The sequence below is a fragment of the Microbacterium testaceum genome (assembly GCF_020781835.1).
Lineage (GTDB): Bacteria > Actinomycetota > Actinomycetes > Actinomycetales > Microbacteriaceae > Microbacterium > Microbacterium testaceum_H.
Window position 1 is genome coordinate 1 of record NZ_JAJGNJ010000007.1, and the last position, 55,321, is coordinate 55,321.

The 55,321-nt window shown below is 70.7% G+C and carries 58 protein-coding genes and 1 tRNA gene (1 of these 59 cut by a window edge); 23 read left to right on the forward strand and 36 right to left on the reverse strand.

The features are described 5' to 3' along the window. Positions 1-61: 61 nt before the first annotated feature. The gene (locus LL239_RS11135; RefSeq protein WP_228163511.1) at positions 62-199 is read right to left on the reverse strand and encodes a hypothetical protein; all 138 of its coding nucleotides are present in this window, start codon (positions 197-199) and stop codon (positions 62-64) included. Further along, on the reverse strand, positions 196-483 hold the full coding sequence (locus tag LL239_RS11140; protein WP_228163512.1) for a helix-turn-helix domain-containing protein: 288 nt from the start codon (positions 481-483) through the stop codon (positions 196-198). Before LL239_RS11140 ends, LL239_RS11135 begins: the two co-directional genes overlap by 4 nt. A 76-nt stretch (positions 484-559) precedes the next feature. Between LL239_RS11140 and LL239_RS11145 the strand changes: the two genes are divergently transcribed. Genes LL239_RS11145 through LL239_RS11155 form a run of 3 tightly spaced genes read left to right on the forward strand, consistent with a single transcriptional unit; the run spans position 560 to position 2,890 of the window. Further along, the gene (locus LL239_RS11145; protein ID WP_228163513.1) at positions 560-937 is read left to right on the forward strand and encodes a helix-turn-helix domain-containing protein; all 378 of its coding nucleotides are present in this window, start codon (positions 560-562) and stop codon (positions 935-937) included. A 19-nt stretch (positions 938-956) separates the two neighbouring features. After that, entirely contained in the window at positions 957-1,457 is a 501-nt protein-coding gene (locus LL239_RS11150; RefSeq protein ID WP_228163514.1) for an ImmA/IrrE family metallo-endopeptidase, read from the forward strand. 50 nt (positions 1,458-1,507) lie between these two features. Then, positions 1,508-2,890, forward strand: a complete 1,383-nt coding sequence (locus LL239_RS11155) for a recombinase family protein (protein ID WP_228163515.1) — start codon at positions 1,508-1,510, stop codon at positions 2,888-2,890. Between the two features lie 75 nt (positions 2,891-2,965). Here LL239_RS11155 and LL239_RS11160 read toward each other — a convergent pair whose 3' ends face one another. Next, positions 2,966-3,715: a class I SAM-dependent methyltransferase gene (locus tag LL239_RS11160; RefSeq protein ID WP_228163516.1), complete on the reverse strand. Its 750-nt coding sequence runs from the start codon at positions 3,713-3,715 to the stop codon at positions 2,966-2,968. A 174-nt stretch (positions 3,716-3,889) separates the two neighbouring features. On the opposite strand from LL239_RS11160, the gene LL239_RS11165 reads away from it, so the two are divergent. Next, entirely contained in the window at positions 3,890-4,486 is a 597-nt protein-coding gene (locus LL239_RS11165; protein WP_228163517.1) for a 3'-5' exonuclease, read from the forward strand. Positions 4,487-4,547: 61 nt separating this feature from the next. Then, positions 4,548-5,870, forward strand: a complete 1,323-nt coding sequence (locus LL239_RS11170) for a DNA recombination protein RmuC (protein WP_228163518.1) — start codon at positions 4,548-4,550, stop codon at positions 5,868-5,870. Between the two features lie 13 nt (positions 5,871-5,883). Here the strand turns inward: LL239_RS11170 and LL239_RS11175 are convergent, their stop codons facing one another. Both LL239_RS11175 and glpX read right to left on the reverse strand, forming a co-directional pair. After that, the gene (locus tag LL239_RS11175; RefSeq protein ID WP_228163519.1) at positions 5,884-6,093 is read right to left on the reverse strand and encodes a UDP-N-acetylmuramyl pentapeptide phosphotransferase; all 210 of its coding nucleotides are present in this window, start codon (positions 6,091-6,093) and stop codon (positions 5,884-5,886) included. 276 nt (positions 6,094-6,369) lie between these two features. Continuing rightward, positions 6,370-7,359 carry a class II fructose-bisphosphatase gene (glpX, locus tag LL239_RS11180; protein WP_228163520.1) on the reverse strand — a complete coding sequence of 330 codons (990 nt, stop codon included), beginning with the start codon at positions 7,357-7,359 and terminating at the stop codon, positions 6,370-6,372. A 179-nt stretch (positions 7,360-7,538) separates the two neighbouring features. On the opposite strand from glpX, the gene fbaA reads away from it, so the two are divergent. Next, on the forward strand, positions 7,539-8,567 hold the full coding sequence (fbaA, locus tag LL239_RS11185) for a class II fructose-bisphosphate aldolase (RefSeq protein WP_228163521.1): 1,029 nt from the start codon (positions 7,539-7,541) through the stop codon (positions 8,565-8,567). Positions 8,568-8,679: 112 nt separating this feature from the next. Here the strand turns inward: fbaA and LL239_RS11190 are convergent, their stop codons facing one another. The 5 genes from LL239_RS11190 to LL239_RS11210 are packed head-to-tail and all read right to left on the reverse strand — an operon-like array spanning position 8,680 to position 12,077. After that, positions 8,680-9,225, reverse strand: a complete 546-nt coding sequence (locus LL239_RS11190) for an MOSC domain-containing protein (protein ID WP_228163522.1) — start codon at positions 9,223-9,225, stop codon at positions 8,680-8,682. 9 nt (positions 9,226-9,234) lie between these two features. Beyond that, positions 9,235-9,945, reverse strand: coding sequence for a zf-HC2 domain-containing protein (locus tag LL239_RS11195; protein ID WP_228163523.1), 711 nt, complete (start codon positions 9,943-9,945; stop codon positions 9,235-9,237). Next, entirely contained in the window at positions 9,942-10,445 is a 504-nt protein-coding gene (locus tag LL239_RS11200) for a sigma-70 family RNA polymerase sigma factor (RefSeq protein WP_228163524.1), read from the reverse strand. The genes LL239_RS11195 and LL239_RS11200 overlap by 4 nt, the downstream gene beginning before the upstream one ends. A 55-nt stretch (positions 10,446-10,500) precedes the next feature. Next, entirely contained in the window at positions 10,501-11,040 is a 540-nt protein-coding gene (locus LL239_RS11205) for a DUF6264 family protein (RefSeq protein WP_228163525.1), read from the reverse strand. Then, entirely contained in the window at positions 11,037-12,077 is a 1,041-nt protein-coding gene (locus LL239_RS11210) for a 4-hydroxy-3-methylbut-2-enyl diphosphate reductase (RefSeq protein WP_267189187.1), read from the reverse strand. Before LL239_RS11210 ends, LL239_RS11205 begins: the two co-directional genes overlap by 4 nt. 90 nt (positions 12,078-12,167) lie before the next feature. Here LL239_RS11210 and xseA point away from each other — a divergent pair, with 90 nt between their 5' ends. The 7 genes from xseA to LL239_RS11245 are packed head-to-tail and all read left to right on the forward strand — an operon-like array spanning position 12,168 to position 18,545. Further along, the gene (xseA, locus tag LL239_RS11215) at positions 12,168-13,481 is read left to right on the forward strand and encodes an exodeoxyribonuclease VII large subunit (RefSeq protein WP_228163527.1); all 1,314 of its coding nucleotides are present in this window, start codon (positions 12,168-12,170) and stop codon (positions 13,479-13,481) included. Position 13,482: 1 nt separating this feature from the next. Next, the gene (locus tag LL239_RS11220; protein ID WP_374197630.1) at positions 13,483-13,722 is read left to right on the forward strand and encodes an exodeoxyribonuclease VII small subunit; all 240 of its coding nucleotides are present in this window, start codon (positions 13,483-13,485) and stop codon (positions 13,720-13,722) included. Then, complete coding sequence (locus LL239_RS11225) at positions 13,722-14,354, forward strand: DUF4245 family protein (RefSeq protein WP_228163529.1); 633 nt, start codon at positions 13,722-13,724, stop codon at positions 14,352-14,354. Before LL239_RS11220 ends, LL239_RS11225 begins: the two co-directional genes overlap by 1 nt. Next, on the forward strand, positions 14,351-15,010 hold the full coding sequence (locus LL239_RS11230; protein ID WP_228163530.1) for a carbonic anhydrase: 660 nt from the start codon (positions 14,351-14,353) through the stop codon (positions 15,008-15,010). Before LL239_RS11225 ends, LL239_RS11230 begins: the two co-directional genes overlap by 4 nt. A 32-nt stretch (positions 15,011-15,042) precedes the next feature. Beyond that, positions 15,043-16,437, forward strand: a complete 1,395-nt coding sequence (locus LL239_RS11235) for a class II fumarate hydratase (protein ID WP_228163531.1) — start codon at positions 15,043-15,045, stop codon at positions 16,435-16,437. A 39-nt stretch (positions 16,438-16,476) separates the two neighbouring features. Next, the gene (locus LL239_RS11240) at positions 16,477-17,892 is read left to right on the forward strand and encodes a sensor histidine kinase (protein ID WP_228163532.1); all 1,416 of its coding nucleotides are present in this window, start codon (positions 16,477-16,479) and stop codon (positions 17,890-17,892) included. Further along, positions 17,889-18,545, forward strand: a complete 657-nt coding sequence (locus LL239_RS11245; RefSeq protein ID WP_228163533.1) for a response regulator transcription factor — start codon at positions 17,889-17,891, stop codon at positions 18,543-18,545. Before LL239_RS11240 ends, LL239_RS11245 begins: the two co-directional genes overlap by 4 nt. A 293-nt stretch (positions 18,546-18,838) precedes the next feature. Here LL239_RS11245 and LL239_RS11250 read toward each other — a convergent pair whose 3' ends face one another. Next, positions 18,839-20,206, reverse strand: a complete 1,368-nt coding sequence (locus LL239_RS11250; RefSeq protein ID WP_374197631.1) for a PhoH family protein — start codon at positions 20,204-20,206, stop codon at positions 18,839-18,841. A 186-nt stretch (positions 20,207-20,392) separates the two neighbouring features. Next, complete coding sequence (locus LL239_RS11255) at positions 20,393-21,166, reverse strand: isoprenyl transferase (protein WP_228163706.1); 774 nt, start codon at positions 21,164-21,166, stop codon at positions 20,393-20,395. Positions 21,167-21,326: 160 nt separating this feature from the next. Here LL239_RS11255 and trhA point away from each other — a divergent pair, with 160 nt between their 5' ends. Then, a complete protein-coding gene (trhA, locus tag LL239_RS11260) occupies positions 21,327-22,019 on the forward strand; it encodes a PAQR family membrane homeostasis protein TrhA (protein WP_228163707.1) in 693 nt (230 codons plus the stop codon). Positions 22,020-22,049: 30 nt separating this feature from the next. Here trhA and LL239_RS11265 read toward each other — a convergent pair whose 3' ends face one another. Continuing rightward, the gene (locus LL239_RS11265; protein WP_228163534.1) at positions 22,050-22,325 is read right to left on the reverse strand and encodes a hypothetical protein; all 276 of its coding nucleotides are present in this window, start codon (positions 22,323-22,325) and stop codon (positions 22,050-22,052) included. Positions 22,326-22,388: 63 nt separating this feature from the next. On the opposite strand from LL239_RS11265, the gene LL239_RS11270 reads away from it, so the two are divergent. Together LL239_RS11270 and greA are read left to right on the forward strand one after the other, a co-directional pair. Beyond that, positions 22,389-22,784, forward strand: a complete 396-nt coding sequence (locus LL239_RS11270) for a DUF4307 domain-containing protein (protein WP_228163535.1) — start codon at positions 22,389-22,391, stop codon at positions 22,782-22,784. 108 nt (positions 22,785-22,892) lie between these two features. Next, complete coding sequence (gene greA, locus LL239_RS11275) at positions 22,893-23,384, forward strand: transcription elongation factor GreA (protein ID WP_228163536.1); 492 nt, start codon at positions 22,893-22,895, stop codon at positions 23,382-23,384. Between the two features lie 51 nt (positions 23,385-23,435). Here the strand turns inward: greA and ilvA are convergent, their stop codons facing one another. Both ilvA and LL239_RS11285 read right to left on the reverse strand, forming a co-directional pair. Further along, positions 23,436-24,665 (reverse strand): threonine ammonia-lyase, encoded by a 1,230-nt coding sequence (gene ilvA, locus LL239_RS11280; RefSeq protein ID WP_228163537.1) that lies wholly within the window; start codon positions 24,663-24,665, stop codon positions 23,436-23,438. Continuing rightward, positions 24,662-25,852, reverse strand: a complete 1,191-nt coding sequence (locus tag LL239_RS11285) for an AI-2E family transporter (protein ID WP_228163538.1) — start codon at positions 25,850-25,852, stop codon at positions 24,662-24,664. Before LL239_RS11285 ends, ilvA begins: the two co-directional genes overlap by 4 nt. 71 nt (positions 25,853-25,923) lie before the next feature. Between LL239_RS11285 and LL239_RS11290 the strand changes: the two genes are divergently transcribed. Next, positions 25,924-27,192, forward strand: coding sequence for a winged helix-turn-helix domain-containing protein (locus tag LL239_RS11290; protein WP_228163539.1), 1,269 nt, complete (start codon positions 25,924-25,926; stop codon positions 27,190-27,192). Between the two features lie 21 nt (positions 27,193-27,213). On the opposite strand, the gene LL239_RS11295 is transcribed toward LL239_RS11290, so the two are convergent. The 10 genes from LL239_RS11295 to LL239_RS11340 form a co-directional block, all read right to left on the reverse strand. After that, on the reverse strand, positions 27,214-27,783 hold the full coding sequence (locus LL239_RS11295; protein WP_228163540.1) for a LemA family protein: 570 nt from the start codon (positions 27,781-27,783) through the stop codon (positions 27,214-27,216). Between the two features lie 162 nt (positions 27,784-27,945). Then, positions 27,946-28,019 (reverse strand) — tRNA-Leu (locus LL239_RS11300). A gap of 88 nt (positions 28,020-28,107) precedes the next feature. Then, positions 28,108-29,505, reverse strand: a complete 1,398-nt coding sequence (locus tag LL239_RS11305; protein ID WP_228163541.1) for an NAD(P)/FAD-dependent oxidoreductase — start codon at positions 29,503-29,505, stop codon at positions 28,108-28,110. After that, positions 29,502-30,818: a S8 family serine peptidase gene (locus LL239_RS11310; RefSeq protein ID WP_228163542.1), complete on the reverse strand. Its 1,317-nt coding sequence runs from the start codon at positions 30,816-30,818 to the stop codon at positions 29,502-29,504. The genes LL239_RS11305 and LL239_RS11310 overlap by 4 nt, the downstream gene beginning before the upstream one ends. Continuing rightward, complete coding sequence (locus tag LL239_RS11315) at positions 30,815-31,333, reverse strand: DUF501 domain-containing protein (RefSeq protein ID WP_228163543.1); 519 nt, start codon at positions 31,331-31,333, stop codon at positions 30,815-30,817. The genes LL239_RS11310 and LL239_RS11315 overlap by 4 nt, the downstream gene beginning before the upstream one ends. Before the next feature lie 61 nt (positions 31,334-31,394). Then, positions 31,395-32,015 (reverse strand): FtsB family cell division protein, encoded by a 621-nt coding sequence (locus LL239_RS11320; RefSeq protein WP_228163544.1) that lies wholly within the window; start codon positions 32,013-32,015, stop codon positions 31,395-31,397. 168 nt (positions 32,016-32,183) lie between these two features. Then, positions 32,184-33,464 (reverse strand): phosphopyruvate hydratase, encoded by a 1,281-nt coding sequence (eno, locus tag LL239_RS11325; RefSeq protein ID WP_228163545.1) that lies wholly within the window; start codon positions 33,462-33,464, stop codon positions 32,184-32,186. Between the two features lie 156 nt (positions 33,465-33,620). After that, a complete protein-coding gene (locus tag LL239_RS11330; RefSeq protein WP_228163546.1) occupies positions 33,621-34,310 on the reverse strand; it encodes an O-methyltransferase in 690 nt (229 codons plus the stop codon). Between the two features lie 31 nt (positions 34,311-34,341). Beyond that, on the reverse strand, positions 34,342-35,154 hold the full coding sequence (locus tag LL239_RS11335; protein WP_228163547.1) for an SGNH/GDSL hydrolase family protein: 813 nt from the start codon (positions 35,152-35,154) through the stop codon (positions 34,342-34,344). A 57-nt stretch (positions 35,155-35,211) separates the two neighbouring features. Then, a complete protein-coding gene (locus LL239_RS11340; RefSeq protein WP_228163548.1) occupies positions 35,212-36,657 on the reverse strand; it encodes an MFS transporter in 1,446 nt (481 codons plus the stop codon). Between the two features lie 124 nt (positions 36,658-36,781). Here LL239_RS11340 and LL239_RS11345 point away from each other — a divergent pair, with 124 nt between their 5' ends. Beyond that, the gene (locus LL239_RS11345; RefSeq protein WP_228163549.1) at positions 36,782-37,639 is read left to right on the forward strand and encodes a helix-turn-helix transcriptional regulator; all 858 of its coding nucleotides are present in this window, start codon (positions 36,782-36,784) and stop codon (positions 37,637-37,639) included. Positions 37,640-37,733: 94 nt separating this feature from the next. On the opposite strand, the gene hisS is transcribed toward LL239_RS11345, so the two are convergent. Both hisS and LL239_RS11355 read right to left on the reverse strand, forming a co-directional pair. Next, a complete protein-coding gene (gene hisS / locus LL239_RS11350) occupies positions 37,734-38,984 on the reverse strand; it encodes a histidine--tRNA ligase (protein ID WP_228163708.1) in 1,251 nt (416 codons plus the stop codon). 158 nt (positions 38,985-39,142) lie between these two features. Next, positions 39,143-39,733 (reverse strand): MazG family protein, encoded by a 591-nt coding sequence (locus LL239_RS11355; RefSeq protein WP_228163709.1) that lies wholly within the window; start codon positions 39,731-39,733, stop codon positions 39,143-39,145. Positions 39,734-40,006: 273 nt separating this feature from the next. Between LL239_RS11355 and LL239_RS11360 the strand changes: the two genes are divergently transcribed. Further along, positions 40,007-42,679, forward strand: a complete 2,673-nt coding sequence (locus LL239_RS11360) for a phosphoenolpyruvate carboxylase (RefSeq protein ID WP_228163550.1) — start codon at positions 40,007-40,009, stop codon at positions 42,677-42,679. A gap of 174 nt (positions 42,680-42,853) precedes the next feature. On the opposite strand, the gene LL239_RS11365 is transcribed toward LL239_RS11360, so the two are convergent. The 3 genes from LL239_RS11365 to LL239_RS11375 are packed head-to-tail and all read right to left on the reverse strand — an operon-like array spanning position 42,854 to position 44,163. Then, on the reverse strand, positions 42,854-43,453 hold the full coding sequence (locus LL239_RS11365; protein ID WP_228163551.1) for a gamma carbonic anhydrase family protein: 600 nt from the start codon (positions 43,451-43,453) through the stop codon (positions 42,854-42,856). 60 nt (positions 43,454-43,513) lie between these two features. Further along, entirely contained in the window at positions 43,514-43,729 is a 216-nt protein-coding gene (locus tag LL239_RS11370) for a helix-turn-helix transcriptional regulator (protein WP_228163552.1), read from the reverse strand. Then, positions 43,729-44,163, reverse strand: a complete 435-nt coding sequence (locus tag LL239_RS11375) for a hypothetical protein (RefSeq protein WP_228163553.1) — start codon at positions 44,161-44,163, stop codon at positions 43,729-43,731. The genes LL239_RS11370 and LL239_RS11375 overlap by 1 nt, the downstream gene beginning before the upstream one ends. 86 nt (positions 44,164-44,249) lie before the next feature. Between LL239_RS11375 and LL239_RS11380 the strand changes: the two genes are divergently transcribed. Further along, a complete protein-coding gene (locus LL239_RS11380) occupies positions 44,250-45,203 on the forward strand; it encodes an NAD(P)-dependent alcohol dehydrogenase (RefSeq protein ID WP_228163554.1) in 954 nt (317 codons plus the stop codon). 57 nt (positions 45,204-45,260) lie between these two features. Here the strand turns inward: LL239_RS11380 and mfd are convergent, their stop codons facing one another. Then, on the reverse strand, positions 45,261-48,857 hold the full coding sequence (mfd, locus tag LL239_RS11385) for a transcription-repair coupling factor (RefSeq protein WP_445241964.1): 3,597 nt from the start codon (positions 48,855-48,857) through the stop codon (positions 45,261-45,263). Positions 48,858-48,929: 72 nt separating this feature from the next. On the opposite strand from mfd, the gene LL239_RS11390 reads away from it, so the two are divergent. Beyond that, on the forward strand, positions 48,930-49,409 hold the full coding sequence (locus tag LL239_RS11390) for a hypothetical protein (RefSeq protein WP_228163556.1): 480 nt from the start codon (positions 48,930-48,932) through the stop codon (positions 49,407-49,409). A 115-nt stretch (positions 49,410-49,524) separates the two neighbouring features. Next, positions 49,525-50,052 carry a hypothetical protein gene (locus LL239_RS11395; RefSeq protein WP_228163557.1) on the forward strand — a complete coding sequence of 176 codons (528 nt, stop codon included), beginning with the start codon at positions 49,525-49,527 and terminating at the stop codon, positions 50,050-50,052. Positions 50,053-50,331: 279 nt separating this feature from the next. On the opposite strand, the gene pth is transcribed toward LL239_RS11395, so the two are convergent. After that, a complete protein-coding gene (gene pth / locus LL239_RS11400) occupies positions 50,332-50,913 on the reverse strand; it encodes an aminoacyl-tRNA hydrolase (RefSeq protein WP_228163558.1) in 582 nt (193 codons plus the stop codon). A gap of 105 nt (positions 50,914-51,018) precedes the next feature. Further along, positions 51,019-51,657 (reverse strand): 50S ribosomal protein L25/general stress protein Ctc, encoded by a 639-nt coding sequence (locus LL239_RS11405; protein ID WP_228163559.1) that lies wholly within the window; start codon positions 51,655-51,657, stop codon positions 51,019-51,021. A gap of 285 nt (positions 51,658-51,942) precedes the next feature. On the opposite strand from LL239_RS11405, the gene LL239_RS17830 reads away from it, so the two are divergent. Then, positions 51,943-52,068: a hypothetical protein gene (locus tag LL239_RS17830; RefSeq protein ID WP_267189184.1), complete on the forward strand. Its 126-nt coding sequence runs from the start codon at positions 51,943-51,945 to the stop codon at positions 52,066-52,068. Positions 52,069-52,138: 70 nt separating this feature from the next. Here LL239_RS17830 and LL239_RS11410 read toward each other — a convergent pair whose 3' ends face one another. The 3 genes in view from LL239_RS11410 to LL239_RS11420 are tightly spaced (at most 16 nt apart) and all read right to left on the reverse strand, a layout consistent with a single transcriptional unit that may run on beyond the window. Then, the gene (locus tag LL239_RS11410; RefSeq protein ID WP_228163560.1) at positions 52,139-53,140 is read right to left on the reverse strand and encodes a zinc-binding dehydrogenase; all 1,002 of its coding nucleotides are present in this window, start codon (positions 53,138-53,140) and stop codon (positions 52,139-52,141) included. 16 nt (positions 53,141-53,156) lie between these two features. Next, on the reverse strand, positions 53,157-53,927 hold the full coding sequence (locus LL239_RS11415; RefSeq protein ID WP_228163561.1) for an SDR family oxidoreductase: 771 nt from the start codon (positions 53,925-53,927) through the stop codon (positions 53,157-53,159). Between the two features lie 14 nt (positions 53,928-53,941). Further along, positions 53,942-55,321, reverse strand: partial view of a GntP family permease gene (locus LL239_RS11420; protein ID WP_228163562.1) — the 3' portion only. It continues 9 nt past the right edge of the window; only the last 1,380 of its 1,389 coding nucleotides appear in the window; the start codon falls outside the window, past its right edge; the stop codon is at positions 53,942-53,944.

Sequence of the window (55,321 nt, forward strand, 5' to 3'; positions counted from 1 at the left end):
GCGAACGGGCGGGACGAGTCAGTACCTGCGGGGCGCGATCCACAGGAGGAAGTGAGGGTGGTCATGATGCCACCGCCAACCCCTGGCGAGCGGCGCGCTCAGCTTCCTCGGCGTCCTGCTTCTCGGCGGCGTCCCGCAGGATGATGGCGGCGGCGCGCAGACGCTGCTGCGGTGTCATGTCCTGGATCGAGCGGGTCATGACGCGCGCGCCATTTCTGACTCGCGCTCACCCTCGGCTAAGGCGCGCTCGGCGCGGGCGACGATCTCGGATGCCGTCGTGCCGAGGTGTGCCGCCACTGCCGACAGCAGCGACGGCGCGAACGGTACGTGTGCGTTCACGCGAGCGGACAGCGTCGCCCGCCGGATCCCGAGAGCCTCAGCGATGCTCGACACTGACACGTTCTTCATGCGGGCGATGTCTGATCGCACCTCTGCGGCCACACCGGCATCCAAGTCGGTGAACCCATTTCGGTTCGGTTGCATGCAGACACTATGAACCGATTTGGGTTCATAGGCAAGTGCTCTTCACAAAGTGAACCCAAATGGGTACACTCTCGGCGTGGCCAGAACCCAAAAAGTGCTTCTCGACGTTGACCGCCGCATCGCCGAGATCCTCGCCTCGCTTGTTGAGAGTGCGGGCATGAGTCGGCGCGATCTCGCTGCCCGCACGGGCATCTCGGCAAACCGCCTGGGCATCATCCTTCGACAGGAGCCCCCGCCCGCGACGGTCGGAGAGGTCGGCCAGATTGCAGTTGCCCTGGGCACCACCGCCGGCGCCGTCATCTCGGAGGCCGAATCGCCCAACCTGATCCGCCTACCGAGTCGCAATGTCGGAGGCCGACCACACACTGATCTCGAGACGGTTGAGCTAGATACCACGAAGCTCGCCGCCAGCACCGACAACACACCGATCGACCCATCGCGGGGAGAAGGCTGATCTGAGAATGGGGATACCGATGACGGGCGCGTACGACGACTACTGGGACGATATCGAAGTCTCGGATGCGCCGGAACCGCACCACGGACTCCGCATGATGTTCGGCGTTGATGGCAGCGGGGACAGCGCATGCGTCTCCGACTATGACCCCTGGGCTCACGCCGAGATCCTCGACCTCCCGATCGTGTTCCGCGACGACCTGCCCGACGACGTCGTTGCCGCCTACTCCTCTGCACACCAGGCGATCTTCGTACGCCCGAATCTCCACGCCGCCGTTGAGCGCTGCGCCCTCGCGCACGAGATCGTCCACTTCGAGCACGACGACGTCGGTACCGACGACTTGCAGGAGGAGCGCGCCGACCGCATCGCCGCTCAGCGCCTCATCCGCCCCTCGCGGCTGGAGCAGTTCTACGGCATCACCGACGACCCCGCCGTGGTCGCGCTCGAGATGTCCGTCACTGAGAAGATCATGCGCACATGGATGCGGCTGCACCGCGCAGGCATGATCCGGGGCTACTGATGGCCGCGCCGCACCTCCGCGCAGTTCCCTCGCGCCGCCGCGGCGTCGCTATGGTGCGCGTCTCGAAAGAGCGCGACGGCATGATCAGCCCCGAGAACCAGCGCTACGCCATCGAGCAGTACGCCGCTCGCGAGCACATCGACATCATCGAATGGATCGAGGGCATCGACGAGTCCGGGTCGCGCAAGAAGTCCGCCTGGTGGGCGCGCCTCGACACTGGAATCGAGCACATCGAGTCACGCCGCGCCGACGTGCTACTCGTCTGGCGCATCGACCGCACCGCCCGCAATCGCCTCCGGTGGGCGATCGCCACCGACCGCATCGAGACCGCTGGCGGCTACATCGAATCCGCGACCGAGCCCAACGACCGCTCCCCCGCCGGGCGCTTTGGCCGCGGCATGATGGCGGAGCACGCCGCGTTCGTGGCCGAGTCGATCGGCGCGACGTGGAAGGAAACCCAGGAACGGCGCGTCCGCCACGGCCTCACGCCCAACGGCCAGCACCACTACGGCTACACCTACTCACGCGAGGGCGGCTACCAGATCGACCCGATCGAAGGACCGATCCTCGCAGACATGTACCGCTCCTACGCCTCTGGCGAGTCCGCCCAGAACATCGCCCTGCGACTCACCGACCCGAACGCGCGACCTGACGAGAACGGCGTCTACGCACGCTACGCGCGATGGAACACGCCCGCAGTGCTCCGCCTCCTGGACTCCGGCTTCGGCGCCGGACTCATCCTGTTCCGCGGCGAGCTGCACCCCGGCGTGCACCCCGCGGTCATCACCGAAGACGACTGGGCCCGATTCAAAGCCGCGCGCTCCGAGCGCCGACGTCGACCGCGCGCGGAGCGATCCCCCTACGCCTACTCCGGCCTCATGGAGTGCCACTGTGGCGCGAAGATGCACGGCCGCACCGACCACGGCGACCGGCGCTACGCGTGCCTTCGATCGAAGCACTACGGCGTGCACCCAGACGCGTCGCTATCCGAGAAGGTCGTCGAGGCCGCCGTCCTCCAATGGCTGGACGCCCTGCGCGACGACCTCAACGCCGAGGCGCGCAGTGCGCCGCGGCGACCGCGCGTTGTCGATGACCCCGTGTCCGCGATCTCTCGACGCATCGCATCCGTAAACGAGCGCCTCGACTCCGCGACAGCGAAGTTCGTCGACGACCTCATACCTCGCGACGCCTACGACCGGTTGCGCACTCGCCTCGAACACGAACGGTGCGACCTCGAGGCTGAGCTCACTCGCGCCTCAGCGCAGGCCACCGTGCGCCCAATCGCTTTCGTCGGCGACCTCATCGCACGCTGGTCGACAACGCCCGTCGAGCAGAAGCGGCAAGCCATGCGAATGCTCGTCGACCGCATCCGCGTCCAGCCCCGTGACGCACCGCAGCGCATCGTCATCGATTCGCCGTTCCCACGTACTTAGAACGCGTCATCGGACGATTCCGATGGTAAGAGCCACGGGAGTCCAGGTTACCCGGCCCGCGGCACCCCCACGGCGTCAGGGGCGACGAGCGCGGAAGGCGTGGGTGACGTAGGGCAGGTCGACCGATCCTCCGTCGGCGAGTCCGGGGACGGATGCCACGACCCCGTCCACCTCGGCATCGATGCGCACGCGGTCCTCGGGGCTGGCGGTGATGACGTCACTGCGCGAGAAGACGAGGTCGCGCAACTGCGCCAGGGTGATGCGACGGCTCCACCTCCAGGAGCGGTGCTCGAGGTCTGCCAACGGGGCCGCCACGCGGGGTCCTGTGGTCGCCAACAGCACCTCGGCGTGGGAGCCGCCCATCGCAGCGGTCAATCGACGCACCCAGTCGACGCTCGCGTCGCGGATGTTCCACACGAGCCCCAGCACGCCACCGGAGCGCAGCACCCGCGCGATCTCGCGCGAGCCGGCATCCGGGTCGACCCAGTGCCACGCCTGGCCCATGACGACCGCGTCCAGGGCCGAGTCCGGGAGCAGCAGACTCTCCGCGGTCCCCGCGAACGTCGGGACGCCGCGGACGCTCTCGCGGAGGGTGGCCAGCATCTCGGCATCCGGATCGATCGCCACCACGTCGGCGCCGAGTTCGACGACCGCACGGGTGAGCTTCCCCGTTCCCGCCCCGACGTCGGCGACGCGCAGCGCGCGCCCGGGCTCGCGGACGGGCGCCAGCATCCACGCGACCGCGTCGCTCGGATACTCGGGCCGCCCCGACTCATAGGCCGCGGCCGCCTGCCCGAACGACGTCGACTTCTGGCGTTCCGTCATGCCTCGACCCTACGCCGGGGCCGCGCGGGCATGTCATCGCGCGGAGTCCGTACGAGACACGCCGATGACGGATGCCACGTCCCGGCGTGTCCTCACCGACCCCCGCCCGACGGCTCGCGGCCGAACCCGGCGCGCCTCCCCGACGGCACCGCCGTCACGGCGCAGGGTGGGACCGTGGCTCTGGATTTCACCGCGATCGACTTCGAAACGGCGAACTCCAGCGGCGCGTCCGCGTGCGCGGTGGGTCTCGCCCGCGTTCGCGACGGCCGGGTCGTTGCCACGGCCGCGTGGCTGATCAAGCCGCCGGCCGGACACGACCACTTCGCCGCGATCAACGTGGGCATCCACGGCATCCGCGCGTCCGACGTCGTCGACGCCCCGGACTGGACCACCCAGCTGGCCCGCCTGACGGCGTTCGCCGGTGCCGACGTGCTCGTCGCCCACAACGCCGGGTTCGACATGTCGGTCCTGCGTCGTGCGTGCGCCGCGACGGGCGACGACTGTCCGCCCTACCGCTATCTCTGCAGCGTGCAGATGTCACGCAAGACCTACACGCTCGACTCCTACCGACTCCCCCTCGTCGCCGCCGAGGCGGGGTGCTCGCCCTTCACCCACCACGACGCCCTGGCGGACGCCGTCGCCTGCGCCGAGATCACGATCGACTGCGCGCGGCGCGCCGGCGCCGACGACGTGTTCTCCCTCGCCGACCACCTCGGCGTGCGCGTGTCCCAGATCGCGGTCGAGCCACGGTTCGAGCGCGCCGTCGCCTGATCTGCCGCGGTACCGGTTCGCGCTCCCCTGCCATGTCGGAGGCCTGCGGCACACTGAGCCCATGGACACCATCGCCCTGATCCTCGCCGTCCTCGCCCTCGTCGTCGGCGCCGGCGCCGGCTGGTTCCTCGGTGCCACGCGGGCGACCTCGCGTGCTGCCGCCGCGCGCGTCGACCTCACCGCGCGCGTCGCCGCCGCCGACGCCGCGCGAGCCGGAGTCCAGGCGCAACTCGACCACCAGACCCTCCTGTACCGCGACCTGGTCGGCCAGACCCGGGCCGACCAGGCCGCCCGCGAGGAGCGCGAGCGCCGGGAACAGACGGTCCTGCGTGCGCTCGACCCGGTGCGCGAGACCCTCGACGCGATGCAGCGCAAGGTCGACGGCCTCGAGCGCGATCGGGTCGAGCAGTACTCCGCGCTCGGCGAGCAGCTGCGGCTGTCACGCGAGGCCGACGAGGCGCTGCGCGCGACGACCGAGGCGCTGGCATCGGCCATGCGCTCCGGCAGCACGCGCGGCGTGTGGGGCGAGACGCAGCTGCGCCGCGTCGTCGAAGCGGCGGGACTCACGCGCTACGTCGACTTCGACCTGCAGTCCTCGATCTCCTCCGACGCCGGCGCCGGCCGACCCGACATGGTCGTGCGGCTGCCGGGCGGCAAGGCGTTGGCGGTGGATGCCAAGGTCCCCCTCGACGCCTATCTCCAGGCCAGCGCGATCCCGGTCACGGCCGCCGGCGAAGAGGGCGCACGGCGCGCGACCCTGATGACGAAGCACACCAGGGCGGTCCGTGCCCACATCGACGCCCTCGCTCGCAAGACGTACTGGGCGGGGCTGACGAGCAGCCCCGAGTTCGTCATCTGTTTCCTGCCGAGCGAGTCATTGCTCTCGGCGGCGCTCGATGATGACCCCACTCTCCTCGAGTACGCCTTCGCGCGCAGGGTCGCGTTGGCGTCTCCGGTGAACCTGTGGGCGGTGCTGAAAACGGTCGCCTTCACCTGGACGCAGCAGGACGTCTCCGACGAGGCACGCGCGCTGTTCACCCTCGGCACGGAACTGTACGAACGCGTCGGCGTGCTCGCCGGTCACGCGGGCGACCTTCGACGGGCGCTCGAGCGCACCGTCGACAGCTACAACAAGTTCGCCGGATCGCTCGAGTCGCGCGTGCTCGTCACGGCGCGGAAGTTCCCCGGCATCGACGAGACGAAGCTCGACGCCGTCGCCGCACCCGCGGCGTTGGAGGCCTCGCCTCGACGGTGGACGGCGCCGGAACTGCTCGGAAGCGCCGGTCAGGACGATCCGACATCCGATCAGGGGAACCCGCGCGCTGTCACCCACGCTGATCTGGGTGCCGTACGCGGTCGAGCGGGGCTGGCTCAGGAAGACTGAGCGCGAGCGGGGTTCAGGACCCGCCGGGAACCCAGCTGAGCAGGCTCACCACTGCGGCGGAGACCGCCACGAAAGCACCGATCATCCACCAGGCGCTGATCTCGTGACCCTCGTCGCGACGCTTGCGGAGGAGGACGTCAGGCCGTCGCGCGGGGTCGACGGCGCTGGCGATGACCGCCTGTGCACCCGTCTGAGGTGCGGTCGAGTTCGTCGGAGCTGCCATGAAACGATCCCCCTTCGGGTCTCGGAAGAACACAGCGTCGCCGTTGACACTGCTCACGATTCTGCCAGAGACCCTCTCCGCGGGGAGTCACGCTTGCGCAACGACACGCCCGGCTGTACCTGGATGCCCTGCCACCCACCGCTGCGGCTAGCGGGCATCCGTCCGCGCGGCTTCGGGCGCGCCGACGCCGCCCGGCGGGCCGCACCGGAGCCGTGAGCGTGCCGACGTCGCGCGGTCTGCACTCGCATCCCGCGCGGCGTCACGGTCAGCGGACGATCAGAGCCACTTCGACGTCAGGTGCTCCGACGAGATGCGGCGAAGCGTGCCCGATGCGCCCCGCAGAACGACGCTCTCGGTGTAGATGAAGTCGCCGTCGCGCCGCACGCCCTGCACGAGCTGTCCATCGGTCACGCCCGTCGCGACGAAGATCGTGTTCTTCCCCTTGACCAGGTCGTCGGCCTCGTACACCTCACCGTCGACGTTCAGCCCGGCGTCGCGGCCCTTCTGCTTCTCGTCGTCGTTCCGCGGCGCGAGGACACCCTGGATGTGGCCGCCGAGCGCCTTGATCGCGCACGCGGTGACGATGCCCTCGGGGCTTCCCCCGATACCCACGCACATGTCGGTGCGGGCGTTGTGCCGGGCGGCATTGATGCCGCCGGCCACGTCACCGTCGCTCATCAGGCGGGTACCGGCGCCGGCCTCGCGGATGTCGGCGATGAGCTGCTCATGGCGCGGGCGGTTCAGCACCGACACGACGATCTCGTCGACCGGCTTACCGAGCGCCTTCGCCAGGAGACGGATGTTCTCTCCGATGGGGAGGCGGATGTCGACGACGCCCACACCGGCGGGGCCGGTGACGAGCTTGTCCATGTAGAAGACGCTCGAGGCATCCAGCATCGATCCGTGGTCGGACACCGCGATCACCGAGAGGGCGTTCTGGCGGCCCGCGGCCGTCAGGGACGTACCGTCGATCGGGTCGACGGCGACATCGCACTGCGGGCCCCGGCCGCTGCCGACGCGCTCGCCGTTGTAGAGCATCGGGGCATTGTCCTTCTCGCCCTCGCCGATGACGATCGTGCCGTCGAAGTTCACGGTGCTGAAGAAGGCGCGCATCGCATCGACGGCGGCGCCGTCTGCGGCTTCTTTCGCGCCACGCCCGATGAAGGGCACCGCGCGGATCGCGGCGGCCTCGGTCGCCCTCACCAGCTCCAGAGCCAGATTCCGATCGGGATGCAGAGGACTCATGTCGGATGTCAGGCTCACCATAGGGCCCACTGTAACCAGCGGCTCCGTGACATTCGCCCGATTTGCCTTCTCGCAGCGCGAAGGAAATGCGATTCTTAACACCAGAGGAGAACCGCCCACTTCCTCGCCCGCCGACCCCGTCACGATCCGGTGCCTTCGCTAGAGTGACGGTGTCCCCGTCACGACCAAGGAGCACCTCCATGCCCGTCGCCACCCCTGAGCAGTACGCCGAGATGCTGGACCGCGCCAAGGCCGGCAGCTTCGCGTACCCCGCGATCAACGTCTCGAGCTCGCAGACCATCAACGCCGTGCTCCAGGGCCTGACCGAGGCCGGCTCGGACGGCATCCTGCAGGTCACCACCGGCGGCGCCGACTACTTCGCGGGCCACACCGTCAAGGCTCGTGCGACCGGTGCGCTCGCCTTCGCGAAGTACGTGACCGAGGTCGCCAAGAACTACCCCATCACGGTCGCGCTCCACACCGACCACTGCCCGAAGGACGCCCTCCCCGGCTTCGTGCTGCCGCTTCTCGAGGCGTCCGAAGAAGAGGTCAAGGCCGGCCGCAACCCGATCTTCCAGTCGCACATGTGGGACGGCTCCGCCGTGCCGCTCGACGAGAACATCGACATCGCCGCCGAGCTCCTCCCCCGCATGAAGAACATCAACGCGATCCTCGAGATCGAGGTCGGCGTGGTCGGCGGCGAAGAGGACGGTGTCGCTCACGAGGGCTCCAACGAGGCGCTCTACACGACGGTCGCCGACGTCACCAAGGCCGTCGAGCGTCTCGGTCTCGGTGAGAACGGGCGCTACATCTCGGCCCTGACGTTCGGCAACGTGCACGGCGTCTACAAGCCCGGCGGCGTGAAGCTGCGTCCCGAACTCCTGGGCGAGATCCAGGAGGGCATCGCCGCCAAGTTCGGCACCGGCCCCAAGCCCCTCGACCTGGTCTTCCACGGCGGCAGCGGCTCGACCGACGAGGAGATCGCGCTGGCCGTGTCCAACGGCGTCGTGAAGATGAACATCGACACCGACACCCAGTACGCCTTCACCCGCTCCATCGCGGGCTACATGTTCTCCAACTACGACGGCGTGCTCAAGGTCGACGGCGAGGTCGGGAACAAGAAGCAGTACGACCCGCGCGCGTGGGGCAAGATCGCCGAGTCGGCGATGGCTGTCCGCGTCGTCGAGGCGACGAAGCAGCTCGGCTCCTTCGGCAAGTCGCAGGGCTGACGGTCCCTCCGAACGCCCCGGCTCCGGCCGGGGCGTTCGTGCGTTCCGGCATCCGGCTACCGATGTCGACGCCCGCACTCACACGAGAACCGGGCGCCGACCCCCGCGCGGGTCACGCGCGATACATCTCCAGCACCGTGGGCGCCGAGGAGGGCGAGGAGAGGACCGTGACGGGGTCTCCCGCGCGCACCTCACCGGCGCGACGCACCCGCAGGTAGGCACCGAGGCGGCCCTCGTCCGAGAAGCGTTTGACCCAACCGCGTGCGGCCGCGCCACCGACCCAGCGCGCGAACGTGGCGCACGGGGTACGCGGCATCGTCACCTCGAGCTCGACCGTGTCACCGATGCGCCACACCTCACCGATGCGTGCCGCGTTGACGTCGAGGCCCTCCAGGCGCAGATTCTCCCCGAACCAGCCCGGCGCCAGTGCGCGGCCCAGTTCGCGCTCCCAGAATTCCGCGTCGTCCTGCGCGTAGGCGTACACCGCTTTGTCGGGGCCGCCGTGGTGCTTGCGGCTCGCTTGGACATCGGAGCGCACCCCCAGCGGTCCGACGCGCACCGCGCCCTCCAGGGCGCGCTTGTCGATCGCGGTCACGCCGACGGACCCGGAGTCCGGGCGCAGGGCGTGAACGGCGCAGACGGCGAGAAGGCTCGGCATCCGTCGATGCTACGGCGTATCGAAGTCGCGGCGCATGACGACGCGGTCGCCCTCGACGGTGCGGATCTCGATCGCGTCGATGCGGGATGCCGACACGTCCGTGCCCGCACTGAGCTCCGTCGTGGAGCCGGGGCCGGCACGCCACGTCGAGAGCATCGTCGTGGCGCCGGAGTCGTCGGTGACGGCGAGGGCGTAGGGCCATCCGCCCGGCGGCGCGTCGAGCACTTCACCGGTGTACTCGCAGACGAGGTCGATGCGGGTTCCCCAATCGACCGGGGTGAGCCTCACGGACGCCTCCAACGGCGCGCCGGCCACGTCGTCGAGGGCGTACACGACACCGGCGGTGTCGGTCGGGGTCGTCGTCAGCGCGAGGACGCTCGGTACCGCGATCACCAGCGCAGCGGCGGCCGCTGCACCCACCCACAGCGCGACGGCACGCCGACGTCGACGACGCGCGGTGTGCACGATCCGTCCACGCAGCGCCGGCCCGGGCGCGAGGGGCTCTGCGGCGCGGGCGGGGTCGGATGCATCGATCGCGCGGGCCCGCTCCGGCGACAACCGCGACAGCAGCCCGGCCGTGGGAGCCAACTCGGACACGGCCGCGCGACACGACGCGCAGTCGTCGAGATGACGCTCATACTCGGCGCGGTCCGCCGCCGACAGCGCGCCGAGGACGTAGGCGCCGTCCCAGGTGGCGAACCTCTCATGCCCGGAGGTCATCGCGTCACCCCTCTCTCCTGCAGCGCGAGCCGCAACGCGCGAACGGCGTAGTGCAGGCGCGACTTCACCGTCCCGGCCGGGATGCCCAGCTCCTCCGCCGCCTGTGCGACGCTGCGGCCGCCGTAGTACGCCGTGACGATGACCGCGCGGTGGTCGGGCGTCAGCGACGCCAACGCCTCCTCCACGAGGAGCGCATCGAACATGGCATCCGTGTCGTCGCCGCCGGTGGTCTCGGGAAGCTCGTCGACCGGGAACTCATGACGCCGGCGCGCGCTGCGGGCGTCATCGATGACGAGGTTGCGGGCAACCGTGAACATCCACGAACGCAGGGTCGACGGGTCGTCGGCCATCACGCGCGGCGTGCGCCAGGCACGCAGGAGCGTCTCCTGCACGACGTCGTCGGCCCCCGCATGGTCGCCGGTGAGGCTCACGACGTAACGCCACACCGGCGCGGCGTGCGCGTCGTACAGCGCCGTCAGCTGGGCGTGATCGTCCCGCATCGCCGAACCCTCTCCTGTCTCTCTCACGAGAACACGGGATGCCGAGCCGCTCGGTTCAGTTCGCGGCGGCGCCGGTGAGGGCGGAGAGGAAAGCGGGGTCGGCCGTGAGGGCGATCGTGATGCAGACCCCCGCCACCAGCGTCGTGGCGACGAAGCCGACGAGCGGGACCCAGAACGCGATGCGACCGCGACGCAGGCGCCGCCAGGTCAGCCATGCGGTGAGGAGGTAGCCGACGCCGTAGACCACGGACGCGGCGGCACCCCAGACGTAACCCGCCGACAGCGCGGTGTACGTCGCCTCGACGCCGAGGATCTGCGCGGCGCGCTCGGCGTACCCCGGGAAGTCCAGCAGCTGCACGATCGTGGAGACCGCAGAGATCAGACCGTAGGCCAGCAGCACGAAGGTCGCGACCCGGTCGGCCAACGGCCCCCGGGCGCGAGGCGTCGGCGCCGCGGCCGGGTCGGGCTCGGCGGGCGGGGCCACGCCGGCCTCGAGCGACTCGGTCACCTCCGGCCGCTGGATCCGCGCACGCTGTTCCTCGGGCGTGGCGTACTCGCCGTACTGCGGGCGCGGACGCGCGTCGCCGTCGCTCACGCGCGCCCCCGACCGCCCAGGGCGCGCTGGTCGCGCTTGCCCGAGGCATCCTGGCGCAACTCCTTCGGAAGCGAGAACATGAGGTCCTCCTCGGCCGTGCGCACCTCTTCGACGTCGCGGTAGCCGGCGCCGGCGAGCTCTTCGAGCACCTCGGTGACGAGCACCTCGGGCACGGAGGCGCCGCTGGTGACGCCCACCGTCTCGACGCCCTCGAGCCACTCCTGACGCACCTCGTCGACGTAGTCGACGCGGTAGGCGGCCTTCGCGCCGTGCTCGAGCGCGACCTCGACCAGGCGCACGCTGTTGGAGGAGTTGGCCGAGCCGACCACGATGACCAGATCGGCGTCGCGCGCGACCTTCTTGATCGCGACCTGGCGGTTCTGCGTGGCGTAGCAGATGTCGTCGGACGGCGGATCCTGCAGTTCGGGGAAGCGCAGACGCAGACGGCGGACGGTCTCCATCGTCTCGTCGACGGACAGTGTCGTCTGCGAGAGCCACACGACCTTGGACGGGTCGCGCACCTCGACGGTGTCGGCGTGCTCGGGCGAGTTGACGACGGTGACGTGCTCGGGCGCCTCACCGGCCGTCCCCTCGACCTCCTCGTGCCCGTCGTGACCGATCAGCAGGATCTCGAAGTCGTCCCGCGCGAAACGCACGGCCTCGCGGTGCACCTTCGTCACGAGCGGGCACGTCGCGTCGATCGCCTGGAGATGACGATCGGATGCCGCGGACACGACGGCGGGCGAGACTCCGTGGGCGCTGAAGACGACGTGCGAGCCCTCGGGCACCTCGTCGACCTCGTCGACGAAGATCGCCCCCTTCTTCTCGAGCTCGGTGACGACGTGGATGTTGTGCACGATCTGCTTGCGCACGTACACCGGCGCGCCGTAGCGCTCGAGTGCCTTCTCGACGGCGATGACCGCCCGGTCGACGCCCGCGCAGTAGCCGCGGGGCGCCGCGAGCAGCACCTTCTTCTGTCCGTGGACGGGGATATCCTGGAGCCGCCCGCGTCGACCCGGGATCCGGGGAACGGGCAGGTGGACGGCAGGTGTGCTCACCCCTCGATTCTACCGGGGCACCCCTGGACGACGGCCGAACCGCCCACCACCGACCCCCCACGAGAGAGCATGACCTCCTTCCGACCAGAAGCCGTCGAGGGCCAGGCGCCCCCGGCCGACTCCGTCCACCCGCGCGAGTCGCGCACCGACGCGCCGACGTCGGTGTCGCGCCTGAACGAGACGATCCGCGGGTTCATCGAGCGGTGGGGGTCCGTCTGGGTCGAGGGCGAGATCACGTCGTTCAACCGGCGCGGCGGCAACGTCTTCGGTCGCCTCAAAGACCTCGGCACCGAGTCGACCGTCGCGTTCCGCATCTGGTCGAGCACCCTCGCGCGGCTGCCGAAGGATTTCCAGGTCGGCGACCATGTCGTCGCGTGCGTCAAGGCCGACTACTTCCCCCGCACGGGCGATTTCTCGTTCGCGGTGTCGGCGATGCGGCACGTGGGGCTCGGCGAGCAGCTCGAACGTCTCGAGCGGCTGCGCGCGCAACTGCGCTCCGAGGGCTTGTTCGACCCGGTCCGGAAGAAGAACCTGCCGTTCCTTCCCCACTGCATCGGCCTCATCACCGGCGAGAACTCGGATGCCGAGAAGGACGTGCACCGCAACGCCGAACTGCGCTGGCCGCAGGTGCGCTTCCGCACCCGCTACGCCGCCGTGCAGGGCGACCGGTGCGTTCCCGAGACCCTCGCGGCCCTGAAGGCGCTCGACGCCGACCCGGAGGTCGACGTCATCGTCATCGCCCGCGGCGGTGGGGATCCGCAGACCTTGCTGGGCTTCAGCGACGAACGTCTCGTGCGAGCGGTGGCCGCGGCATCCACCCCGATCGTCAGCGCCATCGGTCACGAGAACGACCGCCCCCTGCTCGACGACGTCGCCGACGTGCGCGCGTCCACCCCGACGGATGCCGCGAAGCGCGTCGTGCCCGACGTCAGCGAGCAGCGCGCGATCGTGGCGCAGTTGCGGGCGCGCCTGACCGGCCGACTCACACAGCGCGTGCTGCACGACATCGCACAGCTCGAGCAGCTGCGGTCGCGTCCGGCGCTACGGACGCCGCACGCGATGCTCACCTCCCGCGCCCAGGACGTCTGGATGCTCGCCACCCGCGGACGCGACATCGTCGACCGCCGCCTGCAGGGCGAGGAACGGCGCACACGCGAGCTGCGCGCCTCCCTGCGCGCGCTCTCGCCCGAGGCGACGCTCGCGCGCGGCTACGCCATCGCCCAGGTCGAGGGCGGGGGCATCGTCCGTGACGCGAGGCAGGCTCGCGCGGGCGCGCGTCTGGTCGTCACCGTCGCCGAGGGCGCTTTCGGCGCCTCCTCCACAGGCCCGCTCGGGGTCACCGACTCCCCCGCCGACGGCGGCGCGTCCGTCGAGCCCACCTAAGATGGATGCCATGACCGCGACGCCCTCCGGCTCCTCCGCCGACGTGGCGTCCCTGTCGTTCGAGCAGGCCCGGGACGAGCTCGTCCGCGTGGTCGCCGAACTCGAGCAGGGCGCTCCCACTCTCGAGGAGTCCCTGGCGCTGTGGGAACGCGGCGAGCAGCTGTCCGCCCGCTGCGAGGAGTGGTTGCTCGGCGCGAAGCGTCGGCTGGATGCCGCCCGCGGCGAGGGCGATGACTCCTGATGGCCCGCATCGTCGCCGAACTCGGTCGCCCCGAAACGCCCGAGGAGACCGCCGCACGGAAGGCCGAGTCCTCGCGGCGGTACCGCTCCAGCAAGACGTTCCGCAATCTCATCGCGGCGCTCCTGGTCACGGTCGCCGTCGTGCTGGTCGTCATCGCCGCCGTCCCGCGGGGCGAGCCGGCCCCGCGTCCCCAGCCCGACGTCGCGGCTCTCGCCGCGGATCTGTCCGACGACCTCGGTCGTCCAGCCCTGTCTCCGTCCCTCCCCGAGGGCTGGCGCGTGAACCAGGCCACCACCGAGGGCCAGGGCGGCACCGAGGCGTGGACGATGGTGTACGTCCGGTCGGGCGAGTCCGGGTTCGTCCGCGTCGCCCAGGGGCTCGACACCGGAGAGGAATGGGTGGCGCAGATCCTCGGCGGGACGCGCACCACCGAGACGATCGACATCGACGGCATCGAGTGGGACGTCTACCGCCCGAGCGACCCCGAGCGCGCCGGCAACATCACGTACGCGCTGTCGACTCCGGCCGGTCCCGACCAGGTGCTCATCTACGGAGACGCCAGCCCCGAGACCGCCGCGATCGCCGCGGCATCCGTCACCGCCCAGGTCCGAGAACTGAGAGAGGCCCCATGAGCGATCGCATGACCCCCCGTGCCGTGTGGAACCAGATGCTCGAGGGCAATCGACGCTTCGTCTCGGGAGAGCCCGCGCACCCCCGCCAGGACGTCGAGCGTCGCACCGAGCTGGCGAGCTACCAGCGTCCGAACGCGGCCCTGTTCGGCTGCTCCGATTCGCGCCTGGCCGCCGAGATCATCTTCGACCAGGGCCTGGGCGACCTCTTCGTCGTCCGCAACGCCGGGCAGGTCATCTCCGACTCCGTCATCGGCAGCCTCGAGTACGCCGTCGGCGTCCTCGAGGTCCCCCTCATCGTGGTGCTCGCGCACGACGCCTGCGGCGCCGTCGGGGCCGCGATCGACAGCACCGGCATCGACGCCCCCACGCTGCCCGCCTACATCTGGCGTCAGATCGCTCCCATCGTGCCGGCCGTGCGCAGGGTGCAGCGCGAAGAGGCGGCGGCAGGCCGCGTCACCGACCGCGTCGATCCCGAACTGGTGGGCCGCGAGCACCTGCGCCACACCGTCGCCGACCTGCTCCGCGCCTCCGAGCTCATCGCCGAGGCCGTCGCCGACGGTCGCGTCGCGGTCGTGGGCGCCAACTACCGACTCGACGACGGGGAAGCCGTCCCCGTCGTGAGCGTGGGCGACGTGGACGACTCCCGCGCCGCCTGACACCGCACGAAACGATCTGGAGGAACGACGACGTGACCGACATCGAGTACCGCATCGAACACGACACCATGGGTGAGGTGCGGGTGCCGAAGGACGCCCTCTACGCCGCGCAGACGCAGCGCGCCGTCGAGAACTTCCCCATCTCGGGCTCGGGGCTGGAATCGACGCAGATCGCCGCCCTCGCCCGCATCAAGAAGGCCGCCGCGCTAGCCAACAAAGATCTGGGCACTCTCGATCCGCGCATCGCGGACGCGATCGCACAGGCGGCCGACGAGGTCATCACCGGGGCGCACGACGCGCATTTCCCGGTCGACACCTACCAGACCGGCAGCGGCACGTCCTCGAACATGAACATGAACGAGGTGCTGGCCACGCTCGCCACCCGGATCCTGGGCGAGACCGTCCACCCGAACGACCACGTCAACGCCTCGCAGTCGTCGAACGACGTCTTCCCGACCTCGGTGCACATCGCCGTGACCCAGGCCCTCATCGACGACCTCATCCCGGCTCTCGACCACCTGTCGGTCGCGCTCGAGGCCAAGGCCGAGGCGTGGAAGGGCATCGTCAAGTCGGGGCGCACCCACCTCATGGATGCCACGCCCGTCACGCTCGGTCAGGAGTTCGGCGGCTACGCCCGCCAGATGCGCCTCGGGATCGAGCGGGTCCAGGCGGTTCTGCCGCGTGTCGGTGAAGTGCCCCTCGGCGGGACGGCCGTGGGCACCGGCATCAACACGCCGCTCGGCTTCCCGCAGAAGGTCATCGAGCTGCTCGCCGCCGAGACGGAGCTGCCCATCAGCGAGGCCAAGGACCACTTCGAGGCCCAGGCCAACCGCGACGGGCTCGTCGAGGCATCCGGTGCCCTTCGGACCATCGCGGTGTCGCTGACGAAGATCAACAACGACATCCGATGGATGGGCTCCGGCCCCAACACCGGTCTCGGCGAACTCCACATCCCCGACCTGCAGCCGGGGTCCTCGATCATGCCCGGCAAGGTCAACCCCGTCGTCCCCGAGGCCACCCTCATGGTGTGCGCGCGCGTCATCGGCAATGACGCCACGGTCGCCTGGGCCGGCGCCTCGGGCTCGTTCGAGCTCAACGTCGCCATTCCGGTCATGGGCACGGCCCTCCTCGAATCCATCCGTCTGCTCTCGAACGCCATGCGTGTGCTGGCCGACAAGACCATCGACGGCCTCGAGGCGAACGTGGCTCGGGCCGAGGCGTTCGCCGGCATGTCGCCGTCGATCGTGACGCCGCTGAACAAGGTCATCGGATACGAGGCCGCGGCGAAGATCGCCAAGCACTCCGTGGCCAAGGGCATCACGGTCCGCGAGGCCGTCATCGACCTCGGCTATGTCGAGCGCGGCGAGATCACCGAAGAAGTGCTGGATGCCAAGCTCGACCTGCTGTCGATGACCCACCCGGGCTGAGTCCGACCGCGACGACGCCGGGGACGCCATAATCGGAGGATGATCCGCCGCACGAGACCCTTCTCGGCGCGCGTGCGACTCCTCGCGGCGATCCTCGGCGTCGTCCTGCTGGGCCTCGTCATCGCCGGGGGCGTGACCGCCCTCGTGCAGAGAGAGCGTGTGCTCGCCAACGCCGAGCGTCAGCTCGACGGCTTCGTGTCGACGGTGTCCACCGGCGACGAGGAGCCGGCTGACCTCGTCGACGCCGCCGTACCCGGTCGGACCGACGCCACCCTGGCGCTGCGCGGTACGCGGGTCCTCGCCACCACGCCCGCACCGCCGGGACTCCCCCTTGCCGATGACGCAGCCTTCCTCACCGACCTCCGGGACGCCCTCGACCGGGGCGAGACACGCGGCCGACTCTCCAGCGCCGTCGGTCCACTGCTCTACGCAGCCGTGTGGGACGGCGACGCCGCGATCGTCCAGGCGATCTCGATCGATCAGCGAATGGAACTGGTCACCCTCTCCACGATCACCTACGCGATCGCGGCTGCGGGGGTGCTCCTGGCCGTGGGGGTGGCCGGCTGGTTCGTCACGGGCCGCCTGTTCTCTCCGCTGCGCAAGCTCCGTGACACCACCGACGCCATCACGATCGCCGACCTGGGCGCGCGCCTCTCGGCCGACGGAGACGATGAGATCGCCGGCCTGACCGCGTCCGTCAACTCCATGCTCGACCGCCTCGCGATGTCGGTCGATGCGCAGCGTCAGCTGCTCGACGACGTCAGGCACGAGCTGAAGACCCCGATCACGATCGTCCGCGGCCACCTCGAGACGATGAATCCCAACGACCCCGACGACGTCGCCGAGACCCGCGACCTGGGCATCTCCGAACTCGACCGGCTTTCGCGCCTCGTCGACGACATCGACGCACTCGCCGACGTCGAGGCCGGATCCCTCTCGTCGGGCGTCGTGGACATCGGCGCGCTCACCGATCGGGTCGGCGAGCTCGTCGCGGCGATCCCCGAGCACACCTGGACGATCGAGGCCCGCGGCCGAGGCCGTTTCGTCGGCGACCACGACCGGCTGGTGCAGGCCTGGCTGCAGTTGGCCGACAACGCCGCGAAGTACACCCCGGCCGGAAGCCCGATCGAGATCGGCAGCTCCGTCGACGGCACGGTCGTCGACCTCTGGGTGCGCGATCACGGGCCCGGCATCCCTCCCGCCGCGCGGCACCGCGTGTTCCGCCGCTTCGACCGTGTGTCCACCCGGCGCGGCGTCGACGGTTCCGGTCTCGGCCTGTCGATCGTGGATGCCATCGTCAAGGCGCACGCGGGCCACTGCACCATCGCCGACACCCCCGGCGGAGGCGCGACGCTCACCCTCCGCATTCCGCTCGGCGGTGCACACGCCCCGACCGACCTTCCGATGCCCGTCCGCGCGGGCGACGTCGTCCTGCAGAGAGAGGCCACCGGATGACCCGCATCCTCATCGCCGAAGACGAGGAGCGCATCTCGGCGTTCGTGGCGAAGGGACTGGAGTCGGCCGGCTACCAGACACTCATCGTCGACGACGGGGCCGAGGCGCTCGACACCGCTCTCTCCGGCGACGTCGACCTGGTCCTGCTCGACGTGGGCCTTCCGACCATGGACGGGTTCGAGGTGCTTCACAGCCTGCGAGGTCAGGGATCGTCCATCCCCGTCATCATGCTGACCGCTCGCACCAGCACGCGCGACACCGTCGAGGGACTGGACGGAGGCGCGAACGATTACGTCGCCAAGCCGTTCAAGTTCGACGAGCTGCTCGCCCGCGTGCGTTCGCGCCTCCGGGAACCCGTGTCGCTCGGTACCATCACGATCGCCCACGGCGATGTGTCGCTGTATGTCCACACCCGCCGCGCCTCCGTCGGCGGGCGGGAGATCGATCTGAGCGCTCGGGAGTTCGCGCTCGCCGAGGAGTTCATCCGTCACGCCGGGCAGGTGCTGAGCCGGGAGCAGCTGCTCAGCCGGGTCTGGGGCCTGGACTTCGATCCGGGCTCCAACATCGTCGATGTCTACGTCCGCTACCTGCGCGCGAAATTCGGCGCCGGACGCATCTCGACCGTGCGCGGCGCGGGCTACCGCTGGCAGTAACCGCTCCCAGAACCCAAGAACCCCCGGCGGGGGGACACCGGGGGCTGGGGAGACGATCCGCGGTGGTCTTCCGACGTACCCGAAACGCCGGTGACCTGCTCGTCGGAGCGATCTCGTTTTCATTTATTGGGGGGAACCGCCGAGGCGGTGACGAGGTCTCCCTCGCCGTTGCCTCAACTCTGATGGTTGCGTGTGAGAAAGCGAGGAGGCGCAGATGAGAAAGCTCTCATCTGCGCCTCGGGCGGCAGAAAGGGGCCGGGATGACAGGCATCCCGGCCCCTCCTCGGAGAACGTCAGGACAGCTCGCCGGCCTCCAGCAGGTCCGTCACGAGGGCCGCGATGGCGGAGCGCTCGGACCGGGTCAGCGTCACGTGACCGAACAGCGCGTGGCCCTTCAACGTCTCGATGACCGACGCGACGCCGTCGTGGCGCCCCACCCGCAGGTTGTCGCGCTGCCCGACGTCGTGGGTCAGCACGACGCGGGAGTTCTGCCCGATGCGACTGAGCACCGTCAGCAGGACGTTGCGCTCCAGCGACTGCGCCTCATCGACGATCACGAACGCGTCGTGCAGCGAGCGGCCGCGGATGTGCGTGAGCGGCAGCACCTCGAGGAGCCCGCGCGCGAGCACCTCCTCGAGCACGTTGCCCGACACGACCGATCCGAGGGTGTCGAACACGGCCTGACCCCAGGGGTTCATCTTCTCGGCCTGGTCGCCCGGAAGGTACCCCAGTTCCTGCCCGCCCACGGCGAACAACGGACGGAAGACGATGATCTTCTTCTGCTGCTGGCGCTCCAGGACCGCCTCGAGCGCCGCGCACAGCGCGAGCGCGGACTTGCCGGTCCCGGCGCGCCCACCCAGCGAGACGATGCCCACCTCCGGGTCCAGCAGCAGGTCGATCGCGATCCGTTGCTCGGCGGAGCGCCCGTGCAGGCCGAAGGCGTCGCGATCGCCCCGGACGAGCCGGAACTCGCCGTCGCCGGTGACGCGACCGAGTGCCGAGCCTCGCTCCGAGTGGATGATCAGGCCCGTGTTGACGGGCAGGCCCCGCACGTCATCGCTCGACGCGACCTCGGCCTCGTAGAGGTCGCTGAGGTCGTCGCCGGAGACGTCGATGGATGCGATCCCCGTCCACCCGGAGTCCATCGCCTGCTCGGCGAGGTACTCCTCGGCCGACAGTCCGAGCGACGACGCCTTCACCCGCATCGGGAGGTCCTTGGACACGACCGTGACCTCGGCGCCATCGCGCGCGATGTTCATCGCCACGGCGAGGATGCGGCTGTCGTTGTCGCCCAGACGCATGCCCGACGGCAGCACGGAAGGATCGGTGTTGTTCAGCTCCACCCGAAGGGTGCCGTCGGTGCCGACCGGCACCGGGAAGTCGAGGCGGCCGTGTTCGATGCGCAGTTCGTCGAGGTGGCGTAGCGCTTGACGAGCGAAATAGCCGATCTCGGGGTCGTGGCGTTTGCCCTCGAGTTCGGTGATCACCACGACCGGGATCACGACCGAATGCTCGGCGAAGCGGAAGAACGCCCGCGGATCGCTCAACAGGACGGAGGTGTCCAGAACGTACGTGCGCAGAGCCTGATCGGCTGAGGCATCCGAATCCGAAACACTGCTGTCGACGACGTTCCGCTGGTCGTACGGTGCTCGTGCAGTCACAACCCACTCCCGACCCGGGTGTCTCACCCGGCTGTCACGAGTCGACCTGTGGGCCACGAGTCGCGATCCGAAGGCCGACTCGATCGGGCTCCGTGCCCGATGACCTCACCGTAAGGCCTCGCACGCGCGGGACAGGCCGCGAACACGCCCAGAAAAGTGACGAGTACGTTAACGCTGACGACGCGGCTACTGGCCGAACCGACGGTCGCGGGCCGCGAAGTCGCGGATCGCGCGCAGGAAGTCGACCTCGCGCAGGTCCGGTCCGAGGGCCTCGACGAAGTAGAACTCCGAGTGCGCCGACTGCCAGAGCAGGAAGTCGCTGAGACGCTGCTCGCCCGAGGTCCGGATGACGAGGTCGGGGTCGGCCTGACCCCCGGTGTACAGGTGCTCCCCGATCTGCTCGGGGGTGAGGCTGGCCGCGAGCTCTTCCAGCGAGCCGCCCTGTTCGTCGTGCTTGGCGATGATGCTGCGCACCGCGTCGACGATCTCGCTGCGACCGCCGTAGCCGACGGCGAGGTTGACGTGCAGCCCCGTGTGCGACCGCGTGCGCTCCGTCACCTCGTGCAGCACCTCCGCCAGCTCCGGCGGGAGATCCTCGGCGCGGCCGACGTGCTGAACCCGCCAATCGGGTTCGTGCGAGAGTTCGCGGGCGAGTTCGGCGATGATCTCGATGAGGTCCTCGAGTTCGCGGGAGTCGCGCTTGCGCAGGTTGTCGTTCGAGAGCAGGTACAGGGAGACGACCCGGATCCCGAGATCGTCGCACCACCGCAGGAACTCGCGCATCTTCGCCGCCCCCGCACGGTGGCCGTGCGCTGCGCTGTCGAAACCGAGCTGACGGGCCCAGCGACGATTGCCGTCGATCATCATCGCGACGTGGTGCGGGACTGTCGTCGGCATGCGCCGACGCAGGCGCTGGATGTACAGCCGGTAGAGGGGACCCCGCCCCTCATTCCTCCGCACACGCGCCACCCGCCTACGCTACCGCGTCGCGCCACCACCGCACGGTGCGTCGGCGTCGGCGAGCGTGGAGCCGCCGCCGGCCCGGCATGTACCCGACGACGTATGCGGGCAGACGTAGGGTCGAGGGGTGACGCGCTCCCCCGCCGACGACGGCCCCGACATGCCCCAGCTCCCCCTCCTCGAAGCGGGGGCGGTCGGCGCGCAGGCCGACCTGAAGCCGACGTGGCGCGGGTGGATCCATGCCGGCACCTTCCCCGTGGCCATCGCCGCCGGGATCGTACTCATCAGCCTCGCGCACGGGGCGCCCGCGAAGTGGGCTTCCGCGGTGTTCATGGCGACCTCGATGCTGCTGTTCGGCAACTCCGCGCTCTACCACCGCTTCAACTGGAAGCCGAAGACCAGGGCGGTGCTCAAGCGCATCGACCACGCGAACATCCTGCTGCTGATCGCCGGCACCTACACGCCGCTCGCGGTTCTGGCCCTGGACACCCCGCAGACGGTCCTGCTGCTGTCCATCGTCTGGGGCGGCGCGATCCTCGGGATCTTCTTCCGCGTGTTCTGGATCAATGCCCCGCGCTGGCTGTACGTGGCGCTCTACCTCGCCCTCGGGTGGGCGGCGGTGATGTACATCGTCGACCTGTTCGAGGCGAACCCCGCGATGATGGTCCTCGTCGTCGTCGGCGGGCTGCTCTACACCGCGGGCGCGGTCGTCTACGCCCTCAAGCGCCCCAACCCGTGGCCGGGCCACTTCGGTTTCCACGAGATCTTCCACGTGTGCACGGTGCTGGCCTTCCTGTGCCACTGGACCGCGTGCCTGCTGATCGCGCTCGCACCGGCGTACCACGGCGGCTGACCGAAGGGATGGCGCCGCCCCACGCCCGCGTCAGCGGCGCCGGGCGTCGGGATCGATGTCCTCGTCGTCGGTCTCGCTGGCGGCCTGGGCGGCGCGTGCCTGCTCCTCGGCATCCAGTTCCGCGTTGACCTCTTCACGGTAGCGACCCCGCCGGATCCGGCGAAGCATGTCCCACACGAGGAGGAACACCGCGACGCCGATGAAGGCGATCGCCGCGAACCCGAGAGGACCCGGCGTGACGATCGTGGGGTCGGGGGTCGACGCGGGAGTGGGCGTGGCCGCGAGGGCAGCGAGCGCGGTGAGCATGACGTCCTTCGGTCCGGGCGGGAGCGCGTAGCCTGGAAGTCCAGCCTAAAGCCCGGGGAGACCATGACGACGCAGGAGATGCTCGACGAGCGTTACGGTCGTACCCGGTCGCCGCGTCGCCGCATCGCGCTGTGGAGTGTGGTGGGCGTCGTGGCCGTCGGCCTCACCGCCGCGCTCGGCTGGACCACGGTGTCGAACAGCCTGGCCTCCGTCACCGCCGTCGACACGGGCTTCTCGGTCGTGGATGCCGAGCGCGTCACGATCTCGTTCCAGATCACGGCCCCCGTCGGACAGCCGGTCGCGTGCGCCATCGAGGCGCAGGACGAAGACCACGGCACGGTCGGCTGGCGGGTCGTCGAGTACCCGGCATCCGAGGATCACAGCCGCGCCTTCTCGGAGGAGATCCCGACGCTGGCCCTGGCGACGACGGGTTTTGTCAACTCCTGCTGGGTGCCGTAGGCTTTTTTCTCAAGACGCGCCCCGGCTCGATGCCGGGGCGTTCGACATATACCCGGCGGGCGCCGTCTTCGTGCCGCAGCGCCGGCCCGATCGACGAAGGAGACCACCGTGTCCAGCGACGCTCAGGTGACGTTCCTCACCCAGGATGCCTACGACCGTCTCGCCCACGAGCTCGAGCACCTCTCGACCACGGGCCGCGAAGAGATCGCCAAGCGCATCGAAGCCGCCCGCGAAGAGGGCGACCTCAAGGAGAACGGCGGCTACCACGCCGCGAAGGACGAGCAGGGCAAGCAGGAAGCCCGCATCCGCACGCTCCAGCAGCTGCTGAAGAACGCCAAGGTCGGCGAGGCGCCCGAGAGCACGGGCGTGGTCGAGTCGGGCACCGTGGTGACCGCGCTCATCGCCGGCGGCGAGGAGAAGTTCCTGCTGGGCAACCGTGAGATCGCCGCCGACTCCGAGCTCGATGTCTACAGCGAGGCCTCGCCGCTCGGCGAAGCGATCCTCGGCATGAAGGAAGGCGACAGCGGGTCGTATACCGCCCCCAACGGCAAGCAGATCTCGGTCGAGATCGTGAAGGTCGAGACCTACTCGGGTCAGTGACCCGCGGGCCTCGGGCCGCTCCCCCACCTCGGGTGAGCGGCCCGAGGTGTTTCAGTCCGGAACCACCGTGGCGACGAAGCCGGCCTCCTCCAGCGTGCGGATGACCAGGGCGCGATGCTCGGCGCCCCGGGTCTCCACGCTCAGCTGCAGGATGACCTCGCTGATCTGCAGACCCTGCCCGTGCCGCGTGTGCAACACCTCGATGACGTTCGCCCCCACCTGAGCCAGCAGTTCCGACACGCGGGCCAGCTGACCCGGGCGGTCGGGGAGCGGGATGCGCAGCGACATGTATCGACCGGATGCCGACAACCCGTGCGCGACGACGCGCTGGAGCAGCAACGGGTCGATGTTCCCCCCGGAGAGGATGGTCACGGTCGTTCCGGTGGCCCGCACCTTGCCGGCGAGGATCGCGGCGACGCCGACGGCGCCGGCCGGCTCCACGACCTGCTTGGCACGCTCGAGGAGCACCAGCAGCGCCCGCGCGATGTCATCCTCGGTGACCGTGACGACCTCGTCGATGTATTGGCGGATGAGCTCGAAGGGCAGATCGCCCGGACGCGCGACGGCGATGCCGTCGGCGATCGTCGGCGTCGTCGGCACCTGGATGGGGTAGCCCGCAGCCAGCGAGGTCGGGTAGGCGGCGGAGTTCTCGGCCTGCACCCCGATGATGCGCACGTCACGGCCCTGGGCCGCTGCCCGCGCCTTGACCGCCGCCGCCACGCCCGCGGCCAGGCCCCCGCCGCCGATCCCGACGATGACCGTGTCGAGGTCGGGCAGGTCCTCGACGAGCTCCAGTCCGAGCGTGCCTTGGCCGACGATGATGTCGCGGTGATCGAAGGGGTGGATGAGCACCGCTCCGGTGCGCTCGGCGAACTCCGCGGCCAGTCGGAGCGGCGTCTCGACCGTCGCTCCTTCCAGGACGACCTCGGCGCCGTATCCGCGGGTCGCCAGGAGTTTGGGCACGGGGACGCCCAGCGGCATGAAGATCGTGGCCGAGATGCCCAGCTGCTGCGCCGCCAGCGCCACACCCTGCGCGTGGTTGCCGGCCGAGGCCGCCACGACACCGCGCTGCCGTTCCTCGGCCGTCAGCCGCGACAGGCGGTAGGTCGCCCCGCGGATCTTGAACGACCCGGTGCGTTGGAGATTCTCGAGCTTGAGGTGGACGGGGACGCCGAGCAGCTCGGTCAGGTGCAGCGACTGGTCGAGGGGCGTCCGCGTGATGATGCCGCGCAGAGTCTGCGCGGCATCCTCGAACTCGGCCAAGGTGGGCGTGTCGATCATGATCTCCTTCCGCGATCGCGGGGCACGGTCTGCCAGATGAGGTCGGCGGAATCGACGGACGCACCGCCGTCGCGCCACGCGTGGGTACTGAGATAGACCGCGACGACGTTGACGAAGGCGGCGAGGGGCACGGCGAACAGCGCGCCGGGGATGCCGCCGATCATCGCGCCGCCCGCGACCACGAGCACGACGGCGAGGGGATGCACCTTCACGGCGGAACCCATGAGGATCGGCTGCAGCACGTGGCTCTCGAGTTGCTGCACGCCGAGCACGACGATGAGCATGAACAGGGCGATCAGCGGACCGTTGTAGACCAGCGCGATGAAGACCGCGAGAGCGCCGGTGACGACCGCGCCCACGAACGGGATGAACGCCCCGAGGAAGACCAGGACGCCGATCGGGATGGCCAGCGGCACCCCGAGCAGGAACGCGCCCAGACCGATGCCGATCGCGTCGATCGTCGCCACGAGAAGCTGGGTGCGCGCGTACGTGATCACGGTACGCCATCCGGCGCGACCGGCCCCGTCGACGGCGGGCCGTGCCACGCGCGGGAACAGTCGCGTCGTCCACCGCCAGATCCCCGCGCCGTCCGCGAGAAGGCACAGCAGGATGAACAGGGTCAGGAGCAGGCCCGTGGCGACGTGGCCGAGGGTCGTACCGATCGCCAGGGCGCCGGTCCACAGCAGCTCCGCCTGCTGCTGGAGGAACGAGCCCGCCTGCCGCAGGCCGTCGTCGATCTGCTGCGGGCTCAGATGCAGGGGGCCATCTATCAGGTATTGCCGGAACTGGCCCACCGCGTCGACCGTGCGCTCGCGGACGGAGGCGAACTCACGCGTGATCTGCCAGACCGCGAGCCACAGCAGACCGGAGATGATCGCGATCGTTCCCAGGACCGTCACCACGATGGCCAGCCACCGCGGCCACCGATGGCGCAGGAGGAACGAGAACGCGGGCCACACGAGCGCGGTGACGAGGATCGCGACCAGGATCGGGATGACGAGGAGCTTGAGCTGGATGACGAGCCACACCACGACGCCGGCCGCCGCAGCGATGACGAGCAGACGCCACGAGTACGCGGTGACCTGACGCAGCGCCGGAGGAACCGCGGGGGACAGATCACTGGAGACCGTCCGCCGCCGCAGGGCGTCGAGGAGCGACCCGCGGTTCTCGGGATCGCTTCCGGTCATCCCGTCAGCCTACCTCCGCGCGATCCTCGCGAACGCCGAGAATGTCGGAGCCCATGCCTACGCTGGCATGCATGACGACGACCCTCCGCCGCGCCGACGCGCGCCGCATCGCGCTCGCCGCCCAGGGCATCGGGCGCCCCCGCCCCGCGGCCGTCGGCACGCGACAGATCACCGGCGCGCTGCAGCGGATGCGGATCCTCCAGATCGATTCGGTCAACGTCTTCTCACGGTCGCACTACATGCCGCTGTTCGCGCGTCTCGGGGCGTACGACACGACGCTCCTGGACCGACTGGCGTTCTCCCGGCGCCCTCGATGGGTGGAGTCCTGGGCGCACGTGGCCTCCCTCGTCGAGGTCGCCGACTGGCCGCTGCTGCAGTTCCGCCGCGACGCGCTGCGCGAGAAGTACGGCGAAGACGACTGGGCCCTCGCCAACGCCGGTCTGCTGCAGTGGTTGCGCGACGAACTGGCCGCGCGCGGGCCGCTGCGACCCGCCGATATCGAGCACGACGCGCGCGCGGGCTCCCGCGGATCGTGGTGGGGCTGGGACGACGTCAAGAACGGCCTCGAGCGCCTGTGGCTCATGGGCGACGTCGCGATCGCAGGACGCCGCGGATTCGAGCGGCGGTACGCACTGGCATCCGACGTCCTTCCGGCGGCGGTGCTCGACTCCCCCGTCCCACGCGCCGAGGCGATCCACGAACTCGTCCGACGGGCCGCGGTGGCGTATGGTGTCGCGACGGCCGCCGATCTCGCCGACTATTGGCGTATTCGTGACCGACCCGCGGTCCTCGCCGCGGTGCGCGATCTCGTCGACGCCGGTGAACTCGAACCCGTCGCCGTCGAGGGGTGGCAGGTCGGCGGACGCCCCGCGAAGGCGTGGCTGCATCGGGATGCCGCGCGCCCCCGCCGCGTCGACGCGACGGCGATCCTCACTCCCTTCGACCCGGTGGTGTGGTTCCGCGACCGCGCCGAGCGTCTGTTCGACTTCGACTACCGGATCGAGATCTACACGCCGGCCGAGAAGCGGCGGTTCGGCTATTACTCGCTGCCGGTCATCGTCGGCGACGATGTCGTCGGTCGTATCGATCTCAAGGCCGACCGTGCCGCATCGGCGCTTAGGGTGCAGTCGGCGTGGTGGGAGCACGGCGCGCCCGCCGACGCCGCCGAGCGCCTGGCCGCGGAACTGCGGACGGCCGCCGCGTGGCAGGGCCTCGAGCGGGTCACGGTCTCACGGTGGGGTGATGCCGCCGACGCCGTGGCCGGGGCCCTCGACGCCGACCGGCACGACCATCCCCAAGCACCCGTCGACGTCCGCGCCCCCTCGCTCCTTATGGACTGAGGGGGCGCGGACGGGGACGCGTCAGAACTGCACGCGAGGCGGCTCCGAGATCGCGGCACCGTCGACGACCTCGAAGAACTCCCTCGCCTGGAAGCCCAGCTGTCGTGCGAAGAGGTTGTTGGGGAACACCTTGATCTTGGTGTTCAGCTCGCGGACACCGCCGTTGTAGAACCGGCGCGACGCCTGGATCTTGTCCTCGGTGTCGACGATCGACTGCTGCAGCTGCAGGAAGTTCTGGCTCGCCTGGAGCTGAGGGTAGGCCTCGGCGACGGCGAACAGCGACTTGAGCGCCTGCTGCATGTGCCCCTCGGCGATACCCGCCTCCGCCGGACTCTGGGCGGAGATGGTCTCCGCTCGTGCGCGCGTGACGTTCTCGAACACGGCCTTCTCGTGGGCCGCGTACCCCTTGACCGTCTCGATGAGGTTCGGGAGCAGGTCGGCCCGGCGCTTGAGCTGGACCGTGATGTCGCTCCACGCCTCGTCGACGCGCACGTTCAGCGAGACGAGCGCGTTGTACGTCGCCCAGAGATAGATCCCCGCGATCACCAGGATCGCGACGACCACGATGACGGGGACGAGCCACTCCCACATGTTCCGGTACTCCGATCGACGACTGCGGCACAATCCTAACGGCGCGGCCGTCGGACCACCCGGGCCCGCAGACGACTCCCAGTGGATACGCACGCGCGCCCGTGAGCGCCAACCGTTCGGCACGCACAGCGACCGCGCTGAGCGGCCGATGCGCCGAACACGTACCCCCGGTGGGACTCGAACCCACACCTGGAGCGATTTTAAGTCGCCTGCCTCTGCCATTGGGCTACGGGGGCGGATGCCACGCTCCACCGTAGCGCGGAGGGTGACGGCATCCGGGGACGACAAGACCCCCGCGGCGTGCGCGGGGGTCTCGGTCGGGGGTCAGCGGGGGGCGCCGACCTTCTCGGGCTTCTTGTCGGTCGGGGCCTCGGCCGCGGGCTGCGCCGGACGCGGGCGGGCAGCGAACTCCTCGAAGGTCGCGCGCGGGTTCTGGACCGTCTCGAGCGACACGGTCTCGCGGCCGTGGAAGAAGTTCTGCACCCAGTCGCCGACGACGCGGAACTTGCGCTCCCACGTCGGCATGGCCAGGCCGTGGTAGCCGCGGTGGGCGAACCAGGCGAGCAGACCGGTCAGGGCGATCTTGCCCGACTGGAACGCACCGTTGTACAGGCCCAGGCCGGCGACCGCACCGAGGTTCTTGTGGAAGTACTGTTTTGGCTCCTCGCCGCGCAGCACCGCGACGATGTTCTTCGCCATGAGCTTGCCCTGGCGCACCGCGTGCTGAGCGTTGGGAACGCAGAAGCCGCCCACGCCGCCGCCGGACAGGTCGGGAACGGCGGACACGTCGCCGGCGGCCCACGCACCCTCGACGATCTCCTCGTCGGTGCCCACGCGCAGGTCGGGACGGGTGCGGATGCGACCGCGCTCCTCTACCGGCAGGTCGCTGCCGCGCACGACGGTCGGGTTGGCCATGACGCCCGCGGTCCAGATGATGAGATCGGTGGGCAGCTGCTCACCGGTGGAGAACTCGACGACACCGTCGACGGCGCCCTTGACCTGGGTGTCGAGGTGCACGAATGCCCCCTTCTTCGCCAGGTCGGCCAGCACCCACTCGCTCGTCTTCTGCGAGACCTCGGGCATGATGCGCCCCATCGCCTCGATGAGGTGGAAGTGCGTGTCGTCGAACGTCAGCGTCGGGTACTGCGTGAGCAGCGAGGACGCGTAGGCGCGCAGCTCGGCGAACACCTCGATTCCTGCGAAGCCACCGCCGACGACGACGACCGTGAGCAGCCGATCACGGTCGGGACCGGCCGGGAGCACGGAGGCCTTGTCGAAGTTCGACGTCAGACGGTCACGGATCGCGACGGCCTCCTCGATCGTCTTCAGACCGATCGCGTTCTCGGCGATACCGGGGATCGGGAACGTGCGCGAGACGGCACCGGCGGTCACGACGATCTGGTCGTACTCCTGCGTCCACGGCTCGTCACCCGCGATCGGGGTGATGGTGGCGGTCTTCGTCGCGTGCTCGATGCCCGTGACCTTCCCGGCGATGACGGTGGTGCGCTTGAGGTGGCGGCGCAGTCCGACCACGACGTGGCGGGGCTCGATCTCACCGGCGGCGACCTCGGGAAGGAAGGGCTGGTACGTCATGTACGGCAGCGGATCGACGAGAGTGACCTCGGCCTCGTTGCGGCCGAGGAGCTTCTCGAGCTTCCAAGCGGTGTAGAAACCCGCGTAGCCTCCGCCGACGATGAGGATCTTGGGCACGGTGCTGGTCACGATGGAAGAGACTCCTGGTTTGTGGTGCGGCTCGGCTCGCGAGAGGTGCGCGCCTGTCGGATTCGCCTGGCAGCAGCACTGACGCCGAGCGTGATCATTATAGCCGCGAGGGTGCCACCGGCGAGCGGCAGTGTCCCGTACAGCAGACTGTCGCGTGTCGGCAGCAGCGGCGAGGACGCCCGGGGCGCGGAATCAGCCGACGGCAGCGGCGGGATCTCCACGGGTGCGCTGGTCGGCTCACCGGTGGGGGCGGGAGCGTTCGCGCGCCGATACAGGCGCACCCATTCGGCCAGGTCACCGAGCGGATTGGACGACACCGTGGGCACGGCGGTCGATGAGACCGCGGCCGAAGCGTCGACCAGCCCGTAGCCGTAGAGCGCGTCCTGGCCAGACCCCGCCGCGGCCCCGGGGGCCGGCTTGGCCGTGCGGATCAACCTGTTCAGCACGTTGTCGGCATCCAGGTCCGGGTGCGCAGCCCGTACGAGGGCCGCAATGCCCGACACGATCGGCGCAGCCCCGCTGGTGCCGTTCCACTGCACGAGGGTCCCGTCCGCCGAGACGCCGAGGAGGCGCTCGCTCGGGGCGGACAGTCCGATCGTGATGCCCTGCGTGGACGCGTCGTTGCTGGCGTTTCCCGACGGGTCGACGCCACCGACGGCGAGGACCCCCGGAATCGTGGCGGGCGCGCCGACGCGAGAGGTGCCGCTTCCGCGGTTGCCCGCGGCGACCACGACGACGACGTCGTGATCGAAGGCGTATTGGAACGCCTCGTCCCAGCTGGGATCCCAGTCGAGGGTGTTGGTGGTCAGCGACATGTTGATCACCGTCGCCCCTTCGTCGACCGCCCAGTGCAGCGCGTCGACGATCTGCTCGGTGAAGGGTTTCGACGTGGACGCGCCGAATCCCACCGAGATCGACAGCAACTCGGCCTCGGGGGCGACCCCGATCATGCCCCGGCCGTCGCCGGTGCCACGGGACGCAGCGAGCGAGGCGACCCAGCTGCCGTGGTTCGAGTCGACCGCGCCGACGGGGGTGCGTCCGTCTGGAGCGCCCACGCCGGACACGTCGGTGCCGGCGGCCACGGCGCCGGTGAACTCCACGGGTCCGCGGGCGATGCCCGTGTCGATGATCGCGATCTTCTGTCCTGCGCCGCGCGTGGTGTTCCACGCGTCGCGGATGCCGTACTGGTCGAGCCAGTACTCGGCGGCCCGCACCGGGTCCGTGGGGTCTTCCGGGACCGGCGCCGCTGTCGCACCCGTCAGCACCACGACGCCCAGGACGACGGATGCCACGGCCGCGACGACGCGTCTCATCCGCTCGCCCCGGGGGTCTCGCACTCGCAGCGCTCGGGCGACCACGTTCCGCGGGCGAGGGCTCGGTCGCCGATCGGGTTCACCCCCGGCCCGGCCGCCAGCGCGTGCCCGGCCAGCGCGTGCAGGCACTTCACGCGCGTGGGCATGCCGCCGGCGGAGATACCGGCGATCTCCTCGGGCTCGCCATAGACCGCGCGATCGCGCAGGTAGGCGTCGTGCGCCGCGGCGTAGGCGGCGCGAAGGTCGTCGTCCTCCGCGAGGTCGTCGGAGAACTCCTTCATGACGTGCGACGCCTCGAGCACCGACATCGCCGCCGTGGCGGCGGGGTGCGTCAGGTAGTAGAAGGTCGGGAACGGGCTGCCGTCGTCGAGGCGCGGAGAGGTCGCCACGACCGTAGGATTCCCGCAGACGCATCGCGCCGCGATGCCCACGACGCCGCGCGGAACACGATCCAGCTGCGACTGCAGCACGTCGAGATCGGCGTCGGAGGCGGGGGGAAGGGGCGGGGTGCTCATCGCCTCCAGGGTACCCGGAGCCCCGGCGTCGTCCGCCGACGCCCACCGGAAGCCGGACCGATCAGGGGGTCGGGGCGGAACCGGATGCCGGGTCCGGCACGCCGATCACGGGAGCCGCGACCTGGGCGGCCCCGGCCGAGGTGACCGAGCGTACGAGCTGAGCCATCCAATCGGTCCGCGTCTGCCCCACATCCTGCGAGACGTCCTGTTGCTCCTGCGGGGCCGCCGAGGCCGGGAGGTCGTCGTCGATGAGATACACGACCTCGCCGGGCATGGTGTAGAACAGGCGCTCGCGTGCTTGCGTGGTGATGTAGGCCGGATCGGACCAGCGCTCCCGCTGGGACTGCAGATCCGCGACCTCGCTCTGGCTGAGCGCCACCGCGCTGCGCAGCGCCTGGATCTGCTGCCGCTGGTTCATGTAGGTGCCGACCGTCGGGACGAGCACGAACGTGCCGAGCACCACGAGACCGAGCATGATCACCACGAAACCCGAGATGCGCAGTCCGCCGAGCCACTCACGGACGTCTACCCGACGCGCACCCGGCTCGGTGGCGCGCTCGGACGCAGCCGCGCGTGTGGGGGGCTGTCGTGTCGCGCCCGGGCGGCGACGACGGTCCTTCTCCTTGGGGGGCGTCGGCGTCTCGTTCCGCCCTCGGGGGGACGGGAGCGTCGGTCGGTCCACGACGTCTCCTTCCTGCCCACGCGGGGTCCGCTCCCCGGGCGGTATCCGACTCTACGTCGCGGGGTGCTGTCGCCCGGGTGACGCGCCGAGCGCGGGTCACCCGACCGACGAAGACCGCGGACGACGAAGGGGGGAGCCTCCCGGCTCCCCCCTTCGTGCGCGAAGCGCTCAGCCCTTGAAGCGGGGGAACGCCGAGCGGCCGGCGAAGACGGCGGCGTCGCCCAGGTCCTCCTCGATGCGCAGCAGCTGGTTGTACTTCGCGACGCGCTCGCTGCGGGCCGGTGCACCCGTCTTGATCTGACCGGCGTTCACGGCGACGGCGAGGTCGGCGATCGTGGTGTCCTCGGTCTCACCCGAACGGTGCGACAGCATGGACGTGTAGCCCGAACGGGTCGCGAGGGCGATGGCATCCAGGGTCTCCGAGAGCGTGCCGATCTGGTTGACCTTCACCAGGAGCGAGTTCGCGACGCCGAGGTCGATGCCCTGCTTCAGGCGCTTGGGGTTGGTGACGAACAGGTCGTCGCCGACGAGCTGGACCTTCGAGCCGATGGTCTCGGTGAGCTTCTTCCAGCCGTCCCAGTCGTCTTCGGCGAGAGCGTCCTCGATCGTGACGATCGGGAAGTTCGCGACGAGGTCGGCGAAGTAGTCGACGAGCTCGTCGACCGTCCACGCCTTGCCCTCGACGGTGTAGACACCGTCCTTGTAGAACTCGGTGGCGGCGACGTCGAGCCCGACCGCGATGTCGGTGCCGGGGGTGAAGCCGGCCTTCTCGATCGCGCGGATCAGGAAGTCGAGGCCCTCGCGGTTGCTGGGCAGGTCGGGGGCGAAGCCGCCCTCGTCGCCGAGTCCGGTGTTGTAGCCCGCGGACTTCAGCTCGCCCTTGAGGACGTGGTAGACCTCGGTCCCCCAGCGCAGCGACTCGCCGTACGTGTCGGCACCGATCGGCGCGAGGAAGAACTCCTGGAAGTCGATGCCGTTGTCGGCGTGCTCTCCCCCGTTGATGACGTTGAACAACGGCACGGGCAGGAGGTGCGCGTTGGGTCCGCCCAGGTACCGGAAGAGGGGCAGATCGGCGCTGTCGGCGGCGGCCTTGGCGACGGCGAGCGAGACGCCGAGGATGGCGTTGGCGCCGGTGCGCGACTTGTTCTCGGTGCCGTCGGTCTCGATGAGGATCTCGTCGATGATGCGCTGTTCGCTGGCCTCGACGCCCTCGATCGCGGGGCCGAGCTCGTCGACGACCGCGGCGACGGCCTTCAGGACGCCCTTGCCGCCGTAGCGGCTCTTGTCGCCGTCGCGCAGCTCGTAGGCCTCGAAGGCACCGGTGGACGCGCCGGAGGGGACGGCCGCGCGCTGGACGATGCCGTCGTCGAGGAGCACCTCCACCTCGACGGTCGGGTTACCGCGCGAATCCAGGATCTCGCGCGCGTTGACAGCCTCGATAAGTGCCACGAAGGACTCCTCGTTGGTTCTGGGTGGAAGAGAGCGGAGCGTCGTCGGTCCGTATTCGAGTCTAGTGATCGCGGTCGGCGCGTGTGCGGTCGGGTGTCGGCGCCGCCCGTCGGTCCCGCGGCCCCGAAGCCGCGCCCGGTCGCCCGCCCGGCGCGATCACGGCCGGTCGTCCGGGATCCCGGATGCCACGACGTCGGTGACGACGGCCAGAGCGAGGCCGTCCCACCCCTTGCGGTCCAGGGTCTGCAACGCGGTGGCGTCGAAACGCGGATCCTCCGCGAGCATCACCACGCCCGCGCGTGCCCCCGCGACCTTCGTGTCGCCCGGCGGCGGGTCGGCGACGGCACCGCCGCGCACGACGTTGTCGAGCACGACGACCGTGCCGGGGCGGCCCAGACGGGCCGCCCAATCGAGGTAGCCGGGATTGGACTCCTTGTCGGCGTCGACGAACACGAGGTCGAACGGCTCCTCTCCCACCAGGCTCGGCAGGACATCCAGGCCGCGACCCACCCGGATGTCGACGAGGTCGGCCACCCCCGCGCGCTCGAGATTCTCCCGCGCGACCCCGGCGTTGTGCTCCTCGGCCTCGATGGTCACGACGCGGCCGCCGTCCGGTAGCGCACGCGCGAGCCAGATCGTGGAGTATCCGCCGAGCGTGCCGATCTCCAGCACCCGCCGTGCTCCGCTGATGCGGACGAGGAGGTGCAGGAACTTCGCGCTGACGGGCGACACCTCGATCGCGGGCAGCCCCGCCTCGTGCTGCGCGGCGAGCGCGGCATCCAGGACCGGGTCGTCGCCGATGAGGGTGTCGGTGAGGAAGCCGTCGACGTCGTCGTGTGTGGGCACCTCCCCAGCCTGGCGACGGAAGAGGCCAGGGTCAACGCCCGCGCGCCAGCGGTGCGTCGGAGGCGAGCGCGGCGAGGACCGCCGGGAGCAGCGCCTCCGCGGTGCGGCGGTATCCGAGCGCGCTCGGGTGGAAACGGTCGACGCTGAACATCTCGTCGGGACGGTCGGCGAACACCGGTCCGACGGCGCGCGCGAGGGCGACGACGCGTCCGCCGGCGCGCCGCACGGCCGCGGCCTGGGCCGCCGCCAGCTGCCGCGACGAGCGCGCCGCCAGTGCGCGCAAGGGCTGCGGGATCGCGCGGAGCGTCCCCAGATCCGGGCAGGTGCCGACGACGACCGGGACGCCGGCGCTGCGCAGCGCCCGAACGGTGTCCTCCAACTGCACGGCCGCGCGAGAGGCCGGGATGCGGTGGGTGACGTCGTTGCCGCCGACGACGATGACCGCGACGTCCGCGCGGTACGCCTCTGGCAGCGTCGCCAACTGCCCGGCCAGCGCCGAACTCTCGGAGCCGACCACCGCCGCCGTGCGCAGACGTACCGGCCGCCTCTCCGATCGGGCGATCCCCTTGGCCAGGCGCGCTCCGAGGGTGTCGCGGCGGTGACCGGCACCGAGCCCCGCGGCGATGGAGTCTCCGAGCAGGAGGAGCTCGACGGGCTGCCCCGGGTGCTTCTTACGGCGCCACACCCGGTCGGCATCCAGCGCCTGCTCCCCCAGCGGCTTGCCGATCCGGCGGCGTGCGATCGCCGCCTGCCGCGCGATCAGGGTCCGTGCCCCGACCGCGGCCGCTCCGAGAACGGCCACCGAGGACGCCGCGGTGACGGTGATCGGTCGGCGCCTGCGCATGAGGCGATCCCACCGCGCCACGGTGAACGGCCGGTGACGCGCCGCGGCGCCCACCCCTCAGTCGGCGACTCGTCGCCGCCCCCGAGCGCGCAGGACGAGCGCGAGGACGAGGACAGCCGCGGCCAGCGCCACATCGAGCGCGAGCCCCGCGATCAACTCCTCCCGTCCCGCGACGCCGGTGAACGAGACCACCCCGCCGATGACGATGACACCGAAGGACAGGGCCAACTGCTGCGCCGTGCTGAACATGCCGCCGGACAAGCCCGCCGCCTGGACGGGCACCTCGCGAACGACGAGTTGTGTCAGTGGCGAGAAGACGAGCGCCTGACCGGCCCCGAGGAGCACGAGGGCCGGCTGCAGCCACAGCACGACGTCCGGGCCCCACGCGAGAGCGACCGTGGCCGTCATCGCGAGCAAGGCGACGAGCTGCAGCCCGACGCCGAAGGGCAGGGTCGCGTCGCCCCATCGCGCCTGCACGCGGGCGACGGTCAGCGACATCACCGCGAACACCACCGCGAACGGCAGGAGCGCGAGCCCGGCCTGGAGCGAGGTCATCCCGCCGTGCTCGATGGCCCGGGGGAAGACGTAGAGCAGCGCCGAGTACCCGGCGAAGAACAGCGCGGCCGACAGCAGACCGAGCTGCAGCGGACGCAGGCGCAGCACGCTCGGCGGCAGAAGCGGAACGCGCCCGCCCCGCTCGACGGCGTCCTGGTGCCGCCACATCGCCACGAACGCGACGATCGCGACCACGATGACGACCAGCACGGGCCACGACCAGTTCCAGGCCGGGCCGAACGTCAGGGCGACGGAGGCGGCGAGGATGCCGAGGGCCAGCGCGACGGTCCCGACGACGTCGATCGCGACGTGCTCGTGCGAGCGGCTGCGCGGGGCGAGCGGCGCCAGCGCGATCGCCGCGGCCGCCACGAGCGCGACGACGACGAACACCGCGCGCCAGCCGTCGACCGCGCCGAACGTGGCCGCCGCGAGCGCCCCGCCGGCGACCTGACCGACCGCCGAGCCGATGCCGCCGCTCGCCCCGAACGCCGCGATGGCGCGCGTGCGCGCCGCTCCGCGGGAGGTCGCCTGGATCGTCGCGAGCACCTGCGGGGTGCACAGGGCCGCACCCACGCCCTGGATCACACGCGCTGCGATGAGGGTCTGCACCGACGGCGCGAGTGCGCACGCGACCGCCGAGACGAGGAACAGCCCCATGCCCGCGGTGTACAGGCGGTGGCGTCCGAAACGGTCGCCCAGACGCCCGCCGAGGATCAGCAGGACGGCGAAGGGGATGCCGTAGCCGGCGATGACGAGCTCGAGCGAGATGTCGTCGGCGCCGAAGCGGACGCGCAGCGTCGGCAGGATGACGGTCACCGCGTTGAAGGCGAACGTGCCGACCCCGGGTCCGAGGAGGAAGCCGATATATCGCCAGGTGGGAACCGCCGGGGCGGTCGTGTCCGTCGGCACGGGCGACGTGGCGCTGGCCGGGTGGGCGGAGGTCGTCATGATGCCAGCATGGGGGGTGCGGCATCCTGGTACCAGGAGCACGTTCATCCTGGTACTGGGAGCACTCCCCTCGGACCCGCCTCTGACCCCGGCGGCCCTTATGCTCGCGACGGAAGGAGACGCCATGACCCGGTCCGATGAAGCCCGCGCGGAGTTCGCGGCCTTTCTGCGCAGTCGCCGGGCGCGGTTGAAGCCCTCGGACGTGGGGCTCCCCGACGGCCCCCGCCGCCGCGTGGCTGGGCTCCGACGGGAAGAGGTGGCTCACCTCGCCGGCGTCGGGCTGACCTGGTACACGTGGCTCGAACAGGGCCGCCCGATCGCGGCATCCGTCCAGGTCATCGCCGCGATCGCCCGCGCTCTCCGGCTGACCGACGACGAGCGCGACCACCTGTTCGCGCTCGCCGACCTGCCGCGGCCGGAGCGCGAGGCGCGCGCGTGCGTCGACACCCCCCATCTCGACCTCCTGGAGAAGCTCCTCCCCTACCCCGCGGCGCTGCAGACGTCACGCTTCGAGATCCGCGCCTACAACCGCGCCTACCGCTACCTCTTCGACGACCTCGACGAGATGCCCATCGAGCGCAGGAACTGTGCCGTGCTGCTGTTCACCGACGAGACGTGGCAGAGCGCGCACGTCGACCTCGACCACGCGCAGCGGCGGATGGCGGCGCGGCTGCGGTCCGCGTACGGACGGCACCACGACGAGCCGTCGTGGCAGCGCTTCGTCGCCGAGCTCGAGCAGCAGTCACCGCGCTTCGCCGAGCTCTGGAGCCGCGGGGACGTCGGCGGCGAGCGCCATGCCGTCAAACACCTTCTGCATGCCCGGGTCGGCGAGCTGCACCTGGAGATGTCGAGCGTCTGGGTCGACGAGGGCCTCGGCTCCCGCGTGGTGTGGTTCGCTCCTCGGGATGCCGCGACCGCGGCACGCCTGGAGCGTCTCGCCGCCGAGCATCCCGAGCAGGCGCTGATCAGCGCCGTCGCCTGACCCGCGCCCGCGCTGGTGCGCGCGCGGGCCCACCACCGCGCCGGACCGGCCGGACGCGGCACGAGCGCGGCCCGGTCCGGGGGCGAGGTCGACGTCAGGCCAGCGGCTTGATCTCGAGCGACGCGCCGGTCGTGCCGGCGTCGACCGGCGCGAACGCGGTGTAGCCGTCGGCGCGCGAACGCTCGAGCAGGGCCTTGAGGTTCTTCGGACGCTGCTCGAGCCGGACGCGGGCGCCCTCGGCCACGAGCTCCGCCTTGAGCCGCAGGAGCGTCGCGAGCGGCACATCACGGTCGTGGACGAGCACGATGGATCGCTGACCCGCGTCCTCGGCATCCTGGAGCAGATCGACGATGCGCTCGAAACCGATCGAGAATCCCACGGCCGGCACGTCCTGGCCGAGGAAGCGGCCGATCATGCCGTCGTACCGGCCCCCGCCCCCCAGCGAATAGTCGACGCTCGGGTGGGCGAGCTCGAAGATGGTGCCCGTGTAGTACCCCATGCCGCGGACGAGGAAGGGGTCGAACCGCAGGGGGGCCTGCGCGCCACGCGCTGCGGCGACCGTGTCGCCGAGGGCGACGAGGTGATCGACGATCTCGTCCGGGATGCCGTCGGGAAGGGACGCACGGATCCCGCGCGCGTCGAACGCCGGGTCGTCGTCACCGGGACGGTCGAGGTACTCCGCGAAGGCGTCGACGGCCGCCGGGGTGGCGCCGCGCTCGCGCAGTTCGGCGACCACGCCGGCGGGACCGATCTTGTCGAGCTTGTCGATCGTGATGAGCACCCCCGGGCGCTCGTCCGGGGCGAATCCGAAGACGTCCAACATCGCGTCCAGCGCGCGGCGGTCGTTGACGCGGATCGTGCCGCCCTCCAGGCCCAGGGCGTCGAGCACGTCGAGGCTCGCCGTCATCAGCTCGGCCTCGGCGCGGGCCGAGGCGTCGCCGATGATGTCGATGTCGCACTGCACGAACTGGCGGTAGCGCCCCTTCTGCGGGCGCTCAGCGCGCCACACGGGCGCCATCTGGATCGCCCGGAACACCGTCGGCAGCTGAGCGCGGTGGGTCGCGTAGAAGCGCGCGAGCGGGACCGTGAGGTCGTAGCGAAGCCCCAGGTCGGACAGCGCCGCCGGGTCCTCCGCGGCGGCCCGGATCGCCTCGGCATCCAGCCCCCGTTTGAGCACGCTGAACGAGAGCTTCTCGTTGTCGCCGCCGATCCCGGCGTGCAGGCGCGCATACTCCTCGACGACGGGCGTCTCGATCTCGTCGAAGCCGTGTGCGCGGTAACGCTCGCGGATCACGGCGAGGACACGCTCGCGCCGGGCCTTGTCAGCGGGGAGGAAGTCGCGCATACCGCGCGGCGGGTTCACGGATGCCACGGGTCCATTGTTCCAGGCCCGTGCCGGGCGTCCGTCCCGGCCGGCGTCGAACGCACACGATGCGGCCGAACGCACACGATGCGGGCGGCACGAACGTGTGCGTTCGGCCCGATCGTGTGCTCTCGTCGCGGCTACTCGGCGGCGCGGACCTCGGCGCGCAGGGCGCGCAGACGCTCGCGGAGGGCGCGGTCGGCATCCCAGCCGTGCTCGCGGGCGAGTTGCACGAGCGCGAGCAGTGCATCCCCGAGCTCGGACTCGTCGGACGGAGCCAGCGGCCCACGGCCCGCGGTGACACCGACCTGGGCCGCCTTGCCGAGCACCTTCTGCGCGAGCGCGAGCGAGGGCATGTGATCGGAGACGCCGTCCAGCACGCTCGTGCGCTCACGCTTCTCGGCGGCCTTCGCGGCATTCCAATGCACCAGCACCTCTTCCGGGGTGGATGCCACCGCATCGCCGAACACGTGCGGGTGGCGGCGCACCATCTTCTCGGTGAGACCGCGCGCCACATCGTCGATGTCGAACGGGTCGTCGGGGTCGCCGGCGGCGATCTCCGCGTGGAAGAGCACCTGCCACAGCAGGTCGCCGAGTTCTTCCCGCAGGTCGGCCCGCGTGCCGGACTCGACGGCGTCGATCACCTCGGCGCTCTCCTCCACGAGGTACGGCACGAGATCCCGGTGGTCGATGGTCTGCGTCCAGGCGCAGCGCGCACGCACCGTGCGCATCGTGTCGGCGGCCTCGCGCAGCGCGTCGTCGCTCACGGTCCCTCCTTCTGCGGCATCCGTGCACCGCTCGTGCCGAGTATCCCCCGCCGCAGGTCTGCACCCGGCTGTTCGTGGACAGAACGAAGGAGATTCGGGATGCCGCACCCCGGCCGACGCGAAATCCTGCGGCATCCGCGTCCGCCTCGCGGAGATTCTCCTGCGTTGTGTCAACGCGACGGGGTGGAAGGGCCCCGCGTGATCTGGCCGCAACGTGACACAACTAATCTGGGGCGTGTGCGTGAACTGACCCCGACCGAGGCCATCGACCTCGTGGGCCGCTTCGAAGCCGGCCAAGAGCTTCCCGAGCAGATGCGCGCCGATGTGCGCCTGCTCGGCTCGCTGCTCGGCCGTGTCCTGCGTGAGAGCGGCTCGCCCGGCCTGTACGACGACGTCGAGAAGCTGCGGACCGCCACGATCCAGGCCTACACCGACGAGACGCCCGAGGCGTTCGAACGGGCCGCGGCGATCGCCGACGGTTTCTCGATCGCCCGCGCCGACGAGGTGGCGCGCGCGTTCACGGCCTACTTCCACCTGGTCAATCTCGTGGAGGAGCACCAGCGCGTGCGCGTGCTGCGCGAGCGCGGCGATCGTCCCTCGCGCGGCGGCACCCCCGACACCATCGCCGCGGCGTTCGAGCGTCTCGCCGGCGAGGTCGGTGAGGAGACCGCTCTGTCGCGCCTGCAGTCGCTGCGGTTTCACCCGGTGTTCACCGCCCACCCCACCGAGGCACGCCGGCGCGCCATCTCGACCAGCATCCGCCGCCTGTCGGAGCTCCTCGGCGAGCACGACGCCGCCGCCGACAACGTCGGCGAGACCCGCCGCACCGAGCGGCGCATGCTCGAGGAGATCGACACACTGTGGCGCACCGCGCCGCTGCGCCGCGAGAAGCCGTCGCCTGTCGACGAGGTCCGCTCGGTCATGGCCGTGTTCGACGAGACGCTCTACACCGCCGTACCGCGGGTGTACCGCCGCATCGACGACATCCTCCAGGGCGAGGACGCCGGTGCCAAGGCTCCCATCGTGAAGCCTTTCGTCCGCGTCGGCTCGTGGGTCGGCGGCGACCGCGACGGGAACCCGTTCGTCACGGCATCCGTCACCCGCAAGGCGGCGGCGATCGCGAGCGAGCACGTCCTGCTGGGCCTCGAGCGCACGACCCAGCGCGTCGGCCGCGGCCTGACCCTGGATGCCGAGACCACCCCGCCGAGCGACGCGCTCCTCGCGCTGTGGCACCGTCTTCGTGCCGCCGACGAAGATGCCGCCGCGGAGATCGCCGAGCGCTCCCCCGCCGAGCCGCACCGGCGCATCCTGCTGCTCATCGCGCGGAAGATCGCCGCCACGCGCACGCGCAACGCCGACCTCGCCTACCGCGACCCCGAGCATCTGCTGGCCGACCTGCGCACCGTCCAGGACTCCCTCGTCGCCGCCGGGGCGGCGCGCCAGGCCTACGGCTCGCTGCAGCGCCTGGTGTGGCAGGTCGAGACGTACGGCTTCCACCTCACCGAGCTCGAGGTGCGCCAGCACTCCGCCGTCCACAGCAAGGTGCTCGACGAGCTCCGCGCCGGCGGCGAGCGCAGCGAGCTGACCGACGAGGTGCTCGAGGTGTTCCGCTCGATCGCCTACGTCCAGGAGCGCTTCGGTCCCCGCGCCGCGGGCCGGTACATCGTCTCGTTCACGCAGTCCGCCGAAGACCTGGCCAACGTCCACGAGCTCGCGTCGTACGCGATGGGCCCGGGCGAGAAGCTCCCGGTGCTCGACGTCATCCCTCTGTTCGAGACGTTCGCCGACCTGCAGGCGGCCCCCGGCATCCTGGCCGAGATCGTCGAGCACCCCGCCTTCGTCGCTCGACTGGATGCCACCGGCCGGCGCCTCGAGGTCATGCTCGGGTACTCCGACTCGTCCAAGGACGTGGGCCCCGTCGCCGCGAACCTCGCGCTGTACGAAGCGCAGGCGAAGATCTCCACATGGGCCGAGGCCGAGGGCATCGAGCTGACGCTCTTCCACGGCCGCGGCGGCGCCCTGGGCCGCGGTGGCGGACCGGCGAACTCCGCGATCCTCGCCCAGCCCCCGCATTCCGTCGACGGCCGCTTCAAGCTCACCGAGCAGGGCGAGGTCATCTTCGCCCGCTACGGCGACCCCGACATCGCGATGCGCCACATCGATCAGGTCGCGGCGGCCGTTCTCACGGCATCCTCCCCCTCGATCGAACGCCGCAACCGCGGCGCGGCCGAGGCGTTCGCCGACGTCGCCGCCACGATGGACGTCGCTTCGCGCGAGCGCTTCTTCGCGCTCGTCAAGGCGCCCGGGTTCGCCCCGTGGTTCGCCACCGTGACCCCGATGGAAGAGCTCGGCCACCTCGCGCTGGGTTCGCGCCCCGCCCGCCGCGGACTCTCGGTCGAGTCGCTGGAGGACCTGCGAGCCATCCCGTGGGTTTTCTCGTGGACGCAGGCGCGCATCAACCTCGCCGGCTGGTTCGGCCTCGGCACGGCCCTCGACGCCGTGGGCGACGAGCAGCGGCTGCGCGAGGCGTACGAGCAGTGGCCGCTGTTCCGCACCATGATCGACAACGTCGCCATGAGCCTGGCCAAGGCCGATGCGCGCATCGCCCGCCGGTACCTCGCCCTCGGCGATCGCGACGACCTCGCCGAGCTCGTCATGGACGAGATGCTGCTCACGCGCTCGTGGGTCGAGCGCATCACGGGCGGCGCGCTCCTGGAGAACAAGCCGGTGCTGCAGCGCGCGGTGAAGATGCGCAGCCCGTACGTCGACGCCCTGTCCCTGCTGCAGCTGCGCGCGCTGCGGGCCCTCCGCGACACCGGGTCCGACAGCGCCACCCCGGATGCCGAGCACCAGCGTCTGCTGCTGCTGTCGGTGAGCGGCGTGGCCGCGGGCCTGCAGAACACCGGCTGAGCGGCGACCCGTTCGCGATCGGAGCGCCGACGTCCTTCGGGGCGTCGGCGCTTCGTCGTGTCCGGCGGACGGCCGCCTCGGCGCTCACCGTCGTGCAGCGCGACGGCACACGCGCCGGCGCGGGGGCGGGGGCTCAGGCGCGGCGGGTGGGATGCCGGGGACCGGCGCCGTGGATCAGTCGAGCCGGCGATCGTCGGCGTGACGGGAGAGGCTGCGGCCGTACCGCTCGGTCAGCTGCACCATGAGGTCGGGCGTTTCGCGGTCCAGACCGAAGACGTACCCGGGGAAGTCGAGGTCCTTCTGCGCGGCCCAGATCTCCTCGTGACGGTCGGGCGAGAGGAGCCGGACGGGATCGCCGACGGCGACCCAGCCGATGGGTACGACGGTCTCCGCCGGAAGGACCGTGCGCAGGTGCACGACGGCGTTGATGCGCACCTCGGACCGGGCGCCGATCCGGGCGCCGTTGAAGATGCGCGTGCCGGTCGCCAGGAACACCTCGTCGCCGATATCGGCTCCCGCCACACTCGCCATCGGCCCGATGAGGGTGTGCGCGCCCACGTGCACCGCGTGCGCGGTGCTGGCACGCACGAGCGCGTTCTCCATCACGATCGTGTGCGCGCCCAGAACGACAGGGCTGCCCTCGGAGGTGAGGACGGCGCCGTGGAGCACCTGGCATCCGGGCCCGATGGTGACGTCGCCGCTGACGACCGCGGTGGGGGCCACGACCGCGTCGGGGTGGATGCGGGGCTCTGCCCCGAGGTGAGCGAAGCGCATGAGCGGCGTCCTTCCCGTCGGTGCCCGCCAGCGTAGCTGCGCGATCGGTCGTCGGCGAGGTCAGTCGCGGTCGTACGCGAAGACGTCGTCGATCGCGACACCGAACTCGGCGGCGATCTGGAACGCCAGTTCGAGGCTCGGCGAATAGCGCCCCTGCTCGATGGCGATGACCGTCTGGCGTGTCACGCCGAGCCGCCGGGCCAGTTCCGCCTGGGTCATCCCCGAACGGTCACGATGGTCACGGATCGCGTTGGTCACGCGCGTGGGCTTGGCCATCACGGCAGGCCCCGGCGGTAGAGGGCGAGTCGGGCCATACTGCCCACCACCGCCGAGAGCGCGAAGCCGGCGTACACGGCGTTCGCGATCCAGAACCACGGCGCCTGCACGGCGCACAGCACGAGCGCGGCGAGCCCCCCGAACACGAGGAACGCCTGACCGACGCGGTCACCCAGCGCGGCGATCTCGCGATCGCGCACGTCGGAGCGATGGTCGGTCTCGGGATCGCGGCGGGACTGGACGACGCCCCACACGATGCTGAGCGCGATGGCGGCGACGATGGCGGCGAGGATCGTGGATGCCATGGGCCAGACCCAGTCGATCCGGTCCACGGGGGTGTCGCGCGCTGCCAGCAGCATCCATACGGCGTAGACGACTATGCCGGGGACACTGGCGATCAGCCCCGCCCAGGTGTTGCGTTCCTCGAACGACATCCCATCCTCCGTGTAAAGAAAATTTGACATTTCGACCCTAGAACCGGCACCATCCGATGTCAAGAATCTTTGACACAGGAGTTACCATGGACATGAACGCCGCCGTCGTCCACCGCTACGGCCCGCCCGAGGTCGTCCGGATCGAACGCCGTCCGCGGCCGCGCCCGACCGGCGCGGACGTCGTCGTCGAGGTCGCCGCCACCTCGGTCACCAGCGGCGATGCTCGCATCCGCGCCGCGCGGTTCCCCGCGGGCTTCGCCGTGCCCGGGCGCATCGCCCTGGGCCTGCGCGGCCCCCGCCGCGCCGTGCTCGGCATCGCCCTGTCGGGGCGTGTGGTCGAGACGGGACCGAAGGCGACCGGCCTACGCCCCGGCGACCGCGTGTGCGGGATGACGGACATGCGCATGGGTGCTCACGCGCAGTACGCCGCCGTCCCCCGCGATCGCCTCGTCGGCATCCCCGATGAGGTCGACGACGACCGGGCCGCCGCTGTCCTGTTCGGGGGAACCGCCGCCCTGTGGTTCCTGCGCGACCGCGCCCGCGTGCGACCCGGCGAAAGCGTGCTCGTGGTCGGGGGCAGCGGTGCGGTGGGCAGCCACGCGGTACAGATCGCCCGCGCGCTCGGGGCGGAGGTGACGGCCACCGCGCGCGCCGAGAACACCGACCTGCTCACGCGACTCGGCGCCCATCACGCGATCGACCGCTCCGCGACGCCGCTCACCGACCTCGGCGAGCGGTATGACGTCGTCTTCGACACCGCGGGCGTGCTGCACTCGGCGGATGCCTCGGCCCTTCTCTCCCCCTCCGGGCGTCTGCTGCTGGCTGCGGCCACCCTCGGCGAGACGGTCACTGCCCGCGGACGCGTCATCGCCGGAACGGCTGGCGCCGGTCGCGACCTCGTGAGCGATCTGGTCGACCGGGTCGCCGAGGGGACGCTGACGCCCGTGATCGATGCCACCCTGCCGCTGGACCGGATCGCCGAGGCGCACGCGCGCGTCGACTCCGGCCACAAGGTGGGCACCGTCCTGGTGCATCCGTGACATCGGGGCCGTCGCACTCGTCGGCGCGCTCAGCCGCCGGCCGCGGCACCGGTCCGGTCAGACCGAGGCCGCCTCGGACACCTTGTCAGCGGGCAACGGCCAGAGTGCGTCGAGCAGCTGACGCACCCACGCGATGAGGTTCGCGTCGTCGGCGTCCTGCGGAAGCGGAACGACCATGGCATCCCCGTTCGCCACGAGCTTCGCCTTCGGGTACAGCCGCTGCAGGCGCACGCGCATCGAGTCGGCGAGGTCCGCGGGCGCGATCCGCAGGTTCGACCCCATCGCCACCACGTCGGCGAGACCGGCCTGCGCGGCGCGGCGACGCAGGCGCGCGACCGCGACGAGACCCTCCACCTCGGCGGGCGGCTCGCCGTACCGGTCGCGCAGCTCCTCGACGACGAGGTCGATCGCGTCGTCTGCGGCGGTCGCGGCTGCCGCGGCCGACAGCTTCTGGTACGCCTCCAGGCGCAAGCGCTCGCTGTCGATGTAGGTCTCGGGGAGGCGCGCGTCGACGGGGAGCTCCAGGCGCAGCTCGGTCGGGCCGTCGGTGTCCTCGCCCCGGAAGGTGGCGACCGCCTCGCCGATCATGCGCAGGTACAGGTCGAAGCCGACGCCCGCGATGTGACCGGCCTGCTCGGCGCCGAGGAGGTTGCCCGCGCCACGCAGCTCGAGGTCTTTCAGGGCCACCTGCATGCCGCTGCCGAGGTCGTTGTTGACCGCGATCGTCTCGAGACGGTCGGCCGCGGTCTCGGACAGGGGCTTCATCTCGTCGTACAGGAAATACGCGTAGGCCCGCTCGCGCCCACGACCGACGCGTCCGCGCAGCTGGTGCAGCTGCGACAGGCCGTACTTGTCGGCGCGATCGATGATGATCGTGTTGGCGTTGGCGATGTCGAGGCCCGTCTCGATGATCGTGGTCGACACGAGGACGTCGGCGCGGCGTTCCCAGAAGTCGTCGACGACCTGCTCCAGCTGGTGCTCCCCCATCTGACCGTGCGCGACGACGATGCGGGCCTCGGGCACCAGCTCGGCGAGGTGCGCCGCCACCCGCTGGATCGACGACACCCGGTTGTGCACGTAGAACACCTGACCCTCGCGCAGCAGTTCGCGGCGGATGGCGGCGGCGATCTGCTTGTCGTTGCGGGGCCCCACGTAGGAGAGGATCGGATGCCGGTCCTCCGGCGGGGTGGCCAGGGTCGACATCTCACGGATGCCGGTGACGGCCATCTCCAGGGTGCGCGGAATGGGCGTGGCGCTCATGGCGAGGATGTCGACGTTCGTCTTGAGCTTCTTCAGCGCGTCCTTGTGTTCGACACCGAAACGCTGTTCCTCGTCGATGATCATCAGGCCGAGATCCTTGAAGATCACTTTCTCGGTGAGGATGCGGTGCGTGCCGATGACCATGTCGACGGTGCCGTCGGTGAGCCCGGCGATCGTGTCGCGCGCCTCTTTGTCGGTCTGGAACCGCGAGAGAGGACGCACCTTGACGGGGAAACCGGCGAATCGATCGGTGAAGGTCTCGAGATGCTGCTTGACCAGGAGAGTCGTGGGCACGAGCATCGCGACCTGCTTGCCGTCCTGGATCGCCTTGAACGCGGCGCGCACCGCCACCTCGGTCTTGCCGAAGCCGACGTCGCCCGAGAGCAGGCGATCCATCGGGATGGGCTTCTCCATGTCGGCCTTGATCTCGTCGATCGTCTGCAGCTGATCCTGCGTCTCGGCGAACGGGAAGGCTTCCTCCAGTTCGCGCTGCCACGGAGTGTCCGGCCCGAAGGCGTAGCCCTTGGCCGCCATGCGGGCGGAGTACAGCTTCACCAGTTCGACGGCGATGTCGCGGACGGCCTTTCGCGCGCGTCCCTTCGCCGCGGCCCAGTCGCTGCCGCCCATCTTCGACAGCACGGGCGCTTCACCACCGACGTACTTCGACAACAGATCGAGTTGATCGGTCGGCACGAAGAGCTTGTCGCCGGGGTAGCCGCGCTTGGACGGGGCGTACTCCAGGACGAGATACTCCTTGGTCGTCTTGACGGCGTTGCGACCGCCGCTGGAGACCTCGCGACGCGTCAGCTCGAGGAACTTCCCGATGCCGTGGGTGGCGTGCACCACCACATCACCGGGCTTGAGTTGCAGCGGGTCGACGACGTTGCGCCGACGGGAGGCGAGCTTCTTCGCCCCGCGGTTGTCGCCGCCGACGGAACGGCCGTAGAACTCGGTCTCGGTGATGACCGCGAACCGCGTCTCGGTCAGCTCGAAGCCGCGCTCGAGAGTTGCACACACGACATGCGCGACACCCGGCTCGGGCGGCGACAGCACGGTGTCGACCCGCCGCGCGGCGATCCCGCGTTCAGCGAGCACGTCGCGCGCGCGGTCCACCAGGCCGGGCCCGGATGCCGTGATCACGACGCTCCATCCGTCGGCGAGGAGCTGACCGACGTGGGCGGTCGCTCCGTCCACGTTCCCCTGGAACGACGGCACCGGGTCGGCCTTCACCCGGTGGGCGGACTCATCGGCGACGACGAGGCCCTCCGCCTCGGCATCCGCCGCGCCCGAATCGAATGCGCTCAAGCGCCACCAGACACCGCCGCGGCCGCTGGCGATCTCGTGCAGGTCGTCGAGGGTGACGAAGTCGCCCGCGCCCAGGTCGACCGGGGTGTCGGCACCGGCGGTGGCGGCGGACCAGGCGGCCTCGAGGAATTCGCGGTTGGTGTCGCCCAGCGTCGTGGCACGTGCGAGCGAACGCTCCGGATCGACCAGGGCGACGGCGCTCCCCCCGGGCAGGTAATCGACGATCGTGGTGAGATCGTCGATCAGCACCGGGATGAGCGACTCCATGCCCTCGGCAGGGATGCCCTCCGCCATCTTCTCCAGCAGCTGACGAAGGCCCGGATATCCGTCGCGCAGTTCGGCGGCGCGCGCGCGGACCGCCGGGGTCAGGAGCAGCTCCCGGCTCGGCACGAGCGAGACCTCGGTGACCTCGCCGGGGAGAGAGCGCTGGTCGGCGACCGAGAAGGCGCGGATCTGGTCGACCTCGTCGCCGAAGAACTCGACACGGTAGGGGTGATCGGCCACCGGTGGGAAGACGTCCAGGATCCCACCGCGCACGGCGAACTCGCCGCGGCGGGAAACCATGTCGACGCGGTGGTAGGCCAGCTCGACCAGACGCGTGATGACGTCGTCGAGCTCGCGGCCGCGCCCACCGATGCGCAGCTCGACCGGCTCGACGTCGCCGAGGCCCGGGGCGAGGGGCTGCAGGGCGCTGCGTACCGACGCCGTGATCACCAGCGGCGTCGTGCCGTCCCACGCGGCGATGCGTCGGAGCACGTCCAGTCGGCGGCCCACCGTCTCGGGGCTCGGGCTCAAGCGCTCGTGCGGCAAGGTCTCCCAGGCCGGGAAGTGGAGGACCTGTGCGCCCGGGAGCACGGCATCCAGGGCGGGGCCGAGCGATTCGGCACGGCGGCCGGTCGGGGCGACGACGAGGACCGCGCCGGGTGCCCCCGAGCTGCGTCGATGTTCGAGAAGCCCCGCGATCACGGGCGCGTCGAGCCCGTCGACGACGGAGAGAGACAGATCGGAGGATGCCGCCGCGGCGGCCTCCCGGTACGACTCAGCCTGCTCGAGGGCGCGCACGATCCCGGGAACTGTCACTCGACACATCCTACGCGGGGGCGCCGACACCGGCTCCGGACGAGCCTCCCTCAGCCTCGAGCGGAGTCCTACAGTGGGGACATGACCTCGCCCAGCGCGCCCGGATTCGCTGCTCCGCACACGGCGCCGCCGGTCGGCACGCTGCGGGAGCCTCCGGCGGCGCCGGCCCGCCGACGGCCGCTGGGCGCGATCGCCCTGGTCCTGTCGATCCTCGCCGGGATCGTGGCATCCGCCGTCGCCGGTTTCGCAACGTTCCGGGTCGTCCGCGGAGCGGGAGCGGAGTTCCTGGCGCGCGGCGGCGAGTCGGTGGACTGGCGTCTGCTGTCGCCGGTGCGGGACTTCGTCCTCCTGGCCGAGGTCGCCTTCTGGTCGGGGACGGTGCTCGGCATCGCCGCTCTCGTGATGGGCATCGTGGCGACCGCTCGCAACCTCGGCCGCGGGACCGGCATCGCCGCCATCGTCCTCGCGGCGCTCGGACCGTTCGTGTTCGCGGCGCTGGTGTTCCTGGCGCTCACCGCGGGAGCGAGCGCGTTCGTGAGCGGCGGCGGCACGTCCGTCTGAGCGCCCTACCGGCTCACGGCTCGATCCGTCCACCCCGTACAGCAGATGCAGGGTCGGTCCCTACGCTTGCCGCGACGAGGGCGCCACGTGCCCTCGACGACAAGAGGAGGACACCGTGAGCAGCACACCGCCGCCCCCCGAGCCGTACGACACCCCGCCCGCCGGCCGCGCCGACGCCGCGCAGGGTGGATACGCCGCGCCACCCGCGGGATACGCCGCACCGGCGTCGCCCGCGGCATCCGGCCGCCCGAAAGGCTCGAGCCGGCTCGGCCTCATCGCCTTCGTCGTGTCGCTCGTCGCCATCGTGATCGGGTCGATCCTGGCAACGCTCGGCGGCATCCAGAGCGGCGGCCTCGCGCAGTTCGCCGAGTACACCGACGGCACCGCGACCGTCGACCCCGACACGCTGCCGCCCGAGGCCAATCAGATGGGTCTCGCCGCCGGTGCCCTGGTGGTGTCGGCCTTCCTCGTGTGGGGCGTGCTCGCGCTGTGGGGCTTCATCCAGGGCATCATCGCGGCGGTCAAGTACCGCGGCCGCGGGTGGGGCATCGCCGCGATCGTCCTCGCCGTCATCGGCGGCGGCATCGTCTTCGCCTTCTTCCTCGTCGGCGTGGGCATCGGAGCGGCACCCTACGCGACCTGATCCGCGTCGGCGCCGAAACCGCGCGTACTATCGCGCGGATCCACGCACGAGAGCCTCGGTCGTCGACCGGGGCTCTTGCGCATGCGGTTGAACCGCGCGCGTCGTGCCGGGCAGTCTCGGGCGTGCGCGACGGAGCACCCGGCGGCGGCGGCTACCCCTCCTCCGCAGCCCCCGGGCAGCGCCGTTCATCCACGGATCGCTTCCTTCGCGCGCCGTCGCAGACGGGCGATCGGCGCGGTGCGGCGGCCGATGATCCGGCTCGAGCCGCCGACCGAGGACTCACCGCGGCGCGTGGAACCGTTGCTGCGCGGCGAGCAGCCCCTCGTCGACGACGGTCTCGACGGCATCGGCGGCGTCCGACACGAGGATGGGCAGGGTCTCGCGCTCCTTCGCCCCGAACGGATCGAGCACCCAGTCCGCCGGATCCTGTCGCCCCACGGGCCGGCCGATGCCCACGCGCACGCGAGGGAACTCCGGTGTCCCGAGCGCTTTCGCCACGTCGCGAACGCCGTTGTGACCGCCGTGCCCGCCGCCGACTTTGAGCTTGATCGTGTCGAAGGGGATGTCGAGCTCGTCATGGACGACGACGACGCGCCCCGGGTCGACGGCGTAGAACCGCGCGAGGCCGGAAACAGGACCACCCGAGACGTTCATGAAGCTGTTCGGCTTCGCCAGGACCAGCTTCGCTCCGCCGGGACGCACCCAGGTCTCCACGACGCGAGCGTTGGCCTTATGTGCGCGGAAGGACTCCCGTCGCCGGGCGGCGAGCTCGTCGACCACCATCTGACCGATGTTGTGCCGGGTCGCCTCGTACCGGGGACCCGGATTGCCGAGACCGACGATCAACCAGGTGTCCGCCATGGCATCCATCCTTCCGGATCCGCGCGCGGACCCTGACATGAGAAACGAGGGGGCGTGATGCACGCCCCCTCGTCGATGGCGGACCGCTCACGCGGTCCGCAGCGATCAGTTCTCGCTGTCCTCGGAAGCGGCCTCGGACTCCTCGGACTGCTCCTCGGCCACCTCGGCGTCGGCCTCGGCGATCTCCTCCTCGGCGGCGATCGTGTCCAGCGGCACCGAGATACCCACGATGAGGGTCTCGGGCTCGGTCACGAGCGCGGCACCGGCCGGCAGGACGAGGTCGGCCGCGGTGATCTGCGTGCCGTCCTCGAGACCCTCGACCGAGACCTCGACGTTCTGCGGGATGTGCGTCGCCTCGACCTCGAGCGAGACAGCGGTGTTCTCGAGGTTGGCGATCGTGCCGGGGAACGGCTCGCCGACGACCGTGACGGGCACGTCGACCTGGACCTTCTCGCCCTTCTTCACGACGAGGAGGTCGATGTGCTCCACGATCTGGCGCACCGGGTCCTTCTGGACGTCCTTGACGAGCGTGAGCTGGCTCTTGCCGTTGATGTCGAGGTCCAGCAGCGCGTTGGCCCGACGGATCAGGAGCGACACCTGGTGGCCCGGCAGCGCGACGTGCTGCGGCTCGGTGCCGTGACCGTAGATGACGGCCGGGATCTTGCCGGCGGCGCGCAGACGGCGGGCGAAGCCCTTGCCGAAGTTCTCGCGCACCTCGGCGACGACCTTGTTGTCTTCCGACATGTTGTTCTCCTCGCGGGCACGGGTCCCGCAGCTTGTGAGCGGACGGAGTCCGCGCGTATGTGGTCTGGATTCGACTCGAACGCGAGCGCGTGAGGAAAGCCGGGAGCCTGCATCACCGCGTCGATCACGGATGCCGCGCGCACCCGCCGGGCGCACGACGACGCATCCCTCGCCGAAGTTCCCAGGAAGTCTACCAGCGACGCCCCGCGCATTTCGACCCGTCCGCCGGGCTCCGCGCATCGCCCGGGTAGGATCTCCGGAGGCCCATCGACCGGGAGGAACAACATGGACAGCGACTTCTTCTCTCACGTCGTGCTCTGGACGATCGGTGCCATCACGCTGATCGGCGGCGTAGGCGTGGTCGGCGCGCTCTTCTCGCTCGGCCGCAACGCCAACTACAACAAGCACTGACCAGCCCTCGAACGCGCACCGCAACGGCGCCGGCCCCGCGAAGGGCCCGGCGCCGTTCGTGTGCGCGGGGTCAGAGCGCGAGGAGCACCTTCCCGGACGCGTCCGAATCCTTCGCGGTGGCGAAGGCGGACGCCGCATCCTCGAGCCGGAACTCGTGCGTGATGGCCGCCTCGATGCCCGGCCGCTCCGCCAGCAGATCGATCGCCGCGTCGATCTCGTCCGCGAAACGGAAGCTGCCGAGATAGCGCACCTCTTTCGCGATGAAGGGTGCGAGGTTCAGAGAGCGGTCGGCGTCGGGCAGCATGCCGACCTGCACCACGGTTCCCGCGGGCCTGACCGCTCGAAGAGCCGCCGAGATCGACTGCGGCACGCCCGAGCATTCGAGCACGACGGAGAATGCGCTCTCGTCGAGATCCTCCGCCGAGACATCGACGGTCGCGCTCGCCCCGAGCTGCCGCGCCCGTGCGAGCGGCCCCGGCAGGACGTCCGTCGCCGTCACCCGGGCGCCGGCGGCGGCGGCTGCGGCCACCGCCATGAGGCCGATGGGGCCCGACCCCGTGACGAGCACCCGCTCGCCCTCCACCGTCCCCGCCTTGCCGAGCGCGTGCAGCGCCACCGCGAGCGGTTCGGCCAGCGCGGCCCGCCGGACGGTCACGCCCTCGGGCAGCAGCCTGACCATGCCGCGCTCGACGACGAGGTACTCCGCGGCGGCACCCTGGGTGTGCGGCCACGTCGAAGCGCTGCCGAGGTACGACCCGCCCGACCACAGATGGGGATCGTTCTCGATTCCCGGGCGCGGCTGTCCGAAGCGCGCCGGGTGGACCGTCACGGGCGTGCCGGCCGGCCAGCGGCCCGACGGGTCGTGGTCGACCCGGCCCGAGACCTCGTGACCGGGGATGAGCGGCTCGCGCACGACGAAAGCGCCGTTGGCCCCCTGGAAGTAGTAGTGCAGATCCGAGCCGCAGATGCCGACGAAGTCCACGCGGATCCGTACCTGATCGGGCCCGACCTCCGGGACCGGGACGTCGCGGACCGCCGATTCGAGCGCGGCGTCGATGAAGAGTGCGTGCATGCCTGTCGTCCTCCCGTCAGACGACGGCGGTCATTCCGCCGTCGACGAAGATGTTCTGGCCCGACACGAAGCTCGAGGCATCCGACGCCAAGAACAGCAGCGCACCGTCGAGCTCGGCGAAGTCGCCCCATCGGCGCGCGGGCGTGCGCTGCGTGAGCCACGCGGTGAACTCCGGGTCGTCGACGAGGTCGCGGTTCATCTCGGTCGCGAAGTACCCCGGAGAGAGGGCGTTGACCTGGATGCCGTGTCGGGCCAGGTCCGCTGCCATCCCCGCCGTCAGCTGGGCGACACCGCCCTTCGCCGCCGAATAGGGCGCGATCGTCTGCCGCGCGAGCCGCGCCTGGACCGAGGCGATGTTCACGATCTTCCCCGAGCCGCGCGCAACCATCGCGGGGGCGACGAACCGCGTGACGTAGAACACCCCGGACAGGTTCGCGGCGATCAGATCGTCCCAGTCCTGGACTGCGAACTCGTGGATCGGAGCCCGGCGCTGCACGCCGGCGTTGTTGACGAGGATGTCCGGCACACCGACCTCGTCGATCAGGTGCTCGAGACGGTCCTGGGTCGCAGCGGCATCCGTCACGTCGAAGACGACGGAGGCGGTGTCGCGGCCCGAGATCTCGGCGAGCTCGCGACGCGTGGTCTCGACCGCGTCCCGGTCTCGACCGTGCACGACCACGCGCGCGCCCGCACGGGCCAGAGCGGTCGCGAGGGACCGCCCCAGGCCGCGGGAAGAGCCCGTCACCAGGGCCAGACGGTCCGTGACGTCGAACAGAGAAGTACTCATCGCTCTCCCGGCGGTCAGACGAGGGCGCCGAGGCCGAAGACCAGCAGCGCGGCGAGGAAGCCGAGCACCGACTCGATCGCCTGCTGCACCGTCCAGGTCTTCAGCGTGGTCTTGACGTCCATGCCCATGAGGCGACCGACCAGCCAGAAGCCGGAGTCGTTGACGTGGCCGGCGAACACCGAACCCGCGGCCGTGGCGAGCGTGATCGCCGCGATCTGCACGGGCGAGAAGTCCCCCGCCGCGACCGCCGGCGCGGCAAGACCGGCGGCGGTGACCAGCGCGACGGTCGCCGAGCCCTGCGCGAGGCGCAGCACGACGGCGATGATGTAGGCCGCGAAGATGATCGGCAGGCCCAGGTCGCTGAGGCTGTCGGCGAGCGCGTCACCGATGCCGGAGGCGCGCAGCACGGCACCGAACATGCCGCCGGCCCCGGTGATGAGGATGACGGAGGCCACGGGCCCGAGCGAGGAGTCGACGACCTTCTCGATCGCCGTGCCCTTCTCGCCGCGGCGGAAGCCGAACACGATGGTGGCGACGATCACGGTGATCAGCAGGGCCACGGCCGAGTTGCCGAGCAGGATCAGCACCTGCACCCACGTGTCGTCCGCCGACACCGCGCCTGCGCTGGCGAGGGTCGTGAGGCCGGTGTTCAGGAAGATGAGGAACATCGGCAGCAGCAGGACGGCGATGACGGTGCCGGGCTTCGGGGGATTGGTCGGCTGGTCGTCGTCCATCTCGCCGAACAGCGCGGGCACGGGCAGCTGGATGCGCTTGGCGACGAAGGTGCCCCACAGGTAGCCCGAGACGTACCAGACGGGGAACGCGATGATGAGACCGACGAGGAGGACGATGCCGAGGTTCGCGCCGTACAGCTCGCTGGCGCTGACCGGACCGGGGTGCGGCGGCAGGAACACGTGCATGACGGAGAACGCGGCCGCCGCCGGCAGGCCGAACAGCAGCACGTTCGTCCGCGACACGCGACGCGCGATCGCGAAGATGATCGGCAGCATCATGACCAGGCCCGCGTCGAAGAACATGGGGAAGCCCAGGACCAGCGACGTGATGCCCAGAGCGAAGGGGGCGCGCTTCTCTCCGAAGATGCGCACGAACATCTCGGCGAGGGACCTCGCTCCGCCCGAATGCTCGATCAACCGTCCCAGCGTGGCTCCGAGGGCCACCAGGAGGGCCACGGTCCCCAGCGTTCCGCCGAACCCGCCGGTGAGCGTGCTCACGATCGCCGACACCGGGATGCCGGCGACGAAGGCGGTCACGAGCGAGACGATGATCAGGGCGAGGAAGGCGTGGACCTTCAGCCAGATGATGAGGATCAGGATCAGGGCGATCGCCCCGGCGGCGATGGCGAGCAGCGGCGCCGTCCCGAGTGTTTGAGTCCA

What these genes read in the sequence shown, in the direction of transcription:
- LL239_RS11285 (WP_228163538.1), bottom strand. Translation starts at nt 25,852, where the DNA reads ATGACCGGAAGCGATCCCGAGAACCGCGGGTCGCTCCTCGACGCCCTG.
- xseA (WP_228163527.1), top strand. Translation starts at nt 12,168, where the DNA reads ATGACCTCCTTCCGACCAGAAGCCGTCGAGGGCCAGGCGCCCCCGGCC.
- glpX (WP_228163520.1), bottom strand. Translation starts at nt 7,359, where the DNA reads ATGGTGAGCCTGACATCCGACATGAGTCCTCTGCATCCCGATCGGAAT.
- LL239_RS11390 (WP_228163556.1), top strand. Translation starts at nt 48,930, where the DNA reads ATGACCTCGCCCAGCGCGCCCGGATTCGCTGCTCCGCACACGGCGCCG.
- LL239_RS11315 (WP_228163543.1), bottom strand. Translation starts at nt 31,333, where the DNA reads ATGAGCACCCCGCCCCTTCCCCCCGCCTCCGACGCCGATCTCGACGTG.
- LL239_RS11375 (WP_228163553.1), bottom strand. Translation starts at nt 44,163, where the DNA reads ATGTCGTTCGAGGAACGCAACACCTGGGCGGGGCTGATCGCCAGTGTC.
- pth (WP_228163558.1), bottom strand. Translation starts at nt 50,913, where the DNA reads ATGGCGGACACCTGGTTGATCGTCGGTCTCGGCAATCCGGGTCCCCGG.
- LL239_RS11405 (WP_228163559.1), bottom strand. Translation starts at nt 51,657, where the DNA reads ATGTCGGAAGACAACAAGGTCGTCGCCGAGGTGCGCGAGAACTTCGGC.
- LL239_RS11195 (WP_228163523.1), bottom strand. Translation starts at nt 9,945, where the DNA reads ATGACCTCCGGGCATGAGAGGTTCGCCACCTGGGACGGCGCCTACGTC.
- LL239_RS11220 (WP_374197630.1), top strand. Translation starts at nt 13,483, where the DNA reads ATGGATGCCATGACCGCGACGCCCTCCGGCTCCTCCGCCGACGTGGCG.
- LL239_RS11410 (WP_228163560.1), bottom strand. Translation starts at nt 53,140, where the DNA reads ATGCACGCACTCTTCATCGACGCCGCGCTCGAATCGGCGGTCCGCGAC.
- LL239_RS11290 (WP_228163539.1), top strand. Translation starts at nt 25,924, where the DNA reads ATGACGACGACCCTCCGCCGCGCCGACGCGCGCCGCATCGCGCTCGCC.
- LL239_RS11225 (WP_228163529.1), top strand. Translation starts at nt 13,722, where the DNA reads ATGGCCCGCATCGTCGCCGAACTCGGTCGCCCCGAAACGCCCGAGGAG.
- ilvA (WP_228163537.1), bottom strand. Translation starts at nt 24,665, where the DNA reads ATGATCGACACGCCCACCTTGGCCGAGTTCGAGGATGCCGCGCAGACT.
- LL239_RS11160 (WP_228163516.1), bottom strand. Translation starts at nt 3,715, where the DNA reads ATGACGGAACGCCAGAAGTCGACGTCGTTCGGGCAGGCGGCCGCGGCC.
- LL239_RS11230 (WP_228163530.1), top strand. Translation starts at nt 14,351, where the DNA reads ATGAGCGATCGCATGACCCCCCGTGCCGTGTGGAACCAGATGCTCGAG.
- LL239_RS11295 (WP_228163540.1), bottom strand. Translation starts at nt 27,783, where the DNA reads ATGTGGGAGTGGCTCGTCCCCGTCATCGTGGTCGTCGCGATCCTGGTG.
- LL239_RS11190 (WP_228163522.1), bottom strand. Translation starts at nt 9,225, where the DNA reads ATGCCGAGCCTTCTCGCCGTCTGCGCCGTTCACGCCCTGCGCCCGGAC.
- fbaA (WP_228163521.1), top strand. Translation starts at nt 7,539, where the DNA reads ATGCCCGTCGCCACCCCTGAGCAGTACGCCGAGATGCTGGACCGCGCC.
- hisS (WP_228163708.1), bottom strand. Translation starts at nt 38,984, where the DNA reads ATGCGCGACTTCCTCCCCGCTGACAAGGCCCGGCGCGAGCGTGTCCTC.
- LL239_RS11270 (WP_228163535.1), top strand. Translation starts at nt 22,389, where the DNA reads ATGACGACGCAGGAGATGCTCGACGAGCGTTACGGTCGTACCCGGTCG.
- LL239_RS11150 (WP_228163514.1), top strand. Translation starts at nt 957, where the DNA reads ATGACGGGCGCGTACGACGACTACTGGGACGATATCGAAGTCTCGGAT.
- LL239_RS11370 (WP_228163552.1), bottom strand. Translation starts at nt 43,729, where the DNA reads ATGGCCAAGCCCACGCGCGTGACCAACGCGATCCGTGACCATCGTGAC.
- LL239_RS11365 (WP_228163551.1), bottom strand. Translation starts at nt 43,453, where the DNA reads ATGCGCTTCGCTCACCTCGGGGCAGAGCCCCGCATCCACCCCGACGCG.
- trhA (WP_228163707.1), top strand. Translation starts at nt 21,327, where the DNA reads ATGCCCCAGCTCCCCCTCCTCGAAGCGGGGGCGGTCGGCGCGCAGGCC.
- LL239_RS11335 (WP_228163547.1), bottom strand. Translation starts at nt 35,154, where the DNA reads ATGCGCAGGCGCCGACCGATCACCGTCACCGCGGCGTCCTCGGTGGCC.
- LL239_RS11345 (WP_228163549.1), top strand. Translation starts at nt 36,782, where the DNA reads ATGACCCGGTCCGATGAAGCCCGCGCGGAGTTCGCGGCCTTTCTGCGC.
- LL239_RS11135 (WP_228163511.1), bottom strand. Translation starts at nt 199, where the DNA reads ATGACCCGCTCGATCCAGGACATGACACCGCAGCAGCGTCTGCGCGCC.
- LL239_RS11265 (WP_228163534.1), bottom strand. Translation starts at nt 22,325, where the DNA reads ATGCTCACCGCGCTCGCTGCCCTCGCGGCCACGCCCACTCCCGCGTCG.
- LL239_RS17830 (WP_267189184.1), top strand. Translation starts at nt 51,943, where the DNA reads ATGGACAGCGACTTCTTCTCTCACGTCGTGCTCTGGACGATCGGTGCC.
- LL239_RS11175 (WP_228163519.1), bottom strand. Translation starts at nt 6,093, where the DNA reads ATGGCAGCTCCGACGAACTCGACCGCACCTCAGACGGGTGCACAGGCG.
- LL239_RS11155 (WP_228163515.1), top strand. Translation starts at nt 1,508, where the DNA reads ATGGTGCGCGTCTCGAAAGAGCGCGACGGCATGATCAGCCCCGAGAAC.
- LL239_RS11170 (WP_228163518.1), top strand. Translation starts at nt 4,548, where the DNA reads ATGGACACCATCGCCCTGATCCTCGCCGTCCTCGCCCTCGTCGTCGGC.
- LL239_RS11415 (WP_228163561.1), bottom strand. Translation starts at nt 53,927, where the DNA reads ATGAGTACTTCTCTGTTCGACGTCACGGACCGTCTGGCCCTGGTGACG.
- LL239_RS11355 (WP_228163709.1), bottom strand. Translation starts at nt 39,733, where the DNA reads ATGCGCACGGTGCGTGCGCGCTGCGCCTGGACGCAGACCATCGACCAC.
- LL239_RS11245 (WP_228163533.1), top strand. Translation starts at nt 17,889, where the DNA reads ATGACCCGCATCCTCATCGCCGAAGACGAGGAGCGCATCTCGGCGTTC.
- LL239_RS11340 (WP_228163548.1), bottom strand. Translation starts at nt 36,657, where the DNA reads ATGACGACCTCCGCCCACCCGGCCAGCGCCACGTCGCCCGTGCCGACG.
- LL239_RS11240 (WP_228163532.1), top strand. Translation starts at nt 16,477, where the DNA reads ATGATCCGCCGCACGAGACCCTTCTCGGCGCGCGTGCGACTCCTCGCG.
- LL239_RS11140 (WP_228163512.1), bottom strand. Translation starts at nt 483, where the DNA reads ATGCAACCGAACCGAAATGGGTTCACCGACTTGGATGCCGGTGTGGCC.
- LL239_RS11200 (WP_228163524.1), bottom strand. Translation starts at nt 10,445, where the DNA reads ATGCGGGACGATCACGCCCAGCTGACGGCGCTGTACGACGCGCACGCC.
- LL239_RS11380 (WP_228163554.1), top strand. Translation starts at nt 44,250, where the DNA reads ATGGACATGAACGCCGCCGTCGTCCACCGCTACGGCCCGCCCGAGGTC.
- LL239_RS11310 (WP_228163542.1), bottom strand. Translation starts at nt 30,818, where the DNA reads ATGAGACGCGTCGTCGCGGCCGTGGCATCCGTCGTCCTGGGCGTCGTG.
- mfd (WP_445241964.1), bottom strand. Translation starts at nt 48,857, where the DNA reads ATGTGTCGAGTGACAGTTCCCGGGATCGTGCGCGCCCTCGAGCAGGCT.